At 65.4% G+C, this 55,844-nt stretch carries 55 protein-coding genes and 2 pseudogenes (1 of these 57 cut by a window edge); 28 read left to right on the forward strand and 29 right to left on the reverse strand.

The window, feature by feature from the left end:
* The 4 genes from C491_RS16330 to C491_RS16345 all read right to left on the reverse strand — a co-directional run.
* Positions 1–156, reverse strand: the start of a protein-coding gene (locus C491_RS16330) for a hypothetical protein (protein WP_005558274.1). 1,170 nt of this gene lie to the left of the window's left edge; the window shows 156 of its 1,326 coding nt (coding positions 1–156); its start codon is at positions 154–156; the stop codon falls past the left edge of the window.
* Positions 153–1,193 carry a 4-hydroxythreonine-4-phosphate dehydrogenase PdxA gene (pdxA, locus tag C491_RS16335; RefSeq protein ID WP_005558275.1) on the reverse strand — a complete coding sequence of 347 codons (1,041 nt, stop codon included), beginning with the start codon at positions 1,191–1,193 and terminating at the stop codon, positions 153–155. The genes C491_RS16330 and pdxA overlap by 4 nt, the downstream gene beginning before the upstream one ends.
* Positions 1,180–2,442, reverse strand: coding sequence for a four-carbon acid sugar kinase family protein (locus tag C491_RS16340; protein ID WP_005558276.1), 1,263 nt, complete (start codon positions 2,440–2,442; stop codon positions 1,180–1,182). The genes pdxA and C491_RS16340 overlap by 14 nt, the downstream gene beginning before the upstream one ends.
* Positions 2,443–2,861: 419 nt before the next feature.
* Complete coding sequence (locus C491_RS16345) at positions 2,862–4,577, reverse strand: aldehyde ferredoxin oxidoreductase C-terminal domain-containing protein (RefSeq protein ID WP_005558277.1); 1,716 nt, start codon at positions 4,575–4,577, stop codon at positions 2,862–2,864.
* Between the two features lie 216 nt (positions 4,578–4,793).
* Here C491_RS16345 and C491_RS16350 point away from each other — a divergent pair, with 216 nt between their 5' ends.
* The 5 genes from C491_RS16350 to C491_RS22970 all read left to right on the forward strand — a co-directional run bounded on the left by C491_RS16350 (position 4,794) and on the right by C491_RS22970 (position 10,496).
* Positions 4,794–6,107, forward strand: a complete 1,314-nt coding sequence (locus tag C491_RS16350; RefSeq protein ID WP_005558278.1) for an RNA-guided endonuclease InsQ/TnpB family protein — start codon at positions 4,794–4,796, stop codon at positions 6,105–6,107.
* A 99-nt stretch (positions 6,108–6,206) separates the two neighbouring features.
* Positions 6,207–7,439 (forward strand): outer membrane protein assembly factor BamB family protein, encoded by a 1,233-nt coding sequence (locus C491_RS16355; RefSeq protein ID WP_049892175.1) that lies wholly within the window; start codon positions 6,207–6,209, stop codon positions 7,437–7,439.
* 197 nt (positions 7,440–7,636) lie between these two features.
* Positions 7,637–8,983 carry a polysaccharide deacetylase family protein gene (locus tag C491_RS16360; RefSeq protein WP_049892177.1) on the forward strand — a complete coding sequence of 449 codons (1,347 nt, stop codon included), beginning with the start codon at positions 7,637–7,639 and terminating at the stop codon, positions 8,981–8,983.
* A 55-nt stretch (positions 8,984–9,038) separates the two neighbouring features.
* Positions 9,039–10,235 carry an MFS transporter gene (locus C491_RS16365; RefSeq protein ID WP_005558281.1) on the forward strand — a complete coding sequence of 399 codons (1,197 nt, stop codon included), beginning with the start codon at positions 9,039–9,041 and terminating at the stop codon, positions 10,233–10,235.
* Positions 10,236–10,346: 111 nt separating this feature from the next.
* On the forward strand, positions 10,347–10,496 hold the full coding sequence (locus C491_RS22970) for a hypothetical protein (protein ID WP_160167163.1): 150 nt from the start codon (positions 10,347–10,349) through the stop codon (positions 10,494–10,496).
* Between the two features lie 176 nt (positions 10,497–10,672).
* Here C491_RS22970 and C491_RS16370 read toward each other — a convergent pair whose 3' ends face one another.
* Positions 10,673–12,046, reverse strand: coding sequence for an LVIVD repeat-containing protein (locus C491_RS16370; protein ID WP_005558282.1), 1,374 nt, complete (start codon positions 12,044–12,046; stop codon positions 10,673–10,675).
* Positions 12,047–12,281: 235 nt separating this feature from the next.
* Between C491_RS16370 and C491_RS16375 the strand changes: the two genes are divergently transcribed.
* Together C491_RS16375 and C491_RS16380 are read left to right on the forward strand one after the other, a co-directional pair.
* Positions 12,282–13,754, forward strand: a complete 1,473-nt coding sequence (locus C491_RS16375) for a hypothetical protein (protein WP_005558284.1) — start codon at positions 12,282–12,284, stop codon at positions 13,752–13,754.
* 214 nt (positions 13,755–13,968) lie between these two features.
* Positions 13,969–15,405, forward strand: coding sequence for a ribonuclease J (locus tag C491_RS16380; protein WP_005558286.1), 1,437 nt, complete (start codon positions 13,969–13,971; stop codon positions 15,403–15,405).
* Between the two features lie 268 nt (positions 15,406–15,673).
* Here C491_RS16380 and ggt read toward each other — a convergent pair whose 3' ends face one another.
* Complete coding sequence (gene ggt, locus C491_RS16385; protein ID WP_005558288.1) at positions 15,674–17,425, reverse strand: gamma-glutamyltransferase; 1,752 nt, start codon at positions 17,423–17,425, stop codon at positions 15,674–15,676.
* Between the two features lie 131 nt (positions 17,426–17,556).
* The gene (locus C491_RS16390) at positions 17,557–17,862 is read right to left on the reverse strand and encodes a DUF7577 domain-containing protein (RefSeq protein ID WP_005558290.1); all 306 of its coding nucleotides are present in this window, start codon (positions 17,860–17,862) and stop codon (positions 17,557–17,559) included.
* Positions 17,863–18,007: 145 nt separating this feature from the next.
* Between C491_RS16390 and C491_RS16395 the strand changes: the two genes are divergently transcribed.
* The 6 genes from C491_RS16395 to C491_RS16415 all read left to right on the forward strand — a co-directional run bounded on the left by C491_RS16395 (position 18,008) and on the right by C491_RS16415 (position 23,495).
* Entirely contained in the window at positions 18,008–18,442 is a 435-nt protein-coding gene (locus C491_RS16395; RefSeq protein ID WP_005558292.1) for a universal stress protein, read from the forward strand.
* A gap of 292 nt (positions 18,443–18,734) precedes the next feature.
* The gene (locus tag C491_RS16400) at positions 18,735–20,321 is read left to right on the forward strand and encodes an outer membrane protein assembly factor BamB family protein (protein ID WP_005558294.1); all 1,587 of its coding nucleotides are present in this window, start codon (positions 18,735–18,737) and stop codon (positions 20,319–20,321) included.
* Between the two features lie 245 nt (positions 20,322–20,566).
* The gene (locus C491_RS22975; protein WP_049892179.1) at positions 20,567–21,580 is read left to right on the forward strand and encodes a hypothetical protein; all 1,014 of its coding nucleotides are present in this window, start codon (positions 20,567–20,569) and stop codon (positions 21,578–21,580) included.
* Between the two features lie 469 nt (positions 21,581–22,049).
* On the forward strand, positions 22,050–22,355 hold the full coding sequence (locus C491_RS16410) for a hypothetical protein (RefSeq protein ID WP_005558298.1): 306 nt from the start codon (positions 22,050–22,052) through the stop codon (positions 22,353–22,355).
* Between the two features lie 406 nt (positions 22,356–22,761).
* Entirely contained in the window at positions 22,762–23,226 is a 465-nt protein-coding gene (locus tag C491_RS22635; protein WP_152421359.1) for a hypothetical protein, read from the forward strand.
* A complete protein-coding gene (locus C491_RS16415) occupies positions 23,223–23,495 on the forward strand; it encodes a HalOD1 output domain-containing protein (protein ID WP_005558299.1) in 273 nt (90 codons plus the stop codon). Before C491_RS22635 ends, C491_RS16415 begins: the two co-directional genes overlap by 4 nt.
* Positions 23,496–23,544: 49 nt before the next feature.
* On the opposite strand, the gene C491_RS22980 is transcribed toward C491_RS16415, so the two are convergent.
* Positions 23,545–23,922, reverse strand: a complete 378-nt coding sequence (locus tag C491_RS22980; protein WP_005558300.1) for a HalOD1 output domain-containing protein — start codon at positions 23,920–23,922, stop codon at positions 23,545–23,547.
* Positions 23,906–24,361, reverse strand: a complete 456-nt coding sequence (locus C491_RS16425; protein WP_005558301.1) for a DUF7344 domain-containing protein — start codon at positions 24,359–24,361, stop codon at positions 23,906–23,908. The genes C491_RS22980 and C491_RS16425 overlap by 17 nt, the downstream gene beginning before the upstream one ends.
* 208 nt (positions 24,362–24,569) lie before the next feature.
* On the opposite strand from C491_RS16425, the gene C491_RS16430 reads away from it, so the two are divergent.
* Positions 24,570–24,821, forward strand: coding sequence for an apurinic/apyrimidinic endonuclease family protein (locus tag C491_RS16430; protein ID WP_005558302.1), 252 nt, complete (start codon positions 24,570–24,572; stop codon positions 24,819–24,821).
* A gap of 315 nt (positions 24,822–25,136) precedes the next feature.
* Here the strand turns inward: C491_RS16430 and C491_RS16440 are convergent, their stop codons facing one another.
* Complete coding sequence (locus tag C491_RS16440; protein WP_152421360.1) at positions 25,137–25,454, reverse strand: hypothetical protein; 318 nt, start codon at positions 25,452–25,454, stop codon at positions 25,137–25,139.
* Positions 25,455–25,547: 93 nt separating this feature from the next.
* On the opposite strand from C491_RS16440, the gene C491_RS16445 reads away from it, so the two are divergent.
* Entirely contained in the window at positions 25,548–26,153 is a 606-nt protein-coding gene (locus tag C491_RS16445; protein ID WP_005558305.1) for a hypothetical protein, read from the forward strand.
* Positions 26,154–26,200: 47 nt separating this feature from the next.
* Here C491_RS16445 and C491_RS16450 read toward each other — a convergent pair whose 3' ends face one another.
* The 3 genes from C491_RS16450 to C491_RS16460 all read right to left on the reverse strand — a co-directional run bounded on the left by C491_RS16450 (position 26,201) and on the right by C491_RS16460 (position 30,302).
* Positions 26,201–28,051, reverse strand: a complete 1,851-nt coding sequence (locus C491_RS16450; protein ID WP_005558307.1) for an outer membrane protein assembly factor BamB family protein — start codon at positions 28,049–28,051, stop codon at positions 26,201–26,203.
* Between the two features lie 260 nt (positions 28,052–28,311).
* Positions 28,312–30,012 (reverse strand): phosphoenolpyruvate--protein phosphotransferase, encoded by a 1,701-nt coding sequence (gene ptsP / locus C491_RS16455; protein ID WP_049892181.1) that lies wholly within the window; start codon positions 30,010–30,012, stop codon positions 28,312–28,314.
* Positions 30,013–30,014: 2 nt separating this feature from the next.
* On the reverse strand, positions 30,015–30,302 hold the full coding sequence (locus C491_RS16460; RefSeq protein WP_005558309.1) for an HPr family phosphocarrier protein: 288 nt from the start codon (positions 30,300–30,302) through the stop codon (positions 30,015–30,017).
* A gap of 303 nt (positions 30,303–30,605) precedes the next feature.
* Between C491_RS16460 and C491_RS24030 the strand changes: the two genes are divergently transcribed.
* From C491_RS24030 to C491_RS23370, 3 genes are all read left to right on the forward strand, one after another.
* Entirely contained in the window at positions 30,606–30,728 is a 123-nt protein-coding gene (locus C491_RS24030) for a hypothetical protein (RefSeq protein ID WP_275040017.1), read from the forward strand.
* Between the two features lie 402 nt (positions 30,729–31,130).
* On the forward strand, positions 31,131–31,805 hold the full coding sequence (locus tag C491_RS16465) for a helix-turn-helix domain-containing protein (protein WP_005558310.1): 675 nt from the start codon (positions 31,131–31,133) through the stop codon (positions 31,803–31,805).
* Positions 31,806–31,900: 95 nt separating this feature from the next.
* Entirely contained in the window at positions 31,901–32,071 is a 171-nt protein-coding gene (locus tag C491_RS23370; protein WP_169331746.1) for a hypothetical protein, read from the forward strand.
* 33 nt (positions 32,072–32,104) lie between these two features.
* Here C491_RS23370 and C491_RS16470 read toward each other — a convergent pair whose 3' ends face one another.
* The 5 genes and pseudogenes from C491_RS16470 to C491_RS22995 form a co-directional block, all read right to left on the reverse strand.
* Positions 32,105–33,301: an outer membrane protein assembly factor BamB family protein gene (locus tag C491_RS16470; protein ID WP_005558311.1), complete on the reverse strand. Its 1,197-nt coding sequence runs from the start codon at positions 33,299–33,301 to the stop codon at positions 32,105–32,107.
* Positions 33,302–33,371: 70 nt separating this feature from the next.
* Positions 33,372–33,749, reverse strand: a pseudogene (locus tag C491_RS23810) (PQQ-binding-like beta-propeller repeat protein); the annotation flags it as partial.
* 56 nt (positions 33,750–33,805) lie between these two features.
* Entirely contained in the window at positions 33,806–35,512 is a 1,707-nt protein-coding gene (locus C491_RS16475) for a hypothetical protein (protein WP_005558312.1), read from the reverse strand.
* Positions 35,513–35,685: 173 nt separating this feature from the next.
* Positions 35,686–36,021, reverse strand: coding sequence for a CPBP family intramembrane glutamic endopeptidase (locus C491_RS22990; RefSeq protein ID WP_005558313.1), 336 nt, complete (start codon positions 36,019–36,021; stop codon positions 35,686–35,688).
* A complete protein-coding gene (locus tag C491_RS22995; RefSeq protein WP_005558314.1) occupies positions 36,018–36,320 on the reverse strand; it encodes a hypothetical protein in 303 nt (100 codons plus the stop codon). Before C491_RS22995 ends, C491_RS22990 begins: the two co-directional genes overlap by 4 nt.
* Before the next feature lie 271 nt (positions 36,321–36,591).
* Here C491_RS22995 and C491_RS16490 point away from each other — a divergent pair, with 271 nt between their 5' ends.
* Positions 36,592–38,205: a hypothetical protein gene (locus tag C491_RS16490; RefSeq protein ID WP_005558315.1), complete on the forward strand. Its 1,614-nt coding sequence runs from the start codon at positions 36,592–36,594 to the stop codon at positions 38,203–38,205.
* 41 nt (positions 38,206–38,246) lie between these two features.
* Here C491_RS16490 and C491_RS16495 read toward each other — a convergent pair whose 3' ends face one another.
* Complete coding sequence (locus C491_RS16495) at positions 38,247–39,182, reverse strand: alpha/beta hydrolase (protein ID WP_005558316.1); 936 nt, start codon at positions 39,180–39,182, stop codon at positions 38,247–38,249.
* Between the two features lie 123 nt (positions 39,183–39,305).
* Between C491_RS16495 and C491_RS16500 the strand changes: the two genes are divergently transcribed.
* Positions 39,306–39,935, forward strand: coding sequence for a cupredoxin domain-containing protein (locus C491_RS16500; protein ID WP_049892183.1), 630 nt, complete (start codon positions 39,306–39,308; stop codon positions 39,933–39,935).
* Here C491_RS16500 and C491_RS16505 read toward each other — a convergent pair.
* Positions 39,932–40,850 (reverse strand): annotated as a pseudogene (locus C491_RS16505) (ArsR/SmtB family transcription factor). The gene C491_RS16500 and the pseudogene C491_RS16505 sit on opposite strands and share 4 nt — an antisense overlap.
* Positions 40,851–41,091: 241 nt before the next feature.
* Between C491_RS16505 and C491_RS16510 the strand changes: the two are divergent.
* On the forward strand, positions 41,092–42,867 hold the full coding sequence (locus C491_RS16510) for a PAS domain-containing protein (RefSeq protein WP_005558319.1): 1,776 nt from the start codon (positions 41,092–41,094) through the stop codon (positions 42,865–42,867).
* A gap of 358 nt (positions 42,868–43,225) precedes the next feature.
* The gene (locus tag C491_RS16515; protein ID WP_049892185.1) at positions 43,226–43,765 is read left to right on the forward strand and encodes a hypothetical protein; all 540 of its coding nucleotides are present in this window, start codon (positions 43,226–43,228) and stop codon (positions 43,763–43,765) included.
* Positions 43,766–43,778: 13 nt separating this feature from the next.
* Here C491_RS16515 and C491_RS16520 read toward each other — a convergent pair whose 3' ends face one another.
* The 4 genes from C491_RS16520 to C491_RS16535 form a co-directional block, all read right to left on the reverse strand.
* Positions 43,779–44,210 (reverse strand): hypothetical protein, encoded by a 432-nt coding sequence (locus tag C491_RS16520; protein WP_005558321.1) that lies wholly within the window; start codon positions 44,208–44,210, stop codon positions 43,779–43,781.
* A gap of 2 nt (positions 44,211–44,212) precedes the next feature.
* Positions 44,213–44,734: a DUF7342 family protein gene (locus tag C491_RS16525; RefSeq protein WP_005558322.1), complete on the reverse strand. Its 522-nt coding sequence runs from the start codon at positions 44,732–44,734 to the stop codon at positions 44,213–44,215.
* A gap of 104 nt (positions 44,735–44,838) precedes the next feature.
* On the reverse strand, positions 44,839–46,005 hold the full coding sequence (locus C491_RS16530; protein WP_005558323.1) for an acyl-CoA dehydrogenase family protein: 1,167 nt from the start codon (positions 46,003–46,005) through the stop codon (positions 44,839–44,841).
* A gap of 117 nt (positions 46,006–46,122) precedes the next feature.
* Complete coding sequence (locus C491_RS16535; RefSeq protein ID WP_005558324.1) at positions 46,123–46,605, reverse strand: zinc ribbon domain-containing protein; 483 nt, start codon at positions 46,603–46,605, stop codon at positions 46,123–46,125.
* A gap of 86 nt (positions 46,606–46,691) precedes the next feature.
* On the opposite strand from C491_RS16535, the gene C491_RS16540 reads away from it, so the two are divergent.
* From C491_RS16540 to C491_RS16550, 3 genes are all read left to right on the forward strand, one after another.
* Complete coding sequence (locus tag C491_RS16540; RefSeq protein ID WP_005558325.1) at positions 46,692–47,558, forward strand: VOC family protein; 867 nt, start codon at positions 46,692–46,694, stop codon at positions 47,556–47,558.
* A 234-nt stretch (positions 47,559–47,792) separates the two neighbouring features.
* Complete coding sequence (locus tag C491_RS16545) at positions 47,793–48,935, forward strand: DUF7344 domain-containing protein (RefSeq protein ID WP_241431344.1); 1,143 nt, start codon at positions 47,793–47,795, stop codon at positions 48,933–48,935.
* Positions 48,935–49,216, forward strand: a complete 282-nt coding sequence (locus C491_RS16550; protein WP_005558329.1) for a HalOD1 output domain-containing protein — start codon at positions 48,935–48,937, stop codon at positions 49,214–49,216. The genes C491_RS16545 and C491_RS16550 overlap by 1 nt, the downstream gene beginning before the upstream one ends.
* Positions 49,217–49,583: 367 nt before the next feature.
* Here the strand turns inward: C491_RS16550 and C491_RS23375 are convergent, their stop codons facing one another.
* From C491_RS23375 to C491_RS16560, 3 genes are all read right to left on the reverse strand, one after another.
* Positions 49,584–49,721 carry a hypothetical protein gene (locus C491_RS23375; RefSeq protein ID WP_169331747.1) on the reverse strand — a complete coding sequence of 46 codons (138 nt, stop codon included), beginning with the start codon at positions 49,719–49,721 and terminating at the stop codon, positions 49,584–49,586.
* Between the two features lie 213 nt (positions 49,722–49,934).
* A complete protein-coding gene (locus C491_RS16555; RefSeq protein WP_005558331.1) occupies positions 49,935–50,219 on the reverse strand; it encodes a HalOD1 output domain-containing protein in 285 nt (94 codons plus the stop codon).
* Between the two features lie 111 nt (positions 50,220–50,330).
* Positions 50,331–50,708 (reverse strand): hypothetical protein, encoded by a 378-nt coding sequence (locus C491_RS16560; RefSeq protein ID WP_005558333.1) that lies wholly within the window; start codon positions 50,706–50,708, stop codon positions 50,331–50,333.
* Between the two features lie 567 nt (positions 50,709–51,275).
* Here C491_RS16560 and C491_RS16565 point away from each other — a divergent pair.
* Both C491_RS16565 and C491_RS16570 read left to right on the forward strand, forming a co-directional pair.
* On the forward strand, positions 51,276–51,677 hold the full coding sequence (locus C491_RS16565) for a ribbon-helix-helix domain-containing protein (RefSeq protein ID WP_005558335.1): 402 nt from the start codon (positions 51,276–51,278) through the stop codon (positions 51,675–51,677).
* A 311-nt stretch (positions 51,678–51,988) separates the two neighbouring features.
* The gene (locus C491_RS16570) at positions 51,989–52,240 is read left to right on the forward strand and encodes a hypothetical protein (protein WP_005558336.1); all 252 of its coding nucleotides are present in this window, start codon (positions 51,989–51,991) and stop codon (positions 52,238–52,240) included.
* Between the two features lie 306 nt (positions 52,241–52,546).
* On the opposite strand, the gene C491_RS16575 is transcribed toward C491_RS16570, so the two are convergent.
* On the reverse strand, positions 52,547–53,761 hold the full coding sequence (locus C491_RS16575) for an MFS transporter (RefSeq protein ID WP_005558338.1): 1,215 nt from the start codon (positions 53,759–53,761) through the stop codon (positions 52,547–52,549).
* Between the two features lie 111 nt (positions 53,762–53,872).
* A complete protein-coding gene (locus C491_RS23815) occupies positions 53,873–54,319 on the reverse strand; it encodes a hypothetical protein (protein WP_241431345.1) in 447 nt (148 codons plus the stop codon).
* Between the two features lie 12 nt (positions 54,320–54,331).
* On the opposite strand from C491_RS23815, the gene C491_RS16585 reads away from it, so the two are divergent.
* The gene (locus tag C491_RS16585; protein ID WP_005558344.1) at positions 54,332–55,396 is read left to right on the forward strand and encodes a succinylglutamate desuccinylase/aspartoacylase family protein; all 1,065 of its coding nucleotides are present in this window, start codon (positions 54,332–54,334) and stop codon (positions 55,394–55,396) included.
* Positions 55,397–55,844 lie beyond the last annotated feature (448 nt).

Here is a 55,844-nt window from a genome sequence, read left to right on the forward strand (position 1 = left end):
GTCGATCTCGTTCACCGCGGCCCTGGCGGCGGCCTCGACGTCGTCGACGGCCTCGAGCTCCCGCTTGCGGCGGGCGACGGCAAACTTCGGGAGATCCGCGACGGTGTGGTCGTTGGTCGCCCGCAGGACGTCGGCGTCGGGGAACTCGAGGTTCATCCCTCACCCCTCGGTGGTACTTTGCCCCGTTCGCGTCGTCGCTCGGCCATCTCCGCGGCGACCTCGACCGCGTCGATCAGGCTCGCCTCGCTGGCGATCCCCTCGCCCGCGATGTCGAAGGCGGTGCCGTGGTCGACGCTCGTGCGCACGATCGGCAGTCCGATCGTGACGTTGACCCCGGAGACGGCGTCGTCGCTCGAGAAGCCCAGCGTCTTGATGGGGATGTGGCCCTGATCGTGGTACATCGAGACGACGCAGTCGTAGTCCCCGCGGGCGGCCTGGACGTAGACGGTGTCGGGCGACTCGGGACCGTGGACGTCGATTCCCTCTTCCGTGGCGCGTTCGACGGCGGGGCGGATCTCCGCGTCGTCTTCCTTGCCCAGCAGGCCCCCGTCGCTGGCGTGGGGGTTGAGCCCGGCGACGGCGATCGTCGGCTCCTCGATGCCGAGGTCGCGCAGCCCCTCGTCGGTGACCCGGATCGTCTCGAGAACGTTCTCCGTCGTCACCAGGTCGCAGGCCTCCCGCAGCGGGACGTGCGTGCTGACGTGGGTGACGACGAGGTCGTCCTCGACGAGCATCATCGAGTAGTTCTCGGTGTCGGTGTAGTCCGCGAGCATCCCGGTGTGGCCGGCGTACTCGCTGCCGGCCAGCCGGGTCGACTGTTTGTTGATCGGCGCGGTCGCGATCGCGTCGACCTCGCCCTCAACGGCGAGTTCGATCGCGCGTTCGATATACCCGAGGCTGGCCTCGCCATAGTCCTCGCGGACGACGCCGTACTCGAGGTCGTCGACGGCGTCGAGATCCAGCACTGGAATCGCGTCCTCGGCGAACGTCGCGTCGGCGACCGTGTCGACGGCCTCGATCTCGAGGTCGGCGCCCGAGACGTCGACGCCGGCACGGACTACGCTCGCGTCGCCGACGACGATCGGGTTCGCGCGCTCGCACAGTGCCGGGTAAGCGGCAGCGATGATCTCGCTTCCGATGCCGGCGGGGTCGCCCATCGTTACAGCGACGACTGGTCGCTCACTCTCGCTCATCGACTCGATCAAGGAAGTTCAGACAGTTAACGATACTCCTCCGGTCACCGAACCCGCCTGCTTTCGTCACGATCGGGGTTCCCGCCGCTGGACCGTCTCCGATCACGCCCTCCGGAATGCCGTCGACGACCGCCTCGCCGGTGAGATCGATCGCACTGGCGGAAAGCTCCTCGAGAGCGGCCCGGGCGATCGCCCCGCCCGTCAGCAGCAGTCCCTTGGGCGGAACACTTCTAGTGGCCTCCGCGGCCGCGACCCCCAGCGCCCGCGCAACCCTCGGGCCCGCGTCGATGCCGTGCTCGGCTGCGGCCTCACTCGCGCGGTCTACGTTGGTCCGCGAGGTCGCCCCCGTGAGGACCGCTCGTCCATATTCCCGACGGATCGACTCGAGGTCCGCTGCGGCGTTTCGGCCCGTTTCGCGGGGATTCGCGACAGCCGCGGCGGGGTCGAGTTCGATGATCGTCCTGTCGGAAACGGCGGCGAGTTGCTCGAGCGTGCGGTCGTTGACGCTGCCGACGATCCCGAGTGCGCCCTCACCCTCGGGGTTCGCCTCTGGTGGCGACCGCGACGAGTCCGGTACCGCAACTGCACTCGCCAGTCCGCCGCTGCCGACGTAGAGGACCTCGCGATCGCAGCGTCGGGCGCCCGCCGCGATCGCCTCGAGGTGGCGGTCGTGGACCGCGTCGCAGACGACGATCGCCGGGCTGTCGCGTTCTCGGTCGGCGAGGGCCGACGCGACGGCATCCGGTCCCTCGAGGATCGTCTCCAGGGAGAGGATCGCGACGTCGTACTCGGAACTCTCGAACAGCGCTGGAAGGTCAGAGTCGGTGCCGTAGCCGGCGTCCTCGAGCGGTCGTCCGTCGACGAGGTGGCGCCCGTTCGCCGTCACGCGGCCGGTTCCGGGGAAGGCGGGCGCGACGATCGCCAGCTCCGCTCCGGTCGCCTCGAGGGCGGCGTCGACCTCCCTGACAACGTTTCCACGCAGCGTGGAGTCGACCTTCTTGTAGACCACCTCGGGAACGGGGCCGCGCTCGAGGAACGACGAAACGGCTGCAGCCGCAGTTTCGGGCTCGAGGTCGCGGCTGTCGAGGTCGACCGCGAGGACGTCCGCATCACTCGAGGACGGTCGATCGGTGTCGTCGGCGTTCGGATCCGTGACGACGACCCGAACGGCACAGCCCCGGGCGGCGAACCCGTGGCCGGTGTCCATCGCGCCCGTGAAGTCGTCGGCGAGGACGAGTACGCTGCTCATGGCCACGTCTCTCGACCCTGCGTACAAAACGGTTCACCTCTCGACCGACGGACGCTCAGTGGTTCGGTAGCTGAATCATCGGTTTGTATTTCTTTTCAGAGTGGTTGTTCACAGTTAGGGGAATATACAGCATGATAGTGGAGTCGGAGAGGTTCGCGTTCGATCGGCCGTTCACCGTCTGAAATCGGCTGGCTGCAACGTCATCTCGTCGAAGGGAGGGACCGATCTCCGCTCGAGTCCTCCGAGGACAGTATCCGAGTTCTGGGAGGTTAGAGCATCACAGAAGCCGGGTCTCCTGTGAGCGGCCGATCGATCGCTTCGCTGTCGAATCCACGGCGACATTCGAACTCTACACAAGACTATAACCACAGATAACATACGTGTTCTGCTATCTTGGCGGAGGGATCGGGATCCGATCGTTAATCGTCGGCTGTCGCCACCGAATCGAGCGCCGAGGACGGAACCGTTCCGTCGTCGTTCCACCCGCGGGCCTCGTAGTACTCCGAGATGGCCGCCTCGAGGTCGGGAAGCTCGTACGGCAGTCGGTCGTCCTCTCTGTCGAAGCCGCGCTGGTTGTTGAAGTGGCGCTCGAGTTCGACCGTTCGCGCGCCGATCTCGAGGAGGTCCTCGTGGTCGGCGTCGAACAGCGCCTCGAGACGCTCGTCGGTGACGTAGCCGCTGCCGAACGCACAGACGATCCCCGTATCCCGGAACGCGGCTTCGTTCTCCCCTTCGACGAGGGCCTCGGCCTTGCCGAGGGTTCCCTCGGGATCGATGCGACCGCCGTACTCCGCGGACATCACGCGGGACTCGTACATGTGATCGCCGCCGCGGTTCGCGACGGCGTAGGAGAGGCCCTGGCCGTTGAGCACGCGGCCGTCGTGTGCGGCCAGCTCGAGGCCTTTGACGGCGTAGCTGTCGACGCCCAGCTCGTCGTGGCAGCGCTCGACGCCCTCGGCGAGCAGGTCGCCGATCCCCTCCCGGTAGGCGATCCGTTCGGTCACGTCGTGGGCGAGCTCCACGTTGCCGAACTCGTCCTCGCTCGCCAGGTAGGCCGCGACGGTGACGCCCGCGGAGATGGTATCCATCCCGAGGGTGTCACAGAGGTCGTTGCTCTTCATCACGTCGACGATGTCGCCGACGCCCTGCATGGAGCCGAACGCGTAGACCGTCTCGAACTCCGGACCCTCCGTCTCGAGCCCGCTCTCCTCGTCCCGGGTTGGCAGTTTGCAGGCGTACGCACAGGCCGAACAGGCGCCTTTCTTATACTTCTTCTCCTCGACGGCGTCGCCGCCGATCGCGTCGGCGTGTTCGAACTCGTACTCCGCGAAGTACCGGGTCGGCAGCGAGAACGCCTCGTTGATCATCTCGGTGTTGCCGGTCGTCCCCTGTCGGCGCATCAGGTCCTCGGACTGGGCCGCCTCGCTGTGGACGTCCATCTCCGGGGGGTTCGGAATCTCGACCGACGGGGTCGACTCGCCCTCGAACGTAACGCACTTGACGTTCTTCGAGCCCAACACCGCGCCCAGCCCGCCGCGGCCGAACGCGCGGTGATCGTACGTCATCACCGAGGCGAACCGCACCTGATTCTCGCCCGCAGGTCCGACGACGACGCAGTGTTCGGGGCCGAGCCCGTGGTGCTCTTCGACGTAGTCCGAGGTTTCCCGCACCGTCGCCCCCTCGAGTTCCGGCACCGCCTCGAACTCGACACGCGGGCGAGACGCCGTCTCGCCGCCCGACGAGTGTGACTCGTCGACACCGTCGGTCACGTGGACGGCCAGCAGCTCGTCGCTCTCGCCGGCGACCTCGAGGACGCTGATCCCCGTGTCGACGAAGTTTCGCGAGAGGTAGCCGCCGGCGTTCGTCGAGACGAGCCCGTCGGTCAGCGGCGACAGCCCCGTCATGTTCATTCGGCCGGTGAACGACATCTGCGACTGCTGGAGGGGACCAGTCGAGAGGTAGAGTCGGTTCTCCGGCCCGAACGGATCCGCCTCGAACGGGATACGGTCGTGAGCCAGCGCCGTCGCGACGGCCCGACCGCCGACGCAGCTCTCGAGATGGTCGTCGATACTCGTCTCGGTCGCGGTTCGCTCGCCGACGTCGATGGTCAGCAGTGGCCCTTTCGCACGAAGCATAGGTGAGTAATCACGAATGAGCGGCTTAACTCTTCCAGGCTAAGTCCCCGTCCTCACGGAGCAACGCAGACCGAAGGTCGAGTAGCGTGAACGAGAGCAAAGCTCTCGTTCGCACATCAGAACGCTTCGCGTTCTGAGGACGCAGTAGGGCGGGGATACAGCCGTCACCCAGCCGAATCAAAACGTTCAACTCTAGACACGACTAACCCGCTGGTAGTGGTCGAGGAAGCGTTCAAATACGCTGCCGAGCCCGAGGACACCACTACTGCCAAGAGTGCGTGGAGCGCGATTCAAACCTGTCGTGAAGTATACAACCACGCGCTCACACAAGAGTACAAACCCGCTCCAGACTACGACAAGCCATCGTACACCGCAATGCAGAACAAACTGCCACAGTGGAAGCGCGAGTGGTCTGAATGGAGCAGTGTGTACTCGAAATGCCTGCAAATGGCAGTGAGACGCATCAAGCACTCGGAGACCATCCTCGGCAAACTGAAGGAACGTGGATTCGACGTTGGTGAACTCAAGTGGAAAAGCCCGCGAGACTATCGTAGCATCACGTACAACCAGTCTGGCTTTGACGTGGATAGTCACACGGGTCGGACTAACCACGCTACGGTCGAACTCTCCAAGATAGGCACGTTCCATTTGACGTTTCACCGACCACTCCCAGACGACGCCGACATCAAGGAAGTCATCCTGAAAAAGCAGAAAACAGGTGACTGGACGGTTAGCATCATGGTCGAATACGGTGCTGACTATCCAGAGAACCCTACTGTCGAAGACATCGACGTTGAAGACACCGTGGGTATTGACCTCGGCATCACCACGTTCATTCACGACTCGGACGGACGAGCGTTCAAACCGTTAGACGAAGAAGATGACCGTGAACGCATCGAGAAACGCCACCAAGCCGTTTCTCGCAAAGAACACGAGTCGAACAACTGGAACAAGGCCCGCCAACGCTTAGCGCGAGCATACGAGCGGTTGTCGAACAAGCGCAAAGCGTACCGCGAGGCGCTCGCCAATGCGTATACGAAACGATACGACGCCGTGTTCCTCGAAGACTTGAACGTTGGCAGTATGATGCAGCAGAACGGGAACAGTCGGAACATCGCGTCGATGTCGTGGTATGAGACACTGCAAACGTTCCAACGGTTGGGTGAGAAGAACGGCTGTCACGTTGTACTTGTTCCACCAGAGGGAACGACGAAGCGGTGCGTGCAGTGTGGTTGTGAGTCGGGGAAACCGTTGTGGGTGCGAGAGCACTCGTGCCCGTCGTGCGGGTTCACGACTGACCGTGACCAGAACGCTGCGCTGGAGGTACAGCGTCTTGGATTGCTTGAACTGGGAGTGGTGGAAGATGAATCGGGATTAGGTCAGGAACTGGCCGAATCAACGCCTGCTGAGACTGGCACCGCTGCGGGGTCACGCTCTAGCTCGTTTAGAGACGTGATTCCTGCAAGTGCCGTCGTTGACACAGGAAGCCCCACCCTCAAGGAACGAGCGGCAGTAGCCGCGAGTGAGTAGGGTGGGGTAGTTCACGCGTTCGCCGGCGTTCCGTGGTGGAACGGTTTCCCTCATCCATTCCTTCAGAAGACTTTCATGGTGGTGGTAATCTCTGAGGGTATGGAGTCGCTCAGCAGACGACAACTGCTTGGCGTGCTGGGCGCCAGCGCCGCGGGACTCGCCGGGGGTGGCTACTGGTACGTCCGCAGCTCCGATACACCGGACTGTCCGGCGTTCCTCGAGCCGGACCGGGAGTTCCGGGAGTCGCTGTCCAAGACCTGGTCGGAACCGGTCGTCGACGACGGGACGATCTTCGTCGGTGGCGGGGCCGGGATCGTACAGATGAGTTCCGGGTCCCGGATGTTTCGGCTGCTCGCGCTCGAGCCCAGCGGGGAGCCGAAGTGGGTCGCTAGGCAGGAACTCGAAGGCGGGATCGGTCGCCCCCAACCGACCGACGACCGCGTGTTCGCCTCGACCGGCGCGAACACGCTGCTCGCGTTCGACCGCGAGACCGGAGAGCTCGAGTGGGAGTTCGACGCGGGCGGCAACGTCGAGGGACACATGGGCGTCGTGACGCTCGTCCGCGACGACACCGTCGTCGCCTCGGTCACCGATCCGGATCACGACGAGCTCGAGGGCTCGAACGCCGTCGTCGGCGTCTCGGCGAGCGAGGGCGAACTCCGGTGGGCGACCGAACTCGACGCGCCGGTCTCGAACGGGCTCGCGTTGCTCGAGGGGACGGTCGTCGTCGCCACGCGGGCGGGAACGCTGACCGGCGTGGACCCCGAGACGGGCGATCGGGTGTGGGAGGAAGATCTCGAGGGAAGCGTCGACTGGACTGGCAGACCGGTCTCGTTCGCCGGGAGCGGGTGGATCCCCCGGGAAGACGGAACGGTGGTCGGATTCGATCCGGCATTGGGAACGATCCGCGACCGCCTCGCGGGCGACCGGGTGGACGGCGAACGCGAGGACGAGAACGACGGGTTCGTCCGGGCGATGCAGGGGTCCGACGACGCGCTGTACGTCGGCGATCTGGACGGCGGCGTGATCGCGTACGACGCCGCTGGGTCCGAACGCTGGCGCTACGAGGGTCCCGAGCGTATCGCCGCGCTCGAGGCGGGAGCCGACGCCGTTGGCGCCCTCGACCAGCGCGGCGTCTACACCGAACTCGAGCCGGAAACGGGGGACGCGTCTCGAGCGTTCCTGCTCGTCGACGTCCGAGACGACGACCGGTGCGGCCACGTCCCTTCCGAGAGACGTTTCAGCGGGTTCGCCACGATCCGGCACACGCTCGTAGTCACCGGTCGGATCGCGTTCGGAGCGGGGACGTATCGACTCCCACCGACCCGATGAGCCCGGAACAGGACCGTAAATAACAAGAAACTAACTCCGCGAACGACAAGCAAACCGGAATTTACTCTTGGAGTATCGTGCTCGAGACATTTCACGCCTCCATTTTTCGGGTTGGATTCGATTGATATATAGAGGTCCCGCTCTTGGCTGATAATTACTGTATAACAAATAGACTATAAAATATTCCTACTAGTACGATGACGGAGAAACCCAACGGTCGACGACGGTTCCTCGCTGCCTCGAGTGTGACGGCGCTCGCGGCTATGGCCGGCTGCGTAGACCAGATGAACTCCGCGCTCTCAAACGGTGACGACGGGGACGGAGACGGAGAGGGCAACGGCGACGATTCGAACGGTACCGGAACGGACACCGAAGACGGCGTCGAACCTCCCGAACTCGCACTCGAGACGGAGTACGATAGCCGCAAGGAGTACGGACAGCCCGGCGAGGGGCTCGACGACTTCGAGGAGTTCGACGACTGGGACGTCGTTGACGGATCGGCCGAACCCGACGAGGAGACGTACTTCGACGGCTCCCAGAGTCTCAGGCTGACGGCCGAAGACGGCGGAAACGCCGTCGTCGAAACGGAGTTCGAGACGATGGATATGAGCGATCTCGATCTCTCGGTGGCCGTCCGGACGTCGACACCGGGCAACGTCGCGATCGAGATCCAGATCCAGGACATCTACGGCGGGTACGCCAGCCACCAGCTTCGATCGGTCACGTATCGGACGTCGGACGTCGGCTGGTTCCGGACCTGTCCCGGCTTCTTCGAGCAGAGCTCGACACCGCTCGAGCGCGATGCCGTCGACACCGTTCAGATCATCGTCCACAACACCGGAGACGCGGAGGTCTGGGTCGACGACCTTCGCACCCACGAGAAACCCGAAGCGGGATACGTGATGCTCTGTTGGGACGACGGCTTCGACGACTTCTACGACGTGGCGAGCCCGCTGCACGACGAGTACGGCGTCAACGCCGTCCAGGCCGCCGTCCGACAGTGGACCAGAGACCAGCGCGAGGGAATCATGACGGTCGACCAGCTCAAGGAGCGCCAGGACGCCGGCGACCAGATCGTCGCCCACGGGACCCATACCGAGTTCTCGGACCTCAGCGACGAGGATCTCGACGACGCACTGCGCACGGACAAGAACTGGGCCGTCCAGGAGGAGTTCGAGGGCGGTCACTACCTGGTCTTCCCGCACAACGACTTCGACGATCGGGTGCTCGATATCGTCTCGAACTACTACTACGCGGGCGGGTTCAACCAGGCCGGCGACGCCAACCTCACCGGCGTCACCGGCTTCGATCCGCTGGTGATGCCTCGAACGATCGGCCACGATCTGGAGATCGCAAAGCGGTGTGTCGACCTCGCAGCGCAGCACCGTCAGTGTACGATTCTGAACTTCCACGCCTTCGATCAGGACAACACGATGTCCGAATCGGCGTACGAGGACCTGCTCGAGCACATCGACGAGAAGGGCGACGACGTCGAAGTGATCGACTTCGACGATCTCTGGACGATGCGCCGGGACGGGCACTGAGCGAACGCGCGACGAAGGTCGCAAGACTCAATACCGAAACCGAGCGTTCCCCGTCGTGGACTATCGCTCGACGGTGACGGCTGCGATCGACGACCTCCGGAGCGACGGGCGCGAGAAGATTCTGCTCGCCGTCGCGTTCGGCTGGTTCCTGTCGATCAGCGTTCGGATGATCTACCCGACGCTGTTGCCTCACATCCGTGATTCGTACGGGCTCACGCTTACGACCGCCGGCTTCCTCCTGACGGTGCTGTGGATCGCGTACGCGTTCGGACAGCTCCCCGGCGGTATCCTCGCCGACTGGGCGGGAGAACGCGTTCTGCTGATCGCCAGCTCCGTGCTCGCGGCGACGATGCTCGCGCTCGTCGTCCTCGCGAATTCGGCGGTCGTCCTCTTCGCTGCCACGGCCCTGTTCGGCGCCGGAACTGCCCTGTACGGCGTCTCCCGGTTTACGATTCTCGACAAAGTTTATCCCGACCAGCTCGGCACGGCGACGGGTGCGACGATGGCCGCCGGCGACGTCGGCAACGCGGTGATGCCACCGCTCGCCGGGGTCCTCGCCGTCACGGTCGGCTGGCAGTATGGGTTCGGGTTCGCCGTACCCCTCTTTCTCGTCGCCGCGGTCGGGCTCTGGTGGACGCTTCCGAACCAGTCGACCGCGGCGGCACCGCTGCGCGAGCAGTTCTCGCTCGAGGACATCGCCCCGACGCTGTCACAGCCGGTGGTGCTTCGCGGAACCCTGTTGCTCGTGCTGTGGGGAGTGATCATCCAGGCGTTCATGGGGTTTTACCCGACGTACCTGATCGACGAGCGCGGGTTCTCGGCGCAGACGGCGGCCGCCCTGTTCGGCTTTTTCTTCGCGCTCGGGATCCTGTTGAAGCCGATCGCGGGCCGCGCCTACGACAGTCTCGGCGTCCGGGTCCCGCTGCTGGTGGTCGTCAGTTCAGCCGGGCTAGCCCTCCTCGTACTTCCGTTCGTCGGAACCCTCTGGGCGTTCGTCCTCGTGACCGTGTTCGCGAGCAGCCTCCTCGGGTTCGAGACGGTCGTGATCTCCGATCTCACGCAGCGCCTACCCGACGGAACGCAGGGAACGAATCTGGGGGCGCTTCGAACCGTCTACCTCGCGATCGGTGCGGCGAGTCCGGTCGTCTTCGGTGCGATCGCCGACCGCGGCTACTTCGACGAGGCGTTCCTCGGTATCGGCGCCCTCGCCGGTGTGATCTTCCTCATTGTGTTCGTCTCGATCAAGTACTAACTGCCGATCGTCCCGTCCCACGTTGACACCTCTCAAAACACGGTTTCGCAAGTGAGTAGTGGTGACGCAGCTCGAAATAACACTTTATGCCTGCAGTTCCTTTATCCATACATGAGGACAAAGCCCTATCTTCCAGGCACTCCTGATGTAGAATCGTACGAACCGCTTCTCCAGCGTCAGACCGCGCTGCTCGCCTTCGTCATCGCGTTTACGCTCCTCGTCACGACCGGTCTCGCGCTCGACGTCTACTTCGGCTACTGAGACGTTGCGGGCCGTTCGCGGCTGAGAATGGCAACGATTGCCTCTCTCTCTTTGCTCTTTCCTACCGCTTTCGGCGATTTCGGTCCCATCTTCGGCCGAACGTCGTCGTTCGCTCTCGAGCGCCGTAGCGACGCCTCGGTCCTCGAGCGATCGCGCCGAAAGCCGGCCTCGAGCGGTCACTCCGCGTCATCGAGGATCGCGTCGAGATCGAAGTGGCCGTCGGGGCCGCCCCCGTCCTCGCCGCGGGCCGGTAGCGCGGAGACGTCGAACGTGTAGGCGCCGGTGGCAGAATCGGCCGCGAAGGCGAACCCGCGAGCCTCGTTGTAGTAGGCCGACCAGCAGTAGGGGTCGACGTTGTCGATCCCGTCGTCCGTGGCGTACCGTTCGGTCGGCGTCGGGTCGCAGGGGTCGGTGATGTTGGCGACCCACATTCCCTGGGTGTAGCCGCCGTCGACCAACAGGACCTCGCCGCGGTCGTAGATCACGTCGTGGAAGTGAGTCGTCCAGACGCCCTGGCCCTCCTCCTGTTCGCGGGCGTCCGGCGAGCCCATGAACGCGATCGGCTTCGGGTCCTCGAGGCTCCCCTCGCCCCAGCCGATGTCGAAGACGTGTTTCCCGCCCGGGATCGTATCGAACACCTCGTCACCCATGATCGCGAGGTCGCGATTCGGTTCGGGGTGAATCTGGTGAGCCAGCTCGAATCCGGGCTCGCCGACGGTCTCGTAGTCGGGCTGGTCGTCATAGTCGAAAAAGCCCAGCTGCGTCGGGTTCAACGGGTCAGAGATGTCGAACGTGGCGTAGCCGACGTTGTCCCCGAAGATGTAGGCGGCGTGGAGCGCGTCGCGAACGGTGTCGACCTCCATGTCGTGGCAGTAGCCGTCCGGGCCGAAGTGGGCCTCCACGGTCGGATCCGTGTGGTCGCTGAAATCGACCGCGAGAATTCCCGGCTCGTCGGGCTGTTTGTCGACCAGGTACAGCACCGTCTCCTCGGGGTGGTCGGTGAGCTTGTGGACGCCCGTGTACGGCGTCTCGAGGGTGGCGACGACCTCGGGTTCGGTCGGCGTCCCAACCTCGCAGCCGAAGTCGACGACCTCGATCCCCTCGAGCCCCTCGGTGTCGGCGACGGGATCGTCGAGCGGTCCCTCGTCGTCGGCTTCGAGCGACCGAATATAGATTCCCTCGCGATTGGGATCGAACTTGATATCGTTCGAGCGAGTCAGGTCGTTCGGCGGGCCGATCTCGTGGACGAGTTCCGGGTTCTCGAGCTCCGAGAGGTCGTACAGCGAGCTCATCACGTTCCCGTCTTCCGGGAAGCTGCTGATCGCGCCCCACGTTCCGTCCGGGCTGACGTGGCCGAAGGTGTAAGTGACGTGGTCCGGATTTCCTCCCGGCGGGAGCGCCTGTCCGAGCTTGTCGAGTCGGCCGCGCGTCCGACCGCCGTTCCGATTCGTCTCCGAGTCCTCGGCTGCCGCGCCCTGGGCGAGTCCCGTCGTTGCGATACCGGCAGCGCCGAGCCGTCGTACGAACGTCCGTCGTGGTGTGTCGACCATCGATCCAGTTCGTTGAACCGAACCGACGGCCGGTAAATCGCGACGTCCGGTTTCATCCTATGAAGGAAGCCGGAACAGTAATCCGATGCTAGTAGTTAACTCATGACAGCTTTGCAACTTCCGAAACAGGGGACCCCTCTTCGAACTGAGACGGTTTCCCGTTCGCTCGAGACCCGATCCCACCAACTCCGTCGACTGAGTAGATTAATGTGCTAACACACCCCATATACAAGGGATGGACCCCGGGGAGTTCGTTCGCGCGACGCGGCGGGACCGCACCCGCGCCGAGTTCGCCCGCCGGGTGGACGCACAGGCCGACGCGCTTCGCGAGGCGTTCGCGGCGGGCGCGTTCGAGGGCGGATTCCGCCTCGGTCTCGAGCTCGAGGGATACGCCGTCGATGTCGAGGGACGACTCGCGGCCGTGCCCGAGTCGGCGTTCGACGGCGTTTGCGAGCGCGAGCTCGGCCGACACAACGCCGAGGTGAACACGCCGGTCTCGCGGTTCGATTCGGTGGGGCTTGACGCGCAGGTGGAAGAGCTCGCCGACCGCGTCGACGCAGTCGAGCGGACGTGCGAACGCGAGGACCTGCGGTTCGTCGCCGACGGGATGTGGACGATCCCGCCGTCGGAGGGCGCTCGAGCCTATCTGAGCGCGATTACCGAGGGTTCGGACGGGAACCGCGTTCCGGCCAACATCGCACCCAAGCCGCGCTACTACGCGCTCGACGCCGATATCACCGCTCACGGCCCGGTCGAACTCGACGTCCCGGGCTGTCGGCGGTCGTTCCCGACGATCCTCGTCGAATCGCTTGCCGCCTCGATGCAGGTCCACCTCCAGGTGCCGACTCCGCGCTTTCTCGACTCCTTCAACGCCGCGTTGCGTACGGCGGGGCCCGTGCTCGCCCTGGCGGCGAACGCACCGTTCCTGCCGCCGGAGCTGTACGACGATCCCGAGGCCACCCTCGAGGGGCCGGTCGAGCTCCGCGTTCCGGTGTTCGAGTCGATGAACGTCCGCGACCCGGGGAAGGTCCGGTTCCCCCGCGACCTCGAGACGCCCGCTGACGCGATCGATCGGATCGTCGCGGACCGCCCGTGTGTCCCCGCGCTGCGCGAGTGGGTTCTCGAGGAGCCCCGCGAGGGGTTCGCCGACGACTACTGGGAGCTGTTGCACAAGCAGGGCACCTGCTGGCGGTGGATCCGGCCAATTCTCGGACCCGATGGTCCTCGCCTCGAGTACCGACCGCTCGCGGCCCAACCCACCGTTGCGGACGTGATCGGCCTCCAGGTGCTGGTCGTCGGCCTCATCCACGGTATCGTCGCGACCGACCACCCCGTCGCGACGCTCCCCTGGACGGCCGCCCGCGAGTCGTTCTACGCGGCCGTCGAGGACGGGTTCGAGGGCGACCTCGAGTGGGTCACCCACGACGGAACCCGAACCGGCGAACCGGCCGAGATCTACGAGGACCTGTTCGCGCTGGCTCGGCGCGGGCTCGACGACCGCGGCCTCGAGTCCACGCGTGTCGACGCTCTGCTCGACCCGATCGAGGCCCGGTGGGAGGCCCGGACGGCCCCGAGCGCGTGGAAACGCCGCGAGGTTCGACGCCGGCTCGATGACGGGGAGATGTTCGAGAGCGCCGTCGCGGGAATGCAACGGACGTATATCCGACGGGCGACGGCCGGCGAGCCGTTTGCCGACTGGCTCGAGTGAACCGACCGACACCGGTTCCGCGACGGGACCCCGGAGTACTTACGTCTGGGACGTCATCGTCCGAGTAACCGAAAGAGGCGCTGTCCTTGGCACAGTCGGGAACAGTGTAACGCCAAGGACGTGAATTCTCACGTCACCGGCCGTTTCGTTCCTCCGACCGCAGCCGTTCGGGCTCCGGGACTGTTCGATGGGACTGCTATGATCGGGTCTACCAATGGAAATCGAAATTGCAACGATTGGCGGATACGAGGAAGTCGGCCGACAGATGACCGCGGTTCGCGCCGGCGACGACATCGTGATCTTCGACATGGGACTGAACCTCTCGAAGGTCCTCATTCACGACAATCTCCGGACCGAGGGGATGCACAGTCTGGATCTGATCGACATGGGCGCGATCCCCGACGATCGAGTCATGAGCGACCTCGAGGGCGACGTTCAGGCGATCGTCCCGAGCCACGGCCACCTGGATCACATCGGCGCCATCTCCAAACTGGCCCACCGGTACGACGCACCGGTCGTGGCGACGCCGTTTACCTGCGAACTGGTCCGGGAGGAGGTCGAGGACGAGCAGAAGTTCGGCTTCGACAACGACATCGTCGAGATGGACGCCGGCGGAACGATGTCGATCGGCGATCACGGCTGCGAACTCGAGTTCGTCAACGTCACTCACTCGATCGTCCAGGCGATCAACCCCGTGCTTCACACGCCCGAGGGAGCGATCGTCTACGGACTGGACAAGCGCATGGACCACACGCCCGTCATCGGTGACCCGATCGACATGGAGCGGTTCCGCGAGATCGGTCGCGAGGGCAACGGCGTGCTGTGTTACATCGAGGACTGTACGAACGCGAGCAANGGTGACCCGATCGACATGGAGCGGTTCCGCGAGATCGGTCGCGAGGGCAACGGCGTGCTGTGTTACATCGAGGACTGTACGAACGCGAGCAAGAAGGGCCGCACCCCCAGCGAGAAGGTCGCCCGGGAACACCTTCGGGACGTCCTCTACAGCGTAGAGGACTACAACGGGGGGATCATCGCCTCGACGTTCTCGAGTCACATCGCCCGGGTCAAATCCATCATCGAGTTCGCGCGGGAGATCGGCCGGCAGCCAATCTTGCTCGGCCGGTCGATGGAACAGTACTCCAGCACCGCGACGCAGGTCGGTATCGACTTCCCGTCGGACGTCGAGATGGTCGGCTACCGCCGGTCCATCGACCAGACCCTCGAGCGGATCATGAACGACGGGAAAGGCAACTTCCTGCCCGTCGTGACGGGCCACCAGGGCGAGCCTCGAGCGCTACTCACCCGGATGGCCCGCGGCGAGACCCCCTACGAGCTGGACGAGGGTGACAAGGTCGTCTTCTCCGCTCGCGTGATTCCGGAGCCGACCAACGAGGGCCAGCGTTACCAGGCCGAGAAGCTGCTGGGTATGCAGGGCGCCCGTGTCTACGACGACGTCCACGTCTCGGGTCACCTCTGCCAGGAAGGTCACTACGAGATGCTCGACGCGCTCCAGCCCCAGCACATCATCCCCGCCCACCAGGACCTGAAAGGGTTCTCCGGCTACGTCGACCTCTGCGAGAGTGAGGGGTACAGAATGGGCCGCGACCTGCACGTGACCCGTAACGGGAACATCATCGAGTTGGTGTAGGCGCGGTTTCGTTCTCGAAAGCGACAGAACTGTCGAACCGGTTCTGAACGCACCTCTGTGTACGGAAAGCAGAGTGCAGATGATCGGCTCGCTGAGGACGTGTCTCAGTTACTCAAACGGTCCGAACAGCTCGAGAAGCGTGCTCGAAAGCCGTCGAAGGACCGGTGGTGACCGGTCGTTTACCGACTCACAGGAGATCTCCCCGGAACGAAGACCGACGAGATTCAGTGAAAAAACGGCTCGATAGGCTCTCACCGGCTGTCGGCGGTTAGAACCCGATTGCCTGTCCATCCCGTCGAGGTTCGGAACCTCCGATCAGGACGCCGTCGTCGGTACGATAGATGAGCTGGGCGCCACCGTAGTGGTTCGCGTCTGGTTCGAAGTACTCCTCCTCGGTGATCACGTCGTGGCCTCGTTCGCGAAGATCGTCGATCGTCGCTTCCGGGAGCCGCGAGGTCTCGAGGGTGACCTCGTGGTCCTCGATGAACCGGAACCGCGGGGCGTCGATCGCGGCCTGCGGGTTGAGCCCGGAGTCGACGAGATTCGTGACGACCTGGACGTGGCCCTGGGGCTGAGTATCTCCGCCCATTACGCCGAACGAGGCGCGGAACTCGCCGTCCTCGGCGAGCATGGCGGGAACCAGGGTGTGGAACGGACGCTTTCCCGGCTCGAGCGCGTTCGGGTCGTTCGGGTCCAGGCTGAACGAGGAGCCGCGGTTTTGCAGCGGGAAGCCGCCGACGACGATCCCGCTCGCAAACGGCCAGAAACCGCTGTTGATCAGCGAGACGGCGTTGCCGTCGCCGTCGACGACCGTCAGGTAGACGGTGTCGCTGTGACGATCTGCCCGAGGTTCGTACGTGCCGACGTTCGGGCCGATCTCGCCGGCGCGCTGACGTCCGTACTCCGGCGAGAGCATCGTTTCGAGGGGAATATCGTACGCCTCGGGATCGGTGACGAACTCCTCGGTGTCGGCGAAGGCGATCTTCATCGCCTCGATCTGGCGGTGGAGCCGCTCGGGGTCGGTGGGATCGACCGCGAGGTCGAACTCCTCGAGGACGTTCAGCGCCTGCAGGGCGGCGACGCCCTGCGTGTTCGGCGGGTGTTCGAGGACCTCCATCCCGCGATACTCGGCGCTGATGGGGTCGTCCCACGTGCTCTCGTGGTTCTCGAGGTCCGACAGCTCGAGGACGCCGCCGTGGTCTTGGACGGCTTCGACGATCTCGGCGCCGAACTCGCCCCCATATACCGTCTCGATCCCCTCGCTCGCGATGCGCTCGAGCGAGTCCGCGAAGTCGGGATTTGTGAACAGCTGCTCCGGGCTCGGAACCTCGCCGTCGATCAGGAACGTCTCGCTGAAGCTCTCGAACTCCTCGACGCGGGGTGCGGCGGCCTCCCATTGCGAGGCGACGTACTCGGTGACTGGGACGCCGTCCCGGGCGTACTCGATGGTCGGCTCGAGCAGCGTTTCGAACGCGAGGGTCCCGTAGCGTTCGGAGAGTTCGTGGAACCCGTCCAGCGCACCGGGGACGGTTACCGGCAGTCCACCCTCGGTCGGGACGACCGGTTCGCCGTCCTCGGTGGCGTCGGTCCGCTCGCAGTAGGTGTCGATGTCTGCTGCCTCGGGCGCTCGGCCGCTTCCGTTGAGCGCCTCGTACTCCCCGTCGAAGTGAGTGAGCGCGAACATATCGCCCGCGATGCTGGTCATGTGTGGTTCGACGAGGTTCAACGCAACCGCGGTCCCGACCGCGGCGTCGGCCGCGTTTCCGCCGTCCTCGAGGATCTGCGTGCCGACCTGGGCTGCGATCGGGTGGCTCGTCGCGACCATCCCGTTCGTCGACATCGTGGCCGATCGGCGGCCGATGAACTGCCAGGGGTAGTCGAACTCGGTTTCGGCACCGGTGCCGGCGCCGTCGTCAACCGCTTCGGGATCGGTCGCTGGGTCGTGACCGTCCGTCCGCGCACTCGCGTGGCCGACGGTAACTGCACTCGTCGCAGCGGCCGTCAACCCGACTCGTCGCATAAACGTGCGTCTGTTTGACACACCAATTGAATATCATAGATGGCACAATAAAAACTAACCTTGAATCATCACTCTTGATGTCAATCCAAGAGATACTCTAAGCAAAGACGCACCTGAGAGAGGGACATCGGTTACGCAGGTCGAAGCCGCCCGACACAGTTCCGACAGTACGTGTAGGAGGGATCATTCTCGGTCTCGCAGGTCGGGCAGACTCCCGGTGCGGGCGGTCGGGGCTCGACCGTCCGCTCGTTGGCCTGGCCCCAGTACTCCACGCCCGCGGGGTGGTAGCCGCCGGACGCAAGCCCGTCGAGGGAGTCCTCGCCGTCGCCGGATTCGGGAGCGGTGTCGTCGTTGTCGGCGTCTCGCTGGCGGACCAGAAGCCTGGCCCACCACGCACCGAGCAGGATGACCACCACTGCGATGATGATGGCGTCCATGGTATGTCTGGACGTACCTCATGAGAGTACTTAGCACATTTTGCGTCGAGCGTGACTGTCCCTACGAGCGTTTCGTAGCCGAGACCGACGTTTCGGACGCTGCTGACGACGGAGGTTTATGACGGTACCGACTGAACCAGGAGGCATGGCCTCCCACGTTCTGGTTCCCATCGACGACTCCGATCGGTCGACCGAGGCCCTCGAGTTCGCGCTCGAGGAGTATCCGTCGGCTCGATTCACCACCCTCCACGTAGTCGACCCCAGCGAGATCTACGCGGCGACCGGGCTCGAGACCGGATCGCTGTCGAACTACGAACGGATCCGTGACGAGCACGAAACGCAGGCGGAGAACCTGCTCGAAACCGCACGCAGACGGGCCGCAGACGCCGGCGTCGAACTCGAGACCGAGTACGTCATCGGCGACATCTCCGAGACGATCGTCGACTACGTCGAGGACCACGGCGTGGATCATATCGTACTCGGCAGCCACGGCCGAACCGGTGCGAGTCGAATCCTGCTGGGCAGTATCGCCGAGTCGGTCGCCCGGCGATCGCCGGTACCGGTGACGATCGTTCGGTGAACGGACGGTTCGGATCGTGACAACTGTTTCACGTCCGTTCGGCCGACGGAGCGGCGGTCGTCTCACCGATCTGTGAAGACAGTCCGTCGCAGGGTACCGTTCCTCGAGCGCCCCGACAGGGGCAAAGGTGTGCTCTCGTTGCTCGACTCGTTCGGCCTCGTGGACCGGGTCGCCGCAACCGGGCAACTATCACCTGTTCGACCGGCGACACGACCGCCTGGCCCGATCGTTTCGAGTCGAAAAGAGTCTATTCGCCCGGTAATTATGATCGCTCTCCCCAGACGCCCAACGTATGTTGTCGTCAACGCGCCGAAAGCTACTCGCGGCGAGCGGCGGAGCACTCGCCGTTAGCGGGATTCTCGGATCGGTCGGAACGGCCGCCACAACCGAGAGCGACGAACCGGACGTCGAGTCCGAAGACGGCTGGCCCTCGAGCAGAGGAGCACCGAACAACAACGCCTACTTCCCCGATCGGTCCGGGCCCGAGGCGCCCGTCGCGGTCGACTGGGAACGCGACCGCGGCGGTCCGATCGCGGTTCGGGACGGAACGGTGTACCAGACGACCGACGAGGAAGTCCACGCCCTGGACGCGGAGGACGGGTCGACACTGTGGGAGAGCGACGCCGTCGGCGCGTCCGGGACGCCGGCGATCGACTCCGGGAGCCTCTACGTCGGCGGCGATTCGCTGACCGCGCTGGACGCCGACGACGGAACCGTTCGCTGGCAGGCCGACCTCGAGGACGGGGAGGAGCTCACGCCGCCGAACGTCTCCGACGGGGACGCGTACACCCTCTCCGAGACGGCGCTGTACGCGTTCGATTCGGACGGCTCCAAGCGCTGGAGCTTCGAGGCCGAGGAGGAGTTTTACACGAACGGCGCCCCGCCCGTCGCCGACGGGGCGGTGTTCGCGTGCAGCGAGTCGTACGTCTTCGCGCGCGACCTCGAGGACGGCACCGAGCGCTGGACGACCGAGATTCCCGACGAGATGGTAGGGATCGTCGGCCACGACCCGATCGTCGCAGGCCAGGGCTACGTCGCCGTCGCCATGGACGACGGCGAGGGGCCGTACCCCAGCGACGTCGTCCTGTACGACACCGAAACCGGCGAGGAAGGGGAGCGGTACGAGGGCAACGTTCCCGCGACCATCACCGAGGATCGCGTCTACACCAACCCGACGTACGACGCGGCCGGCTTCGATCGCGAAACGGGCGGACAGGTGTGGGAGCCCGACCAGCCGGTCAAACAGGCCCAGCAGCCGGTCGTCGGCGAAGACGGGATCTACGTCGGCATCGACGGCACTCAGGAGGACCCCGACGAGGAGGACGAGCACGGCCTGTTCGTGTTCGACGAGGATGGCGCCGTGAAGTGGTCCGTCGTCCCGGACGATGAGAACGGGGTACCTCGACTGGATGCGACCCTCGTCGAGGGAACCGTCTACGGACGAGGCGGCGATCGACTGCTCGCGATCCGCTCGGAGGCCGAACTCGAGGATCGTGAGGACGACGACGAAAAAGACGGCGAGGAAGGCGAAGAAGAGGACGAGCCAGAGGAGGAATCGGAAAGCGACGAGGATGACGACGGAGCGGAAGAGCCGGACGAAGAGGCTGACGACGGAGAAGAAGACGAGGAGGAAGCCGAGGGAGAGGGAACGGAGGACGACGCGAGCGACGACTCCCCCACGGACGAAACCGACGACGCGAGCGACGATGGCACGGGGGACGACGATGCCGACGACGACGATGATGACGACGGCGACCCCGAAGCCGAGGACGACGCCGAGGGCACGCCCGGCTTCACGACTGGCGCCGGGATCGCCGGCGGCGTGCTCGGCCTCGAGTGGCTACGCCGACGTGCGAGCCCCGAGGAACGACAGGACTGACGGCCACCTGGTACCCTCGATCAGGCCGTTTGTCTGGTCACAGAACTCCGAGCCGAGGCCGCAGCTTCAGCCTTTCAAGGACGCCGGACCACAGTTATCGTCGCTCTCTTCGCTGTGGAGTTCCTTTCATGCCGGATGTTAAGCGAGGAGTATCTCGAGCAGCGAACGGTCGTACGTAGCTGACCGGCACCCTTTATTCACTATCCCACCGGTATATTTTTTATCTATGAACATCCATTGTTTTCATGGACCGGAGAAAGTTCCTAATTGGTGCAACGGGTGCAGCAGCCGTGGTGGCCGGCTGTAGCGACAACGACGAGAACGGTGACGATGACGCGCCCGAGGACGACGGCGCAGCGGACGAAGACGACACGACGGACACCGACGACAGCGACGACGTCGGCAACGAGATGGACGATGCCGACGACGAGAACGGGAACGACGGAAACGAAACGGAGAACGACGGCAACGAGACCGACGACGAGTACGATAGCGAAGAGGCCGACGACGAGGACGAGTTCGGTGGCGAAGAGGCCGACGACGAGGACGAAACCGACGACGAAGACGAAGAAACCGACTCGGAGGAGGACGACAGCGATGACGGCGATGGCGACGACGAGGAGGATGACGACGACAGCGACGACGAGGAAACCGAAGAACTCGATCCGGACGACTACGAGGACGAAATCGCCAACGACAGCCCGCTCGAGGTTGCGGAGTTCGGGGCCGAAGGTGGCTGTGAACTGACCGCAAGGATCACCCGACCCGAGGACGAGACCGCCGAAATTCAGTACGACTTCGTCGTCTACTACGGTGACGAGATCCTCTCGGAGTCCCGGAACAACGAGTACGAACTCGACGGCGACGACTCGAGTCACGAGCTAACTGCCGTACTGGAGGGGTGTGACGAGGCGACCCACTACGGGTTCGAACTTCACGGCTACGAGGCGATCGACCGCGACGCTGACAACGACGTCGACGGATACGTCAGCATGGAGGGTGGAACGGACAACGTCTTCTCGATCCAGTCTCACGCGTTCGACGGACAGAACTGTCAGGTCGAGGTCGACGTGTACAACGAGACGGCCGACGAGATCACGGGCTTCGTCTGGGTCGGTCTTCGAGGCGACCGTGACGAGCAAACCGAAAGCACCGAGATCGATCTCGAGGCCGGCGACAGCGAGACGATCACGTTCGGCGCACAGAACTGCGGCGAGGTTCGTGCGTACGAGCTTCGCGGCGACGTCCTCGATCAGTAAGGGCTCCTCGGAACGGAATCCCGTCGACCCGATGCACACCGGACTACAAATATGCGAGGCGAGTATCTCGGCTTCGGAACGAGACTCGAGATTCGACGGTCGGACGGATTTCGGTCGCCGAACGTATTCGTCGGTGGCGTCGTGCCGCTGTTGTACGGTGTGAGTGGACCGGACCACACCCGAATACCAGAACTCGAAAATCCGAGAGTTGGGTTGGAGGAGTAGGGTAGCCGGAGATGCATGCGAACGACAGAGCGTCAGCGGCGGGACCCTCCGGCTGATTTCTATCAGAGAGAGGAGATAAATACGTTCTCTACCGTGAGTACGTGGTAGCGGCAGGTTCAGTGTCCCTATCAGCCTCGAAACGAACGCGACACGGGTGAACTCCGACGCTTCCGCTACTGGTGCCAAGAACCCCCGTCTCAGTATGAACCATTTATGTGGTAGTCGGAGAATGCAATAATCAATAATGGATGGCTCAGACTCCGACCAGGGGGGTGAGATCCCGAAGCGACTCTCTGCGACCGAGCTTCCGATGGGGTGGCAATACGATCCGGACTGGACGTGGGGGACGGTCGATGCCGTAGTGTACCACGAATCGCTCTTCGACGTTCTCGAGGGCACTACCGAAGTGAGTTACGTCGTCGAAATTCGGGAGTCGAAGCTTCTCCTTCGGCGGATACGTCGGGACGGCGACAACGACGTCGTCGATCGGCTGGATCGAACGAACGAACCCGCGGCTCTCGAGTCGCTGCTCGAGAGTGTCGAGATGTAGCGTCACCGAAAAGGGCTGAGGGCCGGACCGGAGTCCGCGTACTATGGCTGTCGAGCGTATTCCGTCGGCCAGTATCGACTCCGGAGCGGCTCGATAAATACTTTCTGGTGGCTATAGAATGAATAGAACTGGCGGCCCCGTTGCCGAGTGTCAGCTGGTGCGTCGTCGAGTTCGTCTCGAAACGTCGCCTCGGTGTTCAGTGAACACACGGCTCGAGAACAGACGCGAGGGTGGCGAAACCGACCGGGATCGGAATCCTCGACCGGTACGTACGAACCGACCTCGAGCAAGCCCACCACGACTCTCGAGTGCCGGGACGCGGCGATAGCAACAGGCATCCCACCGGTGGTACCGATCTGCCAATTGACAGTCGGACACTCTACCGTAAATACTTTCGTCAGACATAGTGTCGGTCGATAACAATTGGTCTCGGAGAATCGCCGTTCAAGGCGGTGGGGCGATCCAGTCGAGAAGCGAGCTACTCCTCAAACTCGCCGTCGACGTCGGTCGGGACGGTGAACCGCTCCTGGTGTGTGGCAAACACCGCTTTGCCGTCGCCTCGTTGCTCGGCGCAAGCCATGTTCCGGTACTGTTCTGGCTCGACACCTCGAGTGGATGGCCCTCCGGGATCGCGTCGCCGGTGGTGAGGCCGTCGTCGGAGCGCATCCCGACCTTCGAGCGCTTCGCTGACGGGATCCATTCCACTGAGTACCGGTGTTGGGAACGGTCGGATTTCCTTCCAGTTCCCTCGCTGTGGGCGAAAGCACGACAGTCCGGCGTGAGGCCAGTAGTAAGCAACCACTACTGTCGTCGACGGTTCAGAATCATGGTCAAGGAATATGAGAGAGGACGGTGGATGGGAGTGCAATGACTGAGACACGAAGTTTCGATCGGTGTAGCCCGGCCGAGCGCACGACGAAACGAGAGCTCACGACGGACGTGGTGTACACGGTCGCGGACGTCTCGAATACGGATCCGGTCGACCTCCCACCACTCTACGACGTGATCGACACCGACGCGCTGAACGACCTCGTCGCCGGAAGCCACGACGGTGCGCTTCGGACGATCTCCTTCCAGTACTGCGGCTACACCGTCACGGTTACCGGCGACGGCGATATCAGCGTGGCCTCGACCGCTTGACATCGTCGTTCTGCCCGTACCCCGCCTGACACGAGGGACAATCGCGCGTTCACGAGGGATCGACTCCGGTCGACTCGCACACCAGGATCCAGCCGTCGCTCCTGACCTTGAGGAGGTAGTCCACGTAGCGAAACTCGACGACTCCCGCTCCCCGTCGGGGTTCGGATTCCGACTCGGACCCGAAGAACGCGTCCTCGATGGCCGCTACGTCGACCGAGTCGTACAGCGGTGGTGACGTCACCTCGCTCGGGGAGACGCCCTCGGCTTCCGCGACGGCGAACACGATCGCGGTCGTGAGCTCCCCGTCTCGAGCGGGGTCGTAGTGTCGCTGTGTAACCTGCCGCCGGCGAGTGTCTCGGCCAAGATCCGAACCGTTCCGCTCGATTTCGTTGTCGTTGTTTGTCGTCGTCCTACCGTTGTTTGTCATTGTCCATCTCTCCTCGAGCGTGTGTTTCCTGGTTCGAGTCCAGCGTCGTTCCCATTCCCTCGAGCGCGGCCAGGACCTGGGTGGCGTTCTCGGCAGCTACGATCGTTTCGGTCGACTCGTCGAGGGTAACGACGTCGTCGTCGGCCAGTTTCGGAACGTGGGTGTGGTAGAGCGCGACGTACACCCGTTCGCGCTGGAGACCGGTGACCGCGTGCTCGGGGACGCCGTTCTCCCAGGCGGCGATCTTCGTCGCCAGGTCGGTCAGCGACCACTCCGCCCGCTCCAGCAGCGTATAGCAGAGGTACCGGCGACGGGAGTGGCCAAGTGCCTCGTAGACGTGATCTAGCTCCAGGATCTCCCGCGAGGGAAGGTCTCTCTCGGCTCCAACGCTCTCCGAACCGGATTGCACGTCGTCGTCCCGAGTGGGATCATCAACCATGGTTTCGACGAGAGACGCCGTACGGAGTGTTAAGCCTTTACCAGCAGCAGCCGGTGGCCCAACATCGGTTATCGGCTCCTCCCGTCGAGCTTGAAACCGCCAGGAAAATAACCGGATGAAACAACACCGAGTCGATGGAGCTCCGATCCGATCTGCTTGAGGCGAGGCGGTTGGCCAGCGAAGGCAACTGTGGTGTAACTACGCCGGCGTGGATCTGGTCGAGCACGCCCGGGCTCTCCGGGCCCACACGGCATACCTGCACGTCGCCGACGCGGCCGGCGTCGACGGCGAGGGGCTCCAGATCGGCGACGGGGAAATCGACTTCGAGCGACTCGTGCCGGTGTACGAGGGATTCGACGGCCCGATTATCACCGAGATCTGGCGCGACCACGAGCGCCGGGACGCCGGGTCTAAATCGGCTACCGAGCGGTTGCGCGACGTTCGCCAGCGTGTTCGATAACCCGTCTCGTTTTCGTTCGTCGAACACTGTGTCCAACTGAGCCGACATATCAATGAGTAGACTTTAGGGAAGCGTCCGTCGACAACCGGTATGGAGCGATGAACGTTTATCTCCGGAGTCAGCGTCGGTGCGGGGACCGTCCTCGCCGGGTGTACGGAGGACGACGGGTCCGAGGACGGTACGGCGGATGAGACCGACGGGACCACCGACAGTGGGGAGTCGGAATCCGACGAGGAACCAGCGGACGGCGGGAACGAACCGAGCGAGGGCGAGGCGGACGACGGGACAGACGGTAATACTGACCACGATGAGGAGTCAGATGATGAAGACGGGGACGACGAGGCAGCGGATAGCGAAGACGGAGACGGCGAGGAGGCGGACGGCGAGGCGGCGGATAGCGAAGACGGAGACGAGGAAGACACGGACGACAGCGACGGCGAGAAACCGCCGACCTCCGAGATCACCGCTCGGGTCACCGACACGGCGGACGAGCCGATTGCAGGGGCCGAGATCGACGGCGAGGGCGAGCCACACGAGGCCGACATTCCCCTCGAGTTCGATACGGAGACCGACGAGGACGGCGTCGCCTCGACGCCGATCTACGAAAACGAGTACACGATCACGGTCGACCATCCCGACTACGACTCGGCGACGGTCGAGCACGTCCACGACGGCGAGACCGAACTCACGGTCGAACTCGAGGCCGAGGGGTACGAAACCGAGATCGTGAACGAAACGCCACTCGAGGTATCGGAGTTCGAGACGTACGACGGGTACGGCGTTCGGGGCTGTGGAGTGAGTGTCCCGATCTCCCGCGAGGACGCCGACGAGGGCTACCTACAGTTCGATTACAGGTTCACCGCCTACGACGGTGCCGACGTGGTAGCCGAAACCGCATCTCCACAGAGCATCGACGCGGACAGTAGCAGGGATCTTTCGGCGCAGTTCGAGGATCTCGATCCGTGCACCGAGGCGACACGGATCACGCTGGAACTGTGGAACGCCCAGGAAGTCGACCACGAGGACGGCGCCGTCGACGGCGAGATCACGACGACCCCGGAGGCGGAGGAAGTCTTCGTGGTCGAGGACCACGAGTTCGACGAGTCGGAGTGTCGCGTCAGCGCCGACACCGCAAACGAGTCCGACGAACAGATAACGGGAGTCATCGAGATCGTGATGTATGGCGCCGGTGCAACAGATGTCGACGGGGCACAGACGGAATCGAGCTCGTTCGACGTCGACCTCGAACCGGGAGAGGAGCGCTCGTTCAACGCCGGGAGCCGCATCTGTGCCGAACTCGAATCGTACGAACTGCGGCTCGACGTCGAGTAGCGGGGCGCCTACCGCGTCTCGCGTCGAATCCGCTCGAGCCCGACCGGTCAGCCCTCGAGTTCGTCGTCAGCACCCGCACGACGGCGAAGCCACTCGAGGCCCAGCGCGCCGCCCGCGATTCCGGCACCCGCGGTGAACCCCGGCATTCCCTCGGCGTCGTCCTCGAGGTCGTCAGCGTCGGCGCCGTTTCCGTCGGATACGGGTTCGGCCGCGTCGTCCGAGTCGTCCCCGTCGGACTCGGGGACACTGTCGCCGTCGTTCCCGCCCTCGTCCGTCGACTCGGATTCGGCTTCGCTCCCGTCGTCCTCGCTTTCGTCGGCTCCGTCGTCACTCTCGCTCGTCTCCGTTTCGTCGTCCCGATCGTCGTCGCCGTCGGTCTCGCTGTCGTCGACCGCCGTCTCGTCGTCGCTATCGCCGACTGCCTCGTCGCTATCGGCTGTATTGCCGTCGCTCGCGTTTTCGTCGCCCGTCTCTCCGTCGTCCGATTCGCCGTTCGTCTTCTCGTCGTCACCGGAGTCGCCGCTCGCCTCTTCGTCGTCGGAATCGCCGTTTGTCTCCTCACTATCATCGGGCTGGCGTTCGCTCCCACCGTCGTCGCGGTCCCGGTCACCGGAGTCCGCGTCGTTCTCGCCATTGTCGCTGTCGTCGCGATCCCGGCTCTCGTCGTCATCGCCCCTGTCGCTATCGTCGTCGCCGTCTCGACCGTCATCGTCTGCCGCGGATCGAACTCGAAGCGCGACGAGTTCGCCATCGCTGTCGACGTAAATCGTGTCCTCGGTGAGGGCCCGGATTGGTCCGATCGGCACCTCGTCGTCCGCGACCGACCACCGTTCGCCGCCGTCGCTCGAGTCCAGCGCAAGGAGCCGTCGTTGTCCCTCCTCGCCGTCCCCAGCGATCGCGACGTACGCGGTATCGCCTCCGACAGCGGCCGAGCCGTAGGTGTCGTCGGCCTCGAGGGTCCACTCGGTCCCGTCGTCCTCGAGCGAGCGGCCGCGGTACGCGTCGTCCGTCCGGGTGACGGCTACTGACTCGCCGAGTGCGACCTCGCCCTCGGATTCGGATGCTCGTGTACCGAGAACCGACCCCGTCCGAGCGTCGTACCGTCGCCAATTGCCGTCCGAACTGCCTGCGGAGACGACGGCGGTCGCGTTCGCCTGGATCGTCGAACCGCGACCGTGGCCGTCGGACTCGCGGCGCCAGACCTCCTCGCCGGCGTCGGGGTCGTACGCGACCATCGTCCTCTCGGTCGCGGCGTACACGACGCCGTTCGCCGCCGCGGTTCCGGCGACGAACCCGCTCCCGTCGCCGTTCTCGTCGATCGAGGCGACGTCCCACCGAACCGAACCGTCCTCGGGCTCGAGCGCGTACAGCACCTCGTTGACGACGACGTAGACGCCGCCGTACGCGACCGTCTGCCAGGTCGCGTCCTCGCTCGTGCCGAAATCGGTCCGCCAGCGCACGCGTCCGTTCGATCGGTCCAGCGCGACGACCTCCGTTCCGGTGAGAAACACCCGCTCGCCGTCGACCGAGGGGGCGGTCGCCGCCACGTCGGGGTTCTCCCAGACCAGCGCCCCGTCCGCGGCGTCGAGCGCGACGACGCCGTCGTCGATCGTCGCGTACACGGTCCCGTCGGCGACAGCGATCTCGTCGTGGTGGTCGATCGACCACGCCGCCTCGAGCGTCCCGCCCTCGAACTCGGGGCCGTCCGCGACGAACCTGGCGTGTCCGGCCCCACCGTGGTGTGACGGCCAGCTCGCGTCCGGATTCGGGGTCGCCTCGAAATCGGGATTTGGGAGTTCTTCGTCCTGATCGACGCCGACGGCTCCCGCGGACGCGACCGTTCCCGCCGAGAGCGCCGCAACCGTCGTCAGTACCGATCGCCGGCTCCAATCGCTCATACGCCCCTATGTTATGTAGCTCACAAGTACTTTCAGGCCATGTCTCATTATCGTGCTGGGAGTTCGGCCGCCGTGACAAACCGGTGCAGTCGAAGGAAGACGCGTCGCTTTCCGGGACTGAAGGGTAGTCTACGAAAGTGGGAGACGAAGATCGAACTGTCCGGGACACCGCCTACAGGCTACCGCAGCCTCGACTCGAGAAGCGGCCGCGGACGTGCGACACTGATTGGACGTCGGACGGGACGTGACTGCAACGAACGTCACCGGTTCGTGGCGCCGGATTCGATACGTTTGATAGCCTGTGCGCTGGTTGCCGCCTCGAGCGCGCCCGACGCGCGATCGGCTGCATCCTCGGTGTCGACCCCCCGGACCGCGGCTTTGACCTCCGGGACGGTGACCGCACTCATGCTGAGTTCGTCGAGGCCCAGCCCGACGAGGAGTTCGGTCAGTTCGGGATCCCCGGCCATCTCCCCGCACATGCCGACCCAGGCGTCGTGCTCGTGGGCCGCCTCGACGGTTCGGGCGATGGCTCGCAACACGGCGGGGTGGCGCGGCTCCCGGAGCCCGGCGACGCGTTCGTTCTCGCGCGCCGCGGCCATAACGTACTGTGTCAGGTCGTTCGTCCCGATGCTGAGAAAGTCGACCCGTGCGGCGAGTTCGGGTGCAGTGAAGACGGCGCCGGGGGTCTCGATCATGACGCCGAGTTCGGGAACCGCGTAGTCGACGCCCTCCTCGTCGAGCGCGTCGGCGACCCCGCTCACGGTCTCGAGCGCGTCGGTCAGCTCCTCGGGCGTCGCGACGAGGGGGAACATAACCGCCAGCCGTCCCTCCCCGTCGGCGGCCGCCCGGAGCAGCGCTCGGAGCTGCGTCTCGAAGAGGTCCGCGTCCGGGCCGAGCGAGCGCCGGATGCCGCGCTCCCCGAGAAACGGGTTCTCCTCGTCTGGCAGCTCGAGGTAGGGAATCGGTTTGTCGCCGCCGATATCGAGCGTTCGAACGACGACGCGGCCGTCCGGGAACGTCTCGAGGGCCTCGCGGTACGTCTCGTACTGCTCGTCCTCGTCAGGCGGCGCGTCGCGATCGAGGAAGAGGAACTCGGTTCGGTAGAGCCCGATGCCGTCGGCGCCCCGGGCGTTCGCCGCCTCGAGTTCGGTCGGCCGACCGACGTTCGCGGCGACCTCGATCTCGGCGCCGTCGGCGGTCGTCACCGGCACCTCGCGGATCTCGACGTCGCGGGTGGCGCGTGCGGCCTCGCGGCGCTCCTCGCTCGGGTCGACGACCAGTTCGCCCGCCTCGCCGTCGACGACGACCGTCGCCCCCTCGGCGACGTCGCGCAGGTCGTCGCCGACGCCGACCACGGCCGGGAGCGCCAGCGACCGGGCGAAGATCGCAGCGTGGGACGTTCGGCCTCCGGTGACGGTGGCGAAGCCGGCGACCCGATCGGGATCCAGCCGAGCGGTGTCGCTCGGCGTGAGTCGCTCGGCGAGGACGACCGAACCCTCGGGTAGCTCGTCGAGGTCGACCCGATCGTCCCCAGCGAGGATCCGAACGAGTCGATCCCGGACGTCCCGGAGGTCGTCGGCTCGCTCCGCCGTGCGTCCGCCCATCCCCGCGAACTGCTCGATCGGGTCGGCGAACGCCCGCTGGACGGCGTGCTCGACGGGAAGTCCGTCCTCGAGGGCGCTCTCGACGCCGTCCTCGATCTGTGGATCCGCGAGGAACTGGCGGTGTGCATCGAAGACCTCGGCTTCCTGCTCGCCGACGCGCTCGGCGGTGCGTTCGCGTTCGGCCTCGAGTTCGGTTCGGGCCGTTTCGCGTGCGTCCGTGAACCGCTGGCGTTCGGCGTCGGGATCGACGTCCGCCTCGTCGGGGTCGGGCAGGCCGGCGTCCGGACTGTACCAGACGACCGTCCCGGCGCCCGAGCGCGGCGTCGCGCCGATGCCGGTGAGCGTGCGTTCGGTCATCGTCACTCCTCGGCGTCGGCGAGTTCGTCCTCGGGTGTGGTCAGGACGCGCTCGAGGGCGTCCAGCGTCGCCTCCTCGTCGGGACCGTCGGCGATGAGCCGGACGTCCTCGCCGGATTCGGCGCCGAGGCTCGTCACCGCGATCATGCTGCCCGCCGAAATCGGGTCGTCGTCGCCGTACGCGATCTGTACGTCCGAGTCGTGCTCGTTGACCGTCTGGACGAACCTCGCGGCCGGACGGGCGTGCAGTCCAGCCTCGGGGACGATCGTCACGGTACGTTCGCTGCTCATATCGACACCTCCCTCGGCACGGCCCGGCCCCGAACCGTTCGCGGATCCGACCGTTTCGGAACGTCGTCCGCGTCGGGTCCGTGATCGTGTCTGACCGTGGACGTCCCCTCGACCCGCACGAACGGCATTTCGTTTGGTTGTCGCATTCGATAGAACGGAGCACGCAGTCGCGCTAAACAGTATCGTCTGTACCCGTTTCGTACCGAACCACCTGCGACGGACTCCTGATCGGTCGGCACGCTGTGTTCGCCGATTCGTCCGAGCGAAAGACGTGCTTTTTACAGGAACATTTTCTGATGGAACATGATCGCAGTCCTCGCGGCAGGCTTTCTGTTCGTGGCGGCAGTAGTCGTCTTCTTCCTGCCGAACTGGGCTATCAGAAGGTGGCAATCCGACCGTCGGAACGACCGCACGGAGCAGCGGTGACAGAGCGCATCAGGCTTACGCTACCGAACGGGTGACTTCGGGCTCGGCCCTCGAGTCGCGGGCTCGATTCGGCGACACCCTGGCGTGGGACCACTCGTTCGGCCGGCCACAGTCATCCCAGTACCGATCGAATTCCAGCCATCAGCGTCCGTCGTAGCCCTTCAGCGACATAACTTGTGCAGAATGTGTCCCTCCACAGCATACGGCGCACTCGAGATCAAAGGCAAGACGCCTCAAAGCGGTACCTTTGCAGCCCCGAGCGTGGGCTCGAGCCGAATGCGGCGACGGGTTCCTCAAATACTCAGCACTGTACTCATACTATAATAATACATTCTCTACTATAGCTCCCAATCAGTTTGGAAACGGGACTATGCCGGTTCACGGTCTTGGTAGAAGCAACTCATGACCTCGATCGTCAATCTCGAGATTTCGGGCGACGGGACCGGACTGGCGGAACTGTTCGACGCCGTCCCGTCGCTCACCTGCGAAGCGGAGGCCGCTATCGTCTCGAACGGATACGACCTGTGGCTTTCCGGAGCATCGCGATCGGAGCTCGAGGCGGGCCTCGAGGCGGCCTCGCCAATCGAGGAGTACACGCTAATCAACGGCAGCGAGGAGGAGTGGCTGTACAACGTTCGGTTCAGTTCGGAGACTACCGACCTCTTCGAGCTGGTTCTCGAGGAAGACGGCACCATCCTCGACGCCTCGGCCGTGGATGGCTCGTGGGTCCTCAACATTCGAGTCCAGGATCGAAGCGACGCGAGTTCGATCTACGACGAACTGGAGGATCGCGAGCTCGAGCCGACGATCATCCGTCTCTACGAAACGGACAACGGCAACCGCTCGCAGGCAGGGCTCACGGAGCGACAGTACGAGACCCTGGTCGCGGCCGCGAACCACGGCTACTTCGAGATCCCGCGGGAGGTTTCGATGCAGGAACTCTCCGAGGAGCTCGAGGTCTCCCACCAGGCGCTCTCCGAGCGACTCCGGCGTGCGTACCGGTCGCTGGTCACCTCGGAACTCGACGTCACGACGGAGGAAGCAGAGCCCACGCCCTCCTCGACGCTCTCGGACTAACCGCCGACAGATCGAGGTCCCGCGTTCGCTCGGAGTCGGCAACCCTGCAAATGGAACCCGAGAACTGATTTCGATAGCCCCGCTTACCGCGCATAATGCAAAAGCGGTGTCTGAACTGTAACTGGGAGATTCGCAGCGCAGAGAGACAGCCGAAAGAGGAGCGAACGCGCGAAACGATCGATCACTTCACCGAGACGGGACACACGATCGTGACGCTCTCCGAGCCGAACACGTTTCGGCCGGCCGAGCTGATCGCGTCCGATTAGTGACCCACCGCACCCGGGACGGGCACGCCGAAATCAGTCCTCGAGCTCGGTCTCGGTACCCGCGCGTCGGCGCAGCCACTCGAGACCGAGCGCGCCGCCGGCGATCCCGGCACCGGCCGTGAATCCGGGCATCCCGTCAGTGTCGTCGCCGTCGTCCTCACTGGTCTCGTTGCTCGCATCGTCGCCGTTGCCGTCGTCAGTACCATCGTCGTCCTCGAGCCCACCGTTCTCGTCGCCATTCGACTGGTTACTGCCGGATTCGTTGCCGGCACTTTCGTTCCCCTCGGAGTCGTTGCCGTCGTCCTCGTCGGGTTCGTACTCCTCGTCGTCGCCGTTCGTGTCGTCCCCGTCGTCAGTTTCGTCGCCCTCGTCCTCGTCGCCGCTCTCTTCCCAGTCGGTCGGCCGGATCGCGACGAGATCCTGCCCTCGCTGTGCGTAAACCGTCCCGTTCTCGACGGCGAGGAACCCGGCGTCGGCGCCGTCGGTCCAGCGCTCGTCGTCGTCGAACTCGTACGCCCAGCTCTCGCTGCCGTCCTCGAGGTCGAGGCCGAGGATCGCGTCGTCGCCGGCTTCGGGATCCGGGCTCGAGTGTGTGACGACGACGGTGTCGCCGACGATCACCGGAAGCCCGTACGTGTACGACCCGCTGTGGGTCCACCCGGTCGTCCGCCCGGAGTCGTCGAGCGCGACGGCCTGGAGATCGTACCGCCCCTGCGTGACCGCCACGCCGTCGTCGATCGACAGCACGTAGGCGTCGCTGAGCTTCTCCTCGGTCTCTCGGCGCTCCGCGTCGAACGTGTAGACGCTCTCGAGGCTGTTGTTCTGAACGAGAAGCGTTCCGTCGGCAGCGGCGAGACTACCCGTGCCGGCGTCGACGGGGCCGCTCCATCGCGTCTCGCCCGTCGCGGGCTCGAGTTCGACCAGCCCGTCCTGCCCGGCCCCCTCGAGGACCGCCCAGACCGCGTCGTCCGTCGCGACGACCTGGCTCTGTCGGGTCTGGAACGCCATCGGTCCGCCGCCGTAGCCGTCGACGTCGACGGACTCGCGCTCCCAGCGAAGCGAGCCGTCGGTCGCATCGAACGCGTACAACGTTCCCTCGGAAAGGACGTACGCGGTCCCGAACGCGACGAGCGGTGCCGACACCGAGTCGTCGCCGACGGTCGTCGACCACTCCTCGCTCCCCGTTTCCGCTTCGAGCGCGACGTGTGGTTCGACGACCTGCGCACCCACGAGAAACCACCTCGCTCCCCGTTTCCGCTTCGAGCGCGACCAGTTCCTCGCCGCCGGCGTAGACGGTGTCGTCCGCGACGGTCACGGTCGGACTCTGCCCGTCGATCGTCGTCTCCCACTCGAGCGAGCCGTCGGCCGCATCGAGCGCGCGGACCTCGTCGCCAGCGAGATAGACGGTTCCGTCGACGACGGCGGGTTCGCCGCCTCCCTCGTCCTGCCAAGCGACGGTGTCGGGGGTCTCGAGTGCGTTCGCGTCCGCGCGACGGGCGTTCCCGGGACCGCCATCGACCGACGACCAGCCGTCGCTTTCCCCCAACGTCGGTAGGTCGTCGGTACGTTTGGGCTTCGCCGTCGCGACACCCGTTCCGACCGCGATGATCGCGCCGGTCGCGAGCACGGATCGCCGATTACAGTTTTCCATACCTGTTCGGATCCGGAGCGGACGCATTACTATCGACCGTATATATCAGAATTGCTTACTCTACAACTGTGTTAACCATCGGGCTACTGACCCTCGCGGACGTCGACGTTCTCGAGGTCGGGATCGCGATCGCCGCCGATCGGGTCCCGGTGGGTCGCTTCGATCACCCCGTCGGCGAGTTCGACGTCCGGACGGGCGATTCGGACCGACGGAACGGGATCGCCGTCGTCGGTCGTCGTGACCGAACTGGCGTCCTTGAGGACGAAGTTCTCGATTCGGACGCCGACGGGATCGGTCTCCGACGTAGCCGTACAGCGAAGCGTCGGCGACGGCGCGTCGGCACCGGTCGTGACGTCGAGATCGGTGATCACGCCGCCGTCGGCGCCGCTGTTGACCCGGACGACATCGTTTCCCGCGTCCGGCGCAGCGATCGTGATGCGTTCGGCGACGGGACGGCCGCCGTTTAGCCAGAGGCCGGCCCCGGGGTAGCGCTGATCGGAGCCTCGGTCGAGGACGATCCTGCAGTCCCGAACCGCGTCGTTGATGCCCGGGCGGACGTTCCCGTTCCCGCAGTTCGCGGCGACACACTCCTCGAGGACGTTCTCGCCCGGCGAGTTCGCCGTGTAGAACCCGTTGTCGACGTAGCCGGCGACGAAACACCGCTGCCAGACGTTGCGTCCCTCGTGAGGCGGATCGGCGCTGAACCCGATCTCGTGGCCGACCGCCCCCTCCTCTGTGTCGGCGACCGCGCCGTCGGGCAGGGAGACGTTTCGGACGAGACTCTCGGCGTCGGCGTCCCAGGTGTTGACCAGGAGCGTATAGCGGTCGCCACCGTCGGGTCCGTGGCGCCACCGAGTGCCGACGAGTTCGACGTTGTCGATCACCGCGCGTCCGACGTTCGCGAGGATCAGCCCGCAGTCCCGGCTTTCGGCGTCCGCGATGTCGACATCGACGTTCCTGACGACGACCTTCTGTGGCGGAGCCGAGGCGTCCCACTCGCCGAACTCGAAGGCGGCATCGGGCTCGTGGGATCGCACCTCGAGGGAGGCCCGGGGGTCGCCGCGGATCTCGACGTACTCGATCGGCTGCGAGAGGGCGAGCCCCGAGGACCAGTCGTAGCTCCCCGCCGGGAGGACGAACTCGACGGGTTCGGTCCCGGTCCCGACGTACGCCCGGATCTCGGCGGCGAGATCGCCGTCGTGGTCGATCGCGTCGCTCTCGACGACGTCGACCGTTTCGGTCGCTGCGGGTCTGTCGAAATCGGCGTCCGCGACCGGGTCGTACGGGGTTTCGAGCGGGGCGATCGCCGCGACGTTGTACCGGTACGCGTCACTGGTCGCCCCGTCGCGGGAGTAGACGCCCGCGACGGCCGCGAGCCGCTCGCCCTCGACGGGATACTCGACCTCGGCGCGCCCGCGCGTGTACTCGCGGTCCGCCCCGGCGTCGATCAGCACGTCGTACTGCTGGCCGGCCGAAAGCGGCGTCCGGAACGCGAACGCGTCGCCAGCCGCGAGCGTCCCGATCGTCTGGCGCTCGAGGACGGTCCCCTCGTGGACGAGGCGGGCTCGAAGCTGTTCCTCGAGCGTTTCGGACAGTCGACAGACGAGCCCCTGCAGGTCCTCGCGGGGCTCGATCCGGACCCCGTTCGGGTTGTCGATCCGGCGCGCGCCGCGCTCGTCCGGAAGGTGGTGATCCTCGCCGAGTTCCAGCGCGTCCTCGAGCCGGTCGAAAGCGGCCTCGTCGTTCCGACCGAACGGCGCGTCGGCGGTCACGTCCGGCGGGCTGTTCATCGGTCGGACGAACGCACGCGAGACGATGCTTCGAGACGGACTGTCGCTCCTGTGTAGTGCATGCTCCGAAGTACCAGCCCCGGGCTCAAATACCGTCACCCGTCACTCGCGCCGAGGGCCGGCTGCAAGCGAGAGTTCGAGACCAAACCCGGCGTTAACTGGTTACTAAGCTGTCACCACGGAGTTGGTACCAACCCGATCGTCACCGTGAGTCCCCAGGCGTTGACGAGGAGATGCATCAGCCACGGCGCGACGAGACTGTCGTACCACAGCCGAAGCGCCGTCAGTACGACGCCGAGCGCGCCAGTGATGGCGACGCTGACCGCGCCAGCCATGAAGACGTGAACGAGCGCGAACAGCGCGACTGACGGGACGCTCGCAGTCACCACACCGTACCTGCGTGCGAGGAAGTGGCCGAGAGCCAGTCCGCGGAACAGGATCTCCTCGGCGACCGGGGCGATCACGAGCGACGTCAGAACCAGCGCCGCGATCCCGACGGTGCTCCTCACCGGAGCGCGGGCGTGGGGTCGAGACCGACCGCCGCCGCGGCGACGTTCCCGGCGATGACGATCCCGACCCCGACGGCCGTAGCCACTACTGGAACGCCGAGTTCCTGCGGCGTCGGAGAGCGGACGATCGCGGCTGCCCGCCAGGTCGTTCGGTCCAACCGCCAGTACAGCCCGGCAACGACGGCGACGTACGCTGCACCGAGTGGCACCAGCAGCGTCCAGTCCGGCCAGCCAGGATCCGCACCCCGGTGGGCGGCGATCCCGATGGTCAGCACGAGCGCAGTGGTCAGGATCGGCACCAGCGGGAGGAAGATCGCACGGAGAGGGGAGCAGTCCGCCAGCGGCTCGACCGTCTCCTCGAGGCGACGCCGTCGGCGTATCAGGTCCTCTCGAATCGGTGGCGACCGGTGCTCGAGCGGGTCCCGATGTCCATACCCGATGTATGCGACCGAGTGACAACGCAGTTAGATCCGTGCTGGTTGAGAGCTCGAGACGGCTATCGAGCGTTCGGATAAATTTCCGGGCTGGAGTCGGAATCGTTAACTCGGTACCGCGACCGCGTACAGTCGGATGGTCCGTCGGCGACTCGCGGTCGTGGCCCTCACCGTTTTCGCGGTCGCGTTCGCAGTCCGGATGGCGCCGACGCTGTGGACGCCGTACCCGTTCAATCCGGACGGGTTCGTGTTCGCCGCCCAGGCTCGCGACAGTATCGCGGCCGGCTCGCTCGTCGAGACGGTCGAGCCCTACGGCTACACGTTCCCGACGCTGCTCTCGATCGTCGCGCTCGTCACCGCGGTCGCACCGCTGTGGATCGCACAGCCGACCATCGCGTTCGTCGGCGCCGTCCCGTCGGTGATCGCGGCGGTACTGACCTGGCAGGTTGCCGACCAACGCGGGACCGCACCCTCGGTGACCGCCATCGCGTCGCTGGCGGCCGGAACGACCCTCGCGCTCGAGGGCGTATTCCTCCGGCGCACGGTCGCAGTGAGCTACGAAGTCCTGGGAATTCTTTTCGTTCCGCTGGTCGCGATCGCGGCGTACCGCTTTTTCCAAACCGAGCAGCGGCGCTGGGGGCTCGTAACGGGTGCGTTCCTGCTCGTGCTCCCGATCACGCACCACCTGAGCGCGATCATGGCCGCGCTGACGTTGACGGCCGTCTGCGTGCTGGCCGGGCTGGAAACCTGGCGGCGCCGGGCGCTCAGCGTGGTGCTTCTCGTCGTCGTGTGGGCCTACGTCGGCGCGTACTACTGGGTCGTCGACCCGGCGTATACGGGCGAACCCGTCGAGCAGTACGGGCTGTTCGTCGCCTGGATCGTGTTGCTGTGTGCGCTCGCATACTGGCTGTCGACCGCGGCTCCGGCCGTCGTTCGCGGGACGATCGGCGGGGGGTTGCTGTTCGGGTTCGCGGTCGTGGTCGCGGACGCCGTCTGGGGCGTGTTCCCGGGGACGATGGCACCGCCGTCGCTGTTGCTCGTTCTCCTCGCGCCACTGGTCGTGCTCGCCGTGCTCGGAAGCTGGGGCGTTCCGAGCGCGACCGGGCCACACGGCTCTCGAGCGGTCGTGTTAGCGCTGTTGCTCGCCCCGCTCGTCTGGGTCGGGTTCTCGCTCACGCGGGGTGTCGACCCGGCCATCGAGATCTTCGTCCAGCGCGGGCAGACGTTCGCCCACCTCGCCGTCGTCGTCAGCGCCGGCGTCGCGATCGTCGACCTCGCTGACCGCACGACGCCTCGCTCGCGGCGAACGGTCGCCGTCTCGCTCGCGGTCGTCCTCTGTCTCTGCGCGCTGGCCTCGCTTCCGATCGCGTTCGTCGGGCTCGAGGCGCTGTCCTACCAGGGGACGACGACCGGCGAGGAGTTCGCGGCCGCGACGTTCGCGACGACGACGCTCGGGGCCGAGTGGACGAGCGACGATCACCTCACCCGGATCGCCGGCAACTACTACGAGGCCGGCGGGTCGTCCCAGCCGGCTGCGGACTGGCTGCGGGAGGGTGGCGGCGAGTTGCACTGTCCGACGGCGCTACAGTCATCCTGGCAGACCGTCGGCGCCCAGCAGTATCCGGAGACGCCGGTTACGATCTCGCAGCCGGCGTACGACGCGGCGATCGACGGCGGACACGCGATCTACGCGACGACCGGGAGCGATCCGGTGACGATCGTCGTGCCGACAGGGACGCCAGCCTGCTGATCGGATCTGAGAGGTGCCACGGCAGCCGTAACTTGCCGCAGTCAGTCGGATCGGAACGCATCGGCGAGATCCGCGGCAACGTCGGCGATAGCCTCGTGAGCGCGGTCGACGTCGCGCATCGTCATGAACCCGTGGACCATCGCCTCGTAGTTCTCGTAGCGTGTGGCGACGCCGTCGCGAACGAGCTGTTCGGCGTAGGCCTTCCCACCGTCACGAAGCGGATCGAACCCCGCAGTGATGATCGTCGCTGGCGCGACGCCGGAGACGTCGCCGGCGTTCGTCGGGTCGGCGTAGGGGTTTCGCTCGTGAACGTCGCTCTCGTAGTAGCAGTTCTGGAACCACTCCATATCCTCCGCCTCGAGGACGATCCCCGCGTGCTCTCGCATCGAGGCCTGGTCGGGTTCGATCCCGACGCTCGGATAGAGCAGCGCCTGGTGGTCGATCTCGGGACCGTCGCGCTCGGCGGCCATGAGCGCGGCGACGGCCGCGAGAGTTCCGCCGGCGGAGTCGCCCGCGACCGCGAGCCGTCCCGTGCCGGCGATGGCGCTTGGGTTGGCGGCCGCCCACTCGACGGCGGCGGAGGCGTCCTCGACCGCCGCGGGGAAGGGGTGTTCGGGAGCGAGTCGGTAGTCGACCGAGAGCACGCCACAGCCGCTCTCGCGCGTGAGCTGGCGACACAGCCAGTCGTGCGTGGCGATACTCCCCAGCACGTACCCGCCGCCGTGGAAGAACACGATCGTCGGGAACGGTCCGTCCGCCTCGGGCAGGTAGAGACGAGCGTCGAGGTCGCCGGCGGGTCCGGGAATCGTCCGGTCGACCGTTCGTCCCACCTGCGGCGGGTTTCGGTTCTCGACCCACATCGTCGCGTGGGTGACGTAGCGGAGGAGCTTCAGACCGCGACGGCTGTGCGGTAGTGAAAACCGGTTCTGGCGCTCGAGCGCCGCCTTCGCCTGCGGATCGATCCGGTCGGCGTGCATACCCGATCGTTCGGCGACTCGAGGGAAGGTGTTCCGATTCGGGCGTTCGTGCTGTAGTTGGTGACTTGTTAACCGGCTGTTATCTACATGGCATCTATAGTAGCAAAAGCTGAAACTCTAGTTATGAGACAACCAATAGACTGTTCCCGACGCCAGGCGCTGGGACTCACCGGCGCAACGGCGATGGCCGCTCTCGCTGCCGGCTGTCTCGGTGGGGGCGAAACGAGCGACGAAAACGGGGACGTCGACGACGACTCCGGTGACGACGGCAACGAGAGTCGGACCGAGGCGCCCGATAGCGGCGGCGACGACGGCGAGGACCCGATAGACGGAGGCAACGACGACGAAGCCGAGACGTCGGAGCCGAACACCGACGACGAGGACGAAGACGATGGTTCCCGCGACGGACGCGACGCGTGGACCGACGTCGACGAGATCGTACTGAGCGCCACGACCGCCGGCTGGAAGGGTGTCCAACCGGAGCCGATCGAGGGCGAGAAGAACCCGGCCATCGTGCTCGAGGAGGGCCGAGAGTACGTTCTCAGCTGGAAGAACGAGGACGGCCAGCCCCACAACATCGAGATCTGGGACGAGAGCGGCGAGCGCGTCGACGACTACGGGACCGAGCTGATGGAGACGGAGGGGGCGACCCAGTCGCTCGAGTTCGAGGCGTCGGCGGCGATGGCCGAGTACGTCTGCGAGATCCACGCCGGATGGGAAAAGCGCGGACGAATCGAGATCGAGCACTCCTAATCGGGTTCGTGCGACGGGACCGTCCGAGCGCGTGCGGTCCCCGTGACCGCGAGCGTCTCGTCGACAGTGAGCCGGAGTTCGGCGCCCTCGAGGCGATAGGTGACGCGGTACTCGTCGGCGTCGACGCGGTTAGTTTCCCATCGGCCGACCGTGACGCGCCCGGTGAGTTCGCGGAAGCCGAACGTCCGGACGTCGACTCCGTGGTCCCAGTGGAACGCGATCGAGGCGGGGTGGGAGACGAGCCAGATCGAGGGCGGTCCGTGGATCGAACGCCGACACTGCTGACAGCGCCCGACCGCGGTCCACTCGAGGGTGTCGACGGACGCGGCCGATTCCTGCAGTTCGATTTCCGGCGCCGCCGCAGTCGGGGCAGGCGTTCTCCCGGAAGCGCCAGTACCGCGTGACCATTCGCGTGGTCGCACTCGAGAGGACGGCCTCGGGATCGCGGCCCCGGACCTGAGCGGGCGTGACGGGAAGCCCGCCCATCCGCCGTTCGCAGTCCTCACACGCCCAGAACAGGAGGAGGTCCTCGACGACCACGCGCAGCGCCTCGGCGTCGCAGACCGGACACGGGGTGTCGACGGGGACCGGATCGAAGTCGACGTCGCCGGCGTAGGTGCCCGACAGGACGAGCCGAACGATCGATTCGCCGGCGAGCGTGAACGTCCAGCCGTCGTCGGTGCGCCGGAGGTGGGTGTCGTCGAGCTGCTCGAGGTGGTAGGACAGCTGGGAGGTCGAGTCCACGTCCACCCGATCGTACACCTCCGAGAACGCGAGCGCGGGGAAGGGATCATCCGAGCCCACGTCGGCCCCCTCGAGCGCCCGCGCGAACGCCCGCAGGATCGCGATCCGCGTCGCGTCGGCCAGGACTCCGAAGGCCGCGGCGGCGTCCTTGTTTTCGACCATTGGTACCATACCACACGCGAATCGCCTTAGAGGTAGCCACCGACCGCGGTAAACCGGACAACGGCGAGACCACCGCCCTCGAGTCGTCGTGTGTTCCAGTGTGGGTACGCCCTCGGGGACGGTCGTCGGGAGCACTGTGAGCACAGCCCGCAGCTTCGGCTCGAGCAGCGGCTGGTCGGCGAGACGACGAAATTTGTGAGGCGAGAAATTTATATTTACAGGTACAAATTACTGAATAGTACAATCCGTGATGGGAGGGCTTTCCGACACGATCGACGTGCTGTACGTCGACAGTGAGGCGGACGCCACGGGGACGGTCACGAGCGCGCTCGAGGAAGCCGCCGACGGGCTCGCGGTCGAGACGGCGCCGAGCATCGCGGAGGGAGTCGCACAGCTCTCGACTGGAACCGTCGACTGCGTCGTCTCGGAGTACGAGCTGGTCGACGGAACCGGGCTCGAGTTGCTGAACGCGGTTCGCGAGGAGTATCCGGCGCTTCCGTTCGTGCTGTTTACCGGCGACGGCGACGAGGCAATCGCCAGCGAGGCGATTTCGGCCGGTGTGACCGAGTACGTCAGGAAGGACGGTGGAGCGAGTCAGTACGTCACGCTGGCGAACCGGATCGAGGAGACGGTGACGGCGTCGACAGCGAGACGGTTCAAACGGGTTACGAGCCATGATCCGCTGGCGATCCTCGAACGGATCGACGACGCGTTCCTCGCGCTCGACGACGACTGGCGGGTCGTGTACGTCAACGAACGGGCGAGAGCCGTCTTCGGAACGCCCGGGGAGGAACTGCTCGGCAACTCGCTGTGGGAAACCTTCGACGAGGCGACGGACACCCCATTTTACGACCACTACCGGGAGGCGAAGGCTACCAACGAGCCCCGAACGATCGAGGAGTACTTCGAGCCGTGGGACCGGTGGTACAGAGAACACATCTACCCGTCGGAAAACGGACTCACCGTTCTCTTCCACGATATTACCGAACAGAAGCGACGGGAGCGACGCTACCGCGCGGTGTTCGAGAACACCTACCAGTTCACCGGGTTGTTGGAACCGGACGGCACGCTCGTCGAGGCGAACGAGACCGCACTCGAGTTCGGCGGGCTGGAGCGTGCGGACGTCGTCGGGAAGAAGATGTGGGAGGCGGCGTGGTTCCAGCACTCCGAGGACACCCGGGAACGAGCGCGGGACGCCGTCGAGCGGGCGGCGAACGGCGAGTTCGTTCGACACAAACTCCCGGTGCAGGGTGCCGATCGCGAGGCGATCATCGACTTCTCCGTGCGACCGCTGACCGACGAACGGGGGACCGTGACGCTTCTCATCCCTGAGGGCCGGGACATCACCGAGCTGACGGAGCGAGAGCGGGCGCTGCAACGACAGCGCGACCGACTCGACGAGTTCGCCGGCGTCGTGAGCCACGATCTCCGAAACCCGCTAAACGTCGCGACGGGACGGCTCGAGCTCGCCCGGGAGGAGTGCGACAGCGAGCACCTCGACGGGATCGAGACCGCCCTCGATCGGATCGATCGGATCACCGAGGACGTGCTCTGGCTGGCGCGTGAGGGACGAGATATCGGCTCTCGGGACGCCGTTCGGCTTCGCGACGCCGTCGACGACGCCTGGGAGCTCGTCGCCGACGGAGCCGACGGGGCGGAGCTTCGCTACGACGACGAGCTCGCGTCGACGACGATCGAGGCCGACGACGACAGGCTCCAGCAGCTCCTCGAGAACCTGCTCCGGAACGCCATCGACCACGGCGGCGAGGACGTGACCGTCACCGTCGGGACGACCGATCGGGGGTTCTACCTCGAGGACGACGGCCCGGGGATACCCGAGAGCCGGCGCGAGGACGTGTTCGCCGGCGGGTACTCGACGAGCGACGACGGAACCGGATTCGGGCTGCGGATCGTCGAGCGTATCGCCGACGCCCACGGCTGGGACGTTCGCCTCGGCGACGGTTCGGACGGCGCTCGATTCGATATCCTGTGTGACGTCGACAGCGTCCACTCCGTCCGAAACTGAGTTCTTGGGTATGCTGGGCGTTCGACGTGGATGGTCGGTTCGCCTGCGCTGGTCTCTCGAGTCGATCAAGAAACTTATGCCGACTGAACGATAACTATTAATAGGGACCGAGGGTCCTCGCGCGGGAACGCGACGGTTTTTGACACACCCCGTCTGTGCCACCGCGCGTCGAGATTCCCTCGGTCCCACCTATTTCAGACGGGGCGTTGAAACTATCGTCTGCACTCACTCCCTGAGAGGACCAGCTGCGCTCCGGAACTCGCCGGTCCGCCGTCGACTGCGTTCGCCGGTTCGACGCCTGAACGACCTGTTTGCACCGCACAAAGCATTTGTCTGCTGACTCGAGTGGCTGCGTACGATGACGTCCAATCGTACCGGAACGGGTACTCCCGTGAGCCGCCGTCGGTATCTCGCCGTCAGCGCTACCGTCGGAACGGCAGCCGTCGCCGGCTGCTCGACCGCCGTGGACTTCCTCGCGGGGCTAGTTCTCGAGGACATCAACGTGTTGAACGGCGGGGAGCAGGGTCTCGCCGGCTCGGTCGAGGTGGCAGGTCCCGACGGCTCGCTCGTCCTCGAGGATCGGTTCGATCTCGCTCCGGGCGGTGACGATGCGGGCGAGGACGCCCAGGCCACGTACGACGACGTGTTAACCGACTCGGGCGAGTACGCTGTAACCCTCGAACTCGACGACGAGGACGGGGACGCACTCGGCGATGATGGGGACGAGGATGTGCTCGACGACCGAATAATCGAGGACTTCGTCGAGGTCGCCGAGCCAGCCGACGAGCACGTGATCGTGTTTTTCGGCCCCGCCGAGACGGACGACGCCGTCGCGATGACGGTGGTCGAGAAGTTGAGCGACCTCGAGGAGCGCGACGAGTTCGACGACGAGTTCTGAACCCGATTCGGAGTCAGGTCGTTTTCAGCCTCGACGAAGTGAGAGACATGACCTCCCAGACGAGGCGTGCAGGGGTGAGCGAGCCGAAGGAATGTGGTTCGTACGAATACGCCGTTCCGGCAGCGTTTCGTTCCTGGAAATGACCCCATCCGTCGACGTGCGGGTTCGGTTCGTGGTGCCATCCGAAATCGGTCGTCGCGTCGCTGTAGTGGAACGAGAACTCGGGAGTGGCGTCGGCAGTCTCCCCTGCAAACCAGCGGACGGTGAACGTGGCGTCTTCGCTGTCGCGCCCCCATCGTTCCGTTTCCAGCCGTGCGACAACCCGTATAAACTCGCCCGCTGGAAACCCCCGCACCTCGGTGACTATCGGGTGGCGTTCGAGCTCTTGCTGGATGGCGCGAAGCGCCCGGTGAGATGCCGCCGCCGAGTCGTACGTGTCACCCATCTCTACGCCGATGCGCGGAAGTCTTGGCTGTACGTCCGGTAGTTCTCGATCGCGTCCTCGACGATAGTGAGCCGGTATGCCACGAGTTCCCAGTCGCTTGCAGTCGTCCGAAACTCCCGCGTCTGTTCGGCGGTTTCCGTGTCCGCAGCGCGATCACGGAGGTCGACAGGCGAGTCGACGCCGTACTCCTCGCGCCACCCCTCGATCTCGGATTGGAGTTCAGCTTTCAGCTGTACGAGTTCGTCGTGGTCGTATCGGTCCAGCAGCTCTCGGAGCGTCTGCATCCGCGTGTGGAGCGGGTCGGGCATATAGTGCGTCGTTCCCGCTCGTTCGCTTTTCAGTAGCACGTTCAGATCGACGAGTCGCTCGAGATGATCTCGAGCTGTGTTCTCCGCGACTGCTGCCTCGTCTGCGATAACCGACGCCGAACGGGGCTGCGAGACTGTGCTAGCGATCGATTGGACGCGATCGAACGCACTCGTGTGCTTCTTCCACGCTTCGATACCGGGACCCGGATCGGACATGCTCCCTCCTACGATCGATACCTCAATAAAGCTTCTTGGAAGTCAATAATTAGATCGGGTTCGCTGACTTGCTATGCCGACGTCGAGGCGCCCCGAACGAGCGCTCAGAGCAATCGGTCGGCGATGATGCGTTTCTGGATCTCGTTCGTTCCCTCGAAGATCTTCGTGAGGCGGGCGTCCCGCCAGTATCGCTCCACGTCGAACTCCGTCGTGTAGCCGTAGCCGCCGTGGACCTGGATCCCGTCGCTGGTGACCTCCTCGGCGACCTCGGTGGCGAACAGCTTCGCCATCGCGGCCTGGGCGTCGGCGCGCTCGCCCTGATCGACCGCTTGCGCGACGAGCAGCGTCAGCGCCCTCGCGGCCTCGGTTCGGGTCGCCATCTCCGCGAGCTTGAATCGGAGCGCCTGAAACTCCGCGATCGGCTGGTCGAACTGCTCGCGCTCTTTGGCGTACGAGACGGCGTCCTCGAGGGCGCCTCGAGCGAGGCCGACGGCTCGCGCGGCGGTGTGGACCCGACCCTCCTCGAAGAACTCCATGATCTGGTAGAAGCCCTGGCCCTCCTCGCGGCCGACGAGCTTGTCCTCGCCGACTCGCACGTCGTCGAAGTTCACGGTCCACGTGTCCCAGCCGTGGTAGCCGATCTTGTCGATCGGCTGCCCGCTCAGTCCGTCGCGGTCGAAGGTGCCGGCGGGTTTCTCGACGATGAACCCGGAGATTCCGGCGTGGGCCGGCTCGGCGTCGGGATCGGTGACGGCGTAGGTGAGGATAAAATCCGAGCCCTTCGCAAACGTGGTCCACATCTTCTGGCCGTTCAGGACGTACTCGTCGCCGTCCCTCTCGGCACGAGTTCGCATGTTCGCGACGTCGGAGCCGGCCTCGGACTCGGAGATCGCGATGCTCTTGAGCAGCTCGCCCCGGGCCATCTTCGGGAGATAGTGTTCTTTCTGGGCCTCGGTCGCCCCGGCGAGGCTCTGCCCGCGGGCGATGATGCTCCCGACGCTGAGCCAGCCCCGGGACAGCTCCTCCGCGAGAACGGCGTAGGCCTTCAGATCCAGCCCGAGCCCGTCGTACTCCTCGTCGATGAGGATTCCAAAAAATCCCATCTCGCCGAGCTGGCGGACGAGGTCGTCGGACATGCGTTCGCCGTTGGAGTCGCGTTCGCGGGCCTCGGGACGGACCTCGTTTTCGACGAACGTTCGGGTCTCGTCCCGGAGCATCCGGTGTTCGGTGCTGAGCACGCTGTCGGCGATGGTGGTCTCGAACGCGTTCACGCCCTCTCGTTGCGGGCGGGCGGACGTAGTTCTGTGCCACACCGAGACAGGGTCACGGTCTTCTGTACGCCACTGGTGGCGTCACGACCGTTTCGGCTCGGCGCTCGAGAGCAGCCCTCAGCGGGAGTCGTCGCTCGGCGACGCGTCGGCCGCGGACTCCTCCGCGTCGTCGTCCCTGCCGAGCTGGGTCGTACACCAGTGACAGAACTCGAGGTCGGGATCCAGCTCCTTTCCGCAGTGTGGACAGGAGGGGGCAGCGTCCTCGTCGGCGGACGGGACGGGCGGCTCGCCGTCGGCGGACGAGGCGGACGACTCGCTCCCGGCGGCTGGCCGCCGAGCGATCAGGTACGCGTCCACCACGCTGAGCGCGACGATGGCGTACATCGGCCACACGGCGAGCAGTGCGTCGGTGTCCGGGGTCCCGCCGGCGAGGGTCTCGAAGGCCGCCTGATCGACGAGGAGGAACGTGACGAGCACCGACGCGGCGAGCCAGCCGACGGCGCGACGCAGCCGCCAGAGATAGAGGTGGCCCAGCCCGGTGACGAGTGCTGCGAGGAGCGCTGCGAGCCACGGTCGCTTCCGGGACGTCGACTGGGACATGTCCTGACTAGACGGTCAGTAAGGATAAGTGCTCTCCCTCGAGTCGGGCCGAAACCGTCTCGCCTACCGGCCGCTAACGTCCACTCATGGCTACCGAGGGAACGCTGCCAGCTGCGACCCGACCGGGGCGCGTCTCGCTCCGAGTGACCGATCTCGAGCGAGTCGTCCGGTTCTACGAGGACGTGCTCGGACTCGAGGCCCGAGCGATCGGCGACGACCGGGCGGTGCTCGCCGCGGGCGAGACCCCGCTCGTCGTGCTCCGGGAGGAGCCAGAACTGGAGCCTCGCGGGGACGACGAGACCGGATTGTTCCACACGGCGTTGCTCGTCCCGTCTCGAGCGGCGCTGGGCGACGCCCTCGAGCGGATCGAACGGCGCTGGCGCCTCGACGGGACGGCCGATCACGTCGTGAGCGAGGCGCTGTACCTTGCCGATCCGGAGGGAAACGGGATCGAGGTCTACCGGGATCGGCCGCGCGAGAAGTGGCCCGTCGCCGACGACGGCACGGTCGGTATCGGGACGGAACCGCTCGACGTCGAGGGCGTGCGGAGCGCGGGACGGGGTCGGGGCGGGGTTCCGGACGGGACGACCGTCGGACACCTCCACCTCGAGGTGTCGTCGCTCCCCGCCGCGCGGGAGTTCTACGTCGGCACCGTCGGCTTCGGGTGCAAACAGCGGGTCGACGGCGCGCTGTTCGTCGCCGCCGGCGGCTACCACCACCACCTGGGGCTGAACGTCTGGCGACGTCGGTCGGCACCGCCGCAGGGACGCGGGCTCGAGCGCGTCGAGGTCGTCGTTCCCGACGAGAACGGGCTCGCTGCGCTTCGAACGCGGCTCGAGGAGGCGGGACACGCGACCTCGAGCGCGCGGGACGACGGCGCGTTCGGGATGACGGATCCCGACGGGATCGAGCTTCGGTTCCGCCGGGACGACCCCAGCAGATCGCCCGTGTGAACCGCGAGTGCCCGTCGCGGCAGAACGGTACGGCGCCGAAGCCGAGAGGCGTTGCTCGCGCGGGGGCGCGTGTCGCCGTCCTCGTCGATCGATTCCGCGCTCGTCGTCGGGCCGTGAACGTATCAGGAACGAATACGTTCCGATACTGGCCAGTAGATGGCTATTACCGGGAGTTTTATCAGCTCCTGACTCGACAAGCTATCAACAAGAATGCGAGGCGAGCAAACGAACGATGTGCTATACGCGTTACGCGACGGACGGCGTCGGGCCGTCCTGCAGCTCCTCCGAAACCGAACCGAGCCGATCTCCGACGAGGAGGTAGCCGTTCACCTCGCCGCCGCGGACGCGGAGAAGCGACTGCTCGACGTCACCGAGGACGAACTGGCGGAGTGGCGCGTCTCCCTCCGGCAGACTCACCTTCCGGTACTCGAGGAAGCGGGACTGATCGACTGGGACGCCGAGACGAACGCCGTCGCGGTCTCGACACACCCGGCGCTGCAGAACCCGACGCTCGAGCGCATCGTCGAGACGGACGGAGTCGACTGGGACGAAGTCCTCGGGGCACTTGTTCACCGCCGACGGCGCATCGCTCTGTCGGTGCTCGCCGACTACGACACGGCGCTGTCACGAGTCGCCCTCGCTCGCGCGGTCGTCGAGCGGGAACCCGGTACCGAAACGGTCGAGACCGCCGATGCCGATCCGGTCGAGGACTGCTGTGCGGCCCTCCATCACGTCCACCTTCCGAAGCTCGCGGCGGCCGGCCTCGTCTCGTACGACGCTCGAAGCGGCGCCGTCAGCTACTGCGGCCACCCCCTCATCGAGGACACCGAGTGGTTCGATCTACACCTTCCCGAGACGCCGCGAGCGGTCCTCTCGGTCGCCGAGCCCTCACAGGACATCTGGCGACTCGATGGGCGCGCGAACGTGATCGAGCACTGCCGCGCACTCTGTGAGTACGCCGACGACGAGCTGTTCCTGCTGTACACCGACGAGGACCTCATCGAGGCGGCGTGTCTCCGGTGTCTGCAGGACGCCGTCGACCGCGGCGTCGACGTCTACGTCGGCACGCAGACCCAGGCGATCCGGGATCGGGTCCGCGAGCAGGTACCCGGCGTCACGCTGTGGGAACCCCAGCGCGACTGGATGAATATCTCGCCTGAGCGCGAGAAGGTCGGCCGACTGCTCTTCGCCGACCGGGAAGCGATTATGCTCGGCACGCTCAGCAAACACAACGACCACGGGATTCAGAACGAGACCGCGATCACGGGTGCCGGCGAGGACAACGCCCTCGTCATGCTGGTCCGCGAGCTGCTGGGTTCACGCCTGGATCACCTCGACGAACAGAGCGCGGACTTCCTCGAGGAGATCCCCTTCTGATGAGCGACACCGATCGGTCCCCCTCGGCGGCGGCACACGAGTACCAGTTGGCCCCCGACGAATCTCCGAGCCGCGGCGTCTGGTCGGTCGTCGCCGTACTGGAGGACTGCCCGCCACCGGAGCTCCCGTCACTTGCGGAAACGATCGACCCAGAGGCCTTAGACGCCGCGTTCATCGGCACGACCGCGACCGACCACGTCTCCTTCGAGTACGCCGGCTACACGATCACGGTAACGAGCGACGCCGTTCGGGCCCGCGCGCTCGAGTGCGACGCCGGGTGACGGCGGCGGATCGCGTTCGCTCGTCGGGTGAGGAGGCTCGAGGGCCACCTTCGTGTCGACCGGGACGACGGGTCACTCGGGGACGAGCGACGGCGACCGTCCCGTTTGGGGATCGCTCGAGCTACGGAGGAGTGGGTAAGAGACTGGTCGATAGCAGAGGTAAGGGACTGGTCGACGGCGTAGCCCCGGAAGGTCCGCTCACAGCGTCGGGTACTCGAGAACCGACAGCACACGGTCGTCCGCGACCGGCACCGCTCGTCGTTCTCGGTTATCGGCCCGGAAGAGCCCGCGTGGCTGTCGTTTCGTCGATGCGATGGGAGTCGAGTGACGTGACTCTGTCGTCGGTATCGAGTGCGTCGCGTTCAGCTCAGCGGAGGAAGCGGCTGTACAGGCGCTCGAGCGTCCTCGCGAACGAGGTCGTCGGCGTTCCGGGGAGGTGAAGCGGGGGTTCGGCGGTGTCGACCGGCACGTCCGTCATGGCGTCTCGGGGGTCAGCATCGTTCATACACTCGTTTGGGCCCGGGGCTATTTACATATTCGGAATAATAGTTAGCAGAAACCGAAACAAACAATCGTTATTGTGAAAGTATAGCGGGGTAGTGCATACCGAGGGCGACAGCCGGTCCTCGAGGGCCGATCGGTCTCGAGGGCGGACGATATCGCTCGGTAGTGGTTGGAGGAACGAGCCGTGAGAACGGCGGTAGGACGACCGTGTGCCTTACTGCGGATTGTACTCGAACTGTCGATCGGGGTTCGGATCCGCGTCCTCTGCCGGGGTGATCGAGACGGACCCCGTTCCGTCGACGGTGACCGTGTAGTCGCCGTAGGCGAACGAGACGACGCCGGTGAAGTCGGTGCGCTCGTCCGGTCGCGGGTGAACCAGAGACTCGAGGGCATCAACGTCGATCACCGCGTGCAACGGCGGATCCAGGGCAGTCGCATCGACACCCTCACGGGCGGCGATCCGTCGTGCGATCTCGACGCCGAGTTCTGCAGGGGCCATACCAGTTCCCACCTCGACCGAGCACTTGAACTTCAGTCAGACATGCTCGCGGTGAGAACAGGAAGGTCGTATTCGACGTTGCGGGCTCGCCGCCGTGCTTGCTCGCCCTGGCTACGGCTGCGTTCGGTTCGCGAGCGGGGCGTCGACCGCGGCGTCCTCGAGCCCGCCGAGCCCGTACAGGTCGACGACGCTGAGGACGAGCACGGCCAGCGGGAACGCGACGTCCGCGAAGCCGGCGTGCTCGAGGCGAAGCGCGGTGAGGAGGAACGGCTCCGCGGCCGTGCGCTCGACGAGTATCGCGCCCGTGCTGAGGAACGCGAGGGCGGCGACACACAGCACGGCCCAGACGAGTCCGCGCCGCCAGTGGCCGGCGTAGAGGTGTCCCGCACCGGGCATCACGACGGCGAGTACGTACGCCGGCCAGGTTCGGTTCCGGGTCGCGACGGCCGTTCCCCGCGACAGCAGCGTCCGGGGTCGCGTCGACAGCATCGGGTCACCGCCTCCGCGGACCGGGTCGCGGGCGGTCGTGGCTGGTCGGTTCGGTTGGGTGTCTGGAGGGTGTCATAGCGTACCCATCACGCGCGACGCTCATCAATCTCAGTCAGACGCCCGTGTGACGCGTCGTGGCCCTCCCTCGCGGAAACCGGGACGAGTGCCCTCGAGCGCTCGAGACAACGGTTGCATCGCCGGCGTCCGACTCCTCGGCGGACGGGGCTGCGTGTTATAGCGTGAAGCAGGCGCAAAACCCACGACTTCAGTCGTGGGATACGCGCCGTGAGCTTGATTGGTCAACCGACCGTAACGGTCGTTGTGCGCGGAAAANATCAAACAAGTGAGCCGACCGCGCCGACCGACACAAAACAAGATACCTCGAAGCCCCACACGGGGTACGAGTACCGGCTTCGTGGCGGAGCCAGTGTCGTCGGTCACAAAGCTTAGATTCCCAACCTTCAGGATTGACCTGCCCGGCCAACACCGGGTGGGAAGCCCACGACTAAAGTCGTGGGAGCACGTCACCCCCCAAAGATATACTACTCGTTCGCAACGTGTGACACTATGGTCAAATCGACGGTCCGGTTCCCCGAGGAGGTCCTCGAGATCGTCCAGCAGCACATCGACGAGGGGGCGTTCGCGAACAAATCGGAGTTCCAGCGCTTCGCCGTGGAGTACCTGCTGACCCATCTCGAAGACGAGTACGACCCGCTCTTGGAGGAGTTCGACGAGATCAGAGGGGAGGCGCTCGGTCCGACCGTCCCCGAGGCAACCGAGTACATCGACGAGGCCGATTCGTCGGACTTCCTGCGAACGGCGGGTCGCGTCCGACAGTGTGCGGTCCGGGGCGACCTCGAGACGGCACGGGAGTTGATCGATACGCGGTACCCGCCCTCGAGTCCGAAGGCGATGTTGCTGGACCTGATCGTCGAGGGAGCGACGCCGAACCGGGTTCGCAGCGAGTGAGACGGGACGCGCCGTTGCAGTCGGTAGGAGTACCGTCGGCGGCGTCGATTCGACGAACTGCCCGGGCGGTGAAGCCCGACACTGGGTCTAACTCGGTACAGTGTGTCGTCTCCTCGAGTCCAGTTCGATCGTTTCCCGGCATCGTTCTCGTCGCTCTCAGGTCCGACCGCTTCCGCGATACCGTTCTCGTTGTTCTGAACTCGTCCCCCTCCTCCGGAGCGTGTTGTCACGGACTCTGCTTCTGTTTCGGCCACTCTCGAGTAGTGACATGCAATAGAAACGTTTTACTTGACAGGCGTTTCACACGTCGTATGCCACAGTCCGTCATCGTCAACGGGGAAGAGATTCTGGTGGGGGAGAACACGACGATCACGGTACTGCGGAAAGCGGCTGGGATCTCGGACGAAACGATCGCCTTCTACCAGACCGACAACGACGTCGTCCGCCTGCTCCAGGATGACGACGTCATCACCGAGCAGGTTCCCGAGGGCGCGACCATCGAGTTCCATCCGGGACAGATCGGCCTCAGATCCGAGGACCACTCGAACGATACTCGTCGCTGAACGCCCACGAGTCGGCGGCAGGGTCGGCGTCGAGGGGCTCCCGTGCTCGAGCGGCCAGTTCTCGCCGAATCCCGTGGTTCGACGCCGGTTCGAAAGGAGCGTGTTTCGAGGCCCACGGCGTGATCGACCCCCAGTGACGGGCTCGAGCGGGGGTCCGTGAACGGACCGTACAGCCGGAGACGCTCGAGAGCGAGCTGTCACCGAGATCCGTCACGATGGCTTTGACAGTCTAACGACAGTACGTATCGACGTCCCGTTCTCCGCTTTGGTGGGTAATCCACTACTCGCGGTTCGGACGAGACTGAGTCACCGACGAGCGGCGGACTCGGCGTATCGAGCGAAGAGGACGAAACCGAGGACCGCGGCGAGAAGCGCTGCGAGCAGACCAGCCGCCGCCGCCCATCCGGCCGTATCCGCCGTGATTCCAACTACCGTTGTCCCCGCCGCACCGATCAGCAGGTACGTCGTTCGGAACAGTCCGAACCCGGTCCCGCGGTTCGTCTCGCTCAGTTCGTCGAGGATCCTGGACTGGACCACCGTCGTGGCACTCGTCGCCACTCCAGCGAGGACGACGGCCGGAGCCGCGACGGCCAGTGTCCCGCCGGTGGCGAGGGCGCCGTAGCCGAGCACACCAGCCGTCATCAGAATCCCGATCGTCGTGTCGCGGCCGATCCGATCGGACAGCCGTCCGCCAAGCGGTTGACTGATCGCGGAGACCGCGAAGAACACGGCGAAAAGCAGGTTCGCGCGTCCGAGCGACAGCTCGAAGTGCTCGACGAGCAACACGGGGAGAAACGACATCGCCGCCAGGCCGACGAACTCGACGAGCGCCATCATGAACGTCGTGTTCCGGACGTGCGACCGCGCCAGTAGCTCGAGGAGCGTTTTCGAGGCGAACAGCTCACGGAGGGACGCGTCGGGGCGACTCGGCGCAGTCGAGGGTCGCCTCCAGAGGAAAGCTGCGGCGACGACGGAGAGGGAGGCCCCCAGCCCGAGCGCCGGTCGCCAGCCGTACCGGACGGCGACGGCTGCGGTGACGACGGGCGCGATCACGCCGGCGAGCTGTCCGCCGATTCGATGCGTCCCGATCACGCCCCCGATCCCGTCGAACTCCCGGGTCAACAGCGCCGTCGCCGGGTTGTAGTACGTCCCGGCACCGACACCAAGCGCAGCCGCCGCCACGCCGAAGAGGAGAACGCTCGGCGAAGCCGCCAGCCCGAGCGTCGCACCGACCGTGATCACCAGCGCAGCGAGGATCAGCCGCCGTTCGCCGAACCTGTCGGCGAGGACGCCACTCGGCAGCTGTGCGAGGGCGTACCCGACCCACATCCCGGTCAGCGCGAGGCCGATCGTCCCCCGAGAGACGGTAAACGACTCGAGCAGAAGCGGAACGACGGGGCTGATACTGACCTGTGCGAATCGAACCGCAAAGTAGGACCCAATACACATCGACAGCAGGGTGTACTGCTCGCTCCAGCACTCGGCGAACCGCGTTTTGGGACGGATCCCGGAGGCGTCCATCGGATCTACTCCGACCAGCTTGGGGCTGGCACTTGTACTATCCGTTTTGCCGACTCGGCGCTCACCGCTCGACAACAGTATCGGACGCCGAACCGGTGCCGCGGAGCCGCCTCAGGCGAACGTGAGACCGTTCTCGAGTGTCGCGTACAGTCCCTTCTGCTGGAAGTACGCCACGGCACCGAGCAGCGTCGGCGCCCACAGGCCGACGAACGGGCCCGCCCGCCTGTCCTCTTTCAGGTAGAACAGGTACCACGAGTACATGACCGACAGCGCGGCCGCGACCGTCACCGGATCTCCGGACGACGGCGGCGTTTTCTCGAGCGTTTCTGCGACATCGTCGTCGGCGTCGGCCGTTTCGCTTCGAAGGGTCATCCGACCGAAACGAGCAGCCGAGGGCGGTTGAGGGCACAGCCAGTACAGTGAGAGGTCGATGCCCGCCCTTTCGGCACCGATGCGGTCGCTTCGAGTCCCGTTCGTTCCCGGCGAGATGCAGTTGGCCGAGTTCGAGGTGTGTACGGTCGTCCCCTCCCCGACCGGTGTGGCTTTCGTGTCAGACATCGAGTTTCTCCCATGGCAGACTCAAACGGTGTCCCGTTCGACTACGGCGACGGCTGTGTCGAGCCCGGCGAGAAAGCCCACTTCCGATACGAGGTCGGCGAAACGTACCTCGGCGATTCGGTCGCCGTCCCGGTCACGGTTATCAACGGCGAACAGAAGGGGCCGCGGCTCTTCCTCACGGCGGCGGTCCACGGCGACGAACTCAACGGGGTGAAGGTGATTCAGAAGGTCGCCACGCAGTACGACCCGGCCGAGCTCCGCGGGACGCTCGTGTGCGTACACGTCGTGAACGTTCCGGGATACAAGGCACAAACGCGGTACGTCCCGATCTACGATCTCGACCTCAACCGCTCGTTTCCCGGTCTCGCGAACGGAAACACGGCCAGCCGGATGGCCAAGCAGATCTACGATCGGTTCATCGAACCCTGCGATCTCGGTATCGACTTCCACACCTCCACGCGAAACCGAACGACGATGTACCACGTCCGCGCCGATCTGAAGGATCCGACAGTCGACCGCCTCGCGGAAGCGTTCGGTGCGAACGTGGTGCTGTACGGCGAGGGCGCGACGGGGTCGATCCGGACAACGGCGACGAACGACGGCGTCCCGACGATCACGGTCGAGATGGGCCGCGCCCAGCAGTTCCAACCCCACCTCATCGAGCGCGCCGTTCGGGGCGTCGCGAACGTGCTCTCCGAGTTTGACCTCCTCCCGGAACGGGAGCCCACCCACCCGAGCTGGTACGTTACCGGGGACTCGGAGACTGCAAAGCGGTGGTTGCGCGCCGACGTGGGCGGACTCGTCGAGATGCAGTGGGGGCCGTACCCGCTCGTCCATGAGGGGGACCCGATCTGTACGATCACCGACCACTTCGAACTCGAGCAGCGAACCGTTCCGGCACCCTTCACGGGACTGCTCGTCGGCTTCAGGGAGAACCCGGTCGCGCTTCCGGGACACCCGCTCTGTCACATCGTCGAGATCGACCGCGAGACCCACGACGTGATCACGCGGGAGATCGAATCGGGGGAGTTCGACGGCTACCGCGTTCACGATCAGGACTTTCGCCGGGACACGTAGTACCGAGGACGGCCGCGCGGATCTCGAGTCGCTCCGGCCTCGAGGACCGCGATTCGACGTCCACATCGCGGACGGCTTCCACCCCACAGCTTCGTCGCTGCTCCCCATCCGTAGCCGACTCCGTCGATTCTGCCGTCCGGCCCGTCTACGTGGCTCCGCAAGCGCGGTGTCCGGGCCCGCCCCCTGCGGCGGGAGGAGCGGGACCGGCGACCATCTCGAGTGTCAGACATCGTAAATAGTAGGTTATATTGAGATATATCTTATCCAGTTATTTTTGTAGTGTACCAACAAAACGATGGTAGAAATACAACTATGATGCAGCACTGATCAATTAAAGCAGTAATTATTTACCGGTTGTGCAGAAAATGGGCTCCGAGAGAAAGTGTACAGCGGCATACAAAATCGACCCGCACGCATCCGGCTCGCGTTCCGATCGGGTCTCGGGGTC

The sequence above is a fragment of the Natronococcus amylolyticus DSM 10524 genome, assembly GCF_000337675.1.
Taxonomy (GTDB): Archaea; Halobacteriota; Halobacteria; order Halobacteriales; family Natrialbaceae; genus Natronococcus; species Natronococcus amylolyticus.

What these genes read in the sequence shown, in the direction of transcription:
- pdxA (WP_005558275.1), bottom strand. Translation starts at nt 1,193, where the DNA reads ATGAGCGAGAGTGAGCGACCAGTCGTCGCTGTAACGATGGGCGACCCC.
- C491_RS16340 (WP_005558276.1), bottom strand. Translation starts at nt 2,442, where the DNA reads ATGAGCAGCGTACTCGTCCTCGCCGACGACTTCACGGGCGCGATGGAC.
- C491_RS16345 (WP_005558277.1), bottom strand. Translation starts at nt 4,577, where the DNA reads ATGCTTCGTGCGAAAGGGCCACTGCTGACCATCGACGTCGGCGAGCGA.
- C491_RS16355 (WP_049892175.1), top strand. Translation starts at nt 6,207, where the DNA reads ATGGAGTCGCTCAGCAGACGACAACTGCTTGGCGTGCTGGGCGCCAGC.
- C491_RS16360 (WP_049892177.1), top strand. Translation starts at nt 7,637, where the DNA reads ATGACGGAGAAACCCAACGGTCGACGACGGTTCCTCGCTGCCTCGAGT.
- C491_RS22970 (WP_160167163.1), top strand. Translation starts at nt 10,347, where the DNA reads ATGAGGACAAAGCCCTATCTTCCAGGCACTCCTGATGTAGAATCGTAC.
- C491_RS16370 (WP_005558282.1), bottom strand. Translation starts at nt 12,046, where the DNA reads ATGGTCGACACACCACGACGGACGTTCGTACGACGGCTCGGCGCTGCC.
- C491_RS16375 (WP_005558284.1), top strand. Translation starts at nt 12,282, where the DNA reads ATGGACCCCGGGGAGTTCGTTCGCGCGACGCGGCGGGACCGCACCCGC.
- ggt (WP_005558288.1), bottom strand. Translation starts at nt 17,425, where the DNA reads ATGCGACGAGTCGGGTTGACGGCCGCTGCGACGAGTGCAGTTACCGTC.
- C491_RS16390 (WP_005558290.1), bottom strand. Translation starts at nt 17,862, where the DNA reads ATGGACGCCATCATCATCGCAGTGGTGGTCATCCTGCTCGGTGCGTGG.
- C491_RS16395 (WP_005558292.1), top strand. Translation starts at nt 18,008, where the DNA reads ATGGCCTCCCACGTTCTGGTTCCCATCGACGACTCCGATCGGTCGACC.
- C491_RS16400 (WP_005558294.1), top strand. Translation starts at nt 18,735, where the DNA reads ATGTTGTCGTCAACGCGCCGAAAGCTACTCGCGGCGAGCGGCGGAGCA.
- C491_RS22975 (WP_049892179.1), top strand. Translation starts at nt 20,567, where the DNA reads ATGGACCGGAGAAAGTTCCTAATTGGTGCAACGGGTGCAGCAGCCGTG.
- C491_RS16410 (WP_005558298.1), top strand. Translation starts at nt 22,050, where the DNA reads ATGGATGGCTCAGACTCCGACCAGGGGGGTGAGATCCCGAAGCGACTC.
- C491_RS16415 (WP_005558299.1), top strand. Translation starts at nt 23,223, where the DNA reads ATGACTGAGACACGAAGTTTCGATCGGTGTAGCCCGGCCGAGCGCACG.
- C491_RS22980 (WP_005558300.1), bottom strand. Translation starts at nt 23,922, where the DNA reads ATGACAAACAACGGTAGGACGACGACAAACAACGACAACGAAATCGAG.
- C491_RS16425 (WP_005558301.1), bottom strand. Translation starts at nt 24,361, where the DNA reads ATGGTTGATGATCCCACTCGGGACGACGACGTGCAATCCGGTTCGGAG.
- C491_RS16440 (WP_152421360.1), bottom strand. Translation starts at nt 25,454, where the DNA reads ATGGTCGACCGTGATCGTGTACTCGTTTTCGTAGATCGGCGTCGAGGC.
- C491_RS16450 (WP_005558307.1), bottom strand. Translation starts at nt 28,051, where the DNA reads ATGAGCGATTGGAGCCGGCGATCGGTACTGACGACGGTTGCGGCGCTC.
- ptsP (WP_049892181.1), bottom strand. Translation starts at nt 30,012, where the DNA reads ATGACCGAACGCACGCTCACCGGCATCGGCGCGACGCCGCGCTCGGGC.
- C491_RS16460 (WP_005558309.1), bottom strand. Translation starts at nt 30,302, where the DNA reads ATGAGCAGCGAACGTACCGTGACGATCGTCCCCGAGGCTGGACTGCAC.
- C491_RS24030 (WP_275040017.1), top strand. Translation starts at nt 30,606, where the DNA reads ATGATCGCAGTCCTCGCGGCAGGCTTTCTGTTCGTGGCGGCAGTAGTC.
- C491_RS16465 (WP_005558310.1), top strand. Translation starts at nt 31,131, where the DNA reads ATGACCTCGATCGTCAATCTCGAGATTTCGGGCGACGGGACCGGACTG.
- C491_RS23370 (WP_169331746.1), top strand. Translation starts at nt 31,901, where the DNA reads ATGCAAAAGCGGTGTCTGAACTGTAACTGGGAGATTCGCAGCGCAGAG.
- C491_RS16475 (WP_005558312.1), bottom strand. Translation starts at nt 35,512, where the DNA reads ATGAACAGCCCGCCGGACGTGACCGCCGACGCGCCGTTCGGTCGGAAC.
- C491_RS16490 (WP_005558315.1), top strand. Translation starts at nt 36,592, where the DNA reads ATGGTCCGTCGGCGACTCGCGGTCGTGGCCCTCACCGTTTTCGCGGTC.
- C491_RS16495 (WP_005558316.1), bottom strand. Translation starts at nt 39,182, where the DNA reads ATGCACGCCGACCGGATCGATCCGCAGGCGAAGGCGGCGCTCGAGCGC.
- C491_RS16500 (WP_049892183.1), top strand. Translation starts at nt 39,306, where the DNA reads ATGAGACAACCAATAGACTGTTCCCGACGCCAGGCGCTGGGACTCACC.
- C491_RS16510 (WP_005558319.1), top strand. Translation starts at nt 41,092, where the DNA reads ATGGGAGGGCTTTCCGACACGATCGACGTGCTGTACGTCGACAGTGAG.
- C491_RS16515 (WP_049892185.1), top strand. Translation starts at nt 43,226, where the DNA reads ATGACGTCCAATCGTACCGGAACGGGTACTCCCGTGAGCCGCCGTCGG.
- C491_RS16520 (WP_005558321.1), bottom strand. Translation starts at nt 44,210, where the DNA reads ATGGGTGACACGTACGACTCGGCGGCGGCATCTCACCGGGCGCTTCGC.
- C491_RS16525 (WP_005558322.1), bottom strand. Translation starts at nt 44,734, where the DNA reads ATGTCCGATCCGGGTCCCGGTATCGAAGCGTGGAAGAAGCACACGAGT.
- C491_RS16535 (WP_005558324.1), bottom strand. Translation starts at nt 46,605, where the DNA reads ATGTCCCAGTCGACGTCCCGGAAGCGACCGTGGCTCGCAGCGCTCCTC.
- C491_RS16540 (WP_005558325.1), top strand. Translation starts at nt 46,692, where the DNA reads ATGGCTACCGAGGGAACGCTGCCAGCTGCGACCCGACCGGGGCGCGTC.
- C491_RS16550 (WP_005558329.1), top strand. Translation starts at nt 48,935, where the DNA reads ATGAGCGACACCGATCGGTCCCCCTCGGCGGCGGCACACGAGTACCAG.
- C491_RS23375 (WP_169331747.1), bottom strand. Translation starts at nt 49,721, where the DNA reads ATGAACGATGCTGACCCCCGAGACGCCATGACGGACGTGCCGGTCGAC.
- C491_RS16555 (WP_005558331.1), bottom strand. Translation starts at nt 50,219, where the DNA reads ATGGCCCCTGCAGAACTCGGCGTCGAGATCGCACGACGGATCGCCGCC.
- C491_RS16560 (WP_005558333.1), bottom strand. Translation starts at nt 50,708, where the DNA reads ATGCTGTCGACGCGACCCCGGACGCTGCTGTCGCGGGGAACGGCCGTC.
- C491_RS16565 (WP_005558335.1), top strand. Translation starts at nt 51,276, where the DNA reads ATGGTCAAATCGACGGTCCGGTTCCCCGAGGAGGTCCTCGAGATCGTC.
- C491_RS16570 (WP_005558336.1), top strand. Translation starts at nt 51,989, where the DNA reads ATGCCACAGTCCGTCATCGTCAACGGGGAAGAGATTCTGGTGGGGGAG.
- C491_RS16575 (WP_005558338.1), bottom strand. Translation starts at nt 53,761, where the DNA reads ATGGACGCCTCCGGGATCCGTCCCAAAACGCGGTTCGCCGAGTGCTGG.
- C491_RS23815 (WP_241431345.1), bottom strand. Translation starts at nt 54,319, where the DNA reads ATGTCTGACACGAAAGCCACACCGGTCGGGGAGGGGACGACCGTACAC.
- C491_RS16585 (WP_005558344.1), top strand. Translation starts at nt 54,332, where the DNA reads ATGGCAGACTCAAACGGTGTCCCGTTCGACTACGGCGACGGCTGTGTC.